This is a genomic window from Salibacterium qingdaonense (genome assembly GCF_900114715.1).
Lineage (GTDB): Bacteria > Bacillota > Bacilli > Bacillales > Marinococcaceae > Salibacterium > Salibacterium qingdaonense.
In genome coordinates this window covers 1-57,671 of the sequence record NZ_FOTY01000016.1, presented here as the reverse complement: position 1 = coordinate 57,671, position 57,671 = coordinate 1, and the positions used below count along the sequence as shown (strand labels likewise).

Here is a 57,671-nt window from a genome sequence, read left to right as displayed (position 1 = left end):
CCAAGTTCCCGCAGCGAAGAATCCCCGCTTCCGATACCGATACTCAGTGTAATGGACACTTTCTCTTTTCCGGTTACATCTCTGACATAATCAAGCAGTTCAAAGCGGGTCTTTTCCAGCTGCTTTAATGCTTTCTTGTTCATCACAGCAATAAAGCGGTCGGATGAAATGCTGCGAAGCAGAATTTGATGCTCTTCCGCCCATTCATTTAAAGATGTTGTGACATGGCTCATCAAGCTGCTCCTAATCTGATCATCCATCCCCTGGGTCACTTCATCGAAATTATCCAGATAAACAAGACCTATAACCGTCTGTTCTTCTTCATAAAGAGACTGGGTTTCTTTCGTTTCCGTCATATCAAAAAAGTACAGCAGCCGTTCGTCATGCTTAATGTATATCGTATAGTGCCTGTCACTCAGTGTTAACTCTGTTTCTGTCTCCCCTTTTCTGATCGGGGATGATATATCTTCAAACACGTCATTGAGCGGAAGACCGAGAAACTCACGCGGCAGGTAATTCATCATGAATGGATTGGCCCACTGCACCTGGTACTCTTCATCGTACAGAACGATTCCGATAGGCAGGCTGGTGACTGCTTCTTCACCGGCTTTGTTTACACGATGGGACAACGTTTGTATATACTTTTCCAGATCGCGTTCAAATGCTTTTCTGGCCTGGAGCACATAAATAAGCAGAAATGCCAGGATTAAAAATCCAACGACGCCAAGCATCCATTGATATATCGTCAATAAACCAATGAACAAGGCAGCTGCCGTGAACAATAAGGTTACATGCAGACCGTGCCAGCGGTTCATTAAAAACTTAGGCATATTGTCAACCCCTACTTCGTGTCAGATTCCAGACGTTTTTTCAATTGAAATCCTAAATCAATGATACCCAACATGCGTGCCAATAGAAGGATAAAAGGCAGAATCAACCCAAAAATCATGAGAAGAATGGGGAAGGCTTTTGGGATAGATTTACTATAACAATAATGAAAGATCACCGTAAAACCCTGCAGAGCCATGGCCGTCTCCAGTAAAGGGAATAGATTCCATATTACAGTCTGGACCGCTGAGCCTTCTTCGATTCCTACCAAGTATACAATAAAGGTAAGGAGATAATACCACAGCAGGGAACGTGGAACATTCCAGTTCCGAAACGGCGGAAACGTCTGTACTTCCATGTTCATACGCCGCATAACCTTATGGGCAATGAACTGCGTCAAAAAAGCATATAATACTCCGGTGAACACAATCAAGAGCGGCCCCATCCGCCCGAAGCGGTCAATCATCTCCCCGTATTGCTCCAGTTCCCCGGAAGTTTCCTGCCCCAGGGAAGAAAGCATGGACTGTGCCTGCTCCATCGACTGTCTCATAATATCCTGAAGAACCGATAGTGGATCGATATTAAAGAAAAGAACCGTGCCGGCATAAATAACCGTCAGGCCGCCGGTGTAAGCGACACTGGCGGCAGCAGCTGTAAGCAGAGCCTCTTTCCTGCGACGCATCAGTTCCCCCGTAGTCAAACCGCCGAGTGCCGACAATATGGCAAAGGGAAGACCTGTAAGCGCAGTTAAAAAGACAGACAGCAGCATCGATACGGCCGCCATCACAAGACCCGGCTTCCAACCGTATCTAGCCGTAAATATAATAAAAGGCAGAGGCAGGAACCAAAGCAGTATCATGCTGAGAAACGGAACGAATACAGCAAGCATAAGCATGACAATAAAAATACCGCTTAACACGGCTCCTTCCGTTATCCTTCTCGTTTGCTGCAAGTAACGTCACCTCATCCATCGCATTCTCATATAAGCCAAAACATCATTATCCGTGTTTATGTAGAATCCATTCGTCTATTGTAAGCCATTATCCTGAAAAAAGAAAGAATGTCCTGACGTGCAGCCGTGAAATAAAAAACGTTTCCCGGTCGGATCGGGAAACGTTTTTACCTGCGCCTTACTGTTCCCTTACATAAGGAAGCAGCGCCACATGGCGGGCACGTTTGATTGCTTTCGTCAATTGACGCTGGGACTTGGCACAAGTACCAGTTACACGGCGCGGAAGAATTTTACCGCGTTCCGAGATGAATTTCTTCAACAGTTCTACGTCTTTATAGTCAATTTTATTGATTTTATTGACTGTAAAGTAACATACCTTCCTTCTCTTACCTCTACGGCGTGCCATAAAGTTTCAACCTCCTTTAAAATAGTTTTTCGTTTTATACGAAGAAGGGAAGAGTTTTATTAAAATGGCAGATCATCATCGGATATATCAATCTGCTGACCGTCATTGCCGAACGGGTCATCGTTCAGGTTGGAAGATCCGCCTTGGTTCTGCTGGCCGGAGCTCTGCGCGGCGCCGTACTGGTTCCCTTGGGGGGCACCGCCGCCACCGCCGCCGGAAGACCCGCGTGGTTCGAGAAACTGCACGCTTTCAGCCTGCACTTCCACAACGGTGACACGGCGTCCTTCCTGGTTTTCATACTTCCGGCTCTGCAGACGACCGTCAATCCCGGTCTGACTGCCTTTTTTCAAGTAGTTTGCGACGTTCTCGGCCTGTTTTCTCCAAGCGACACAATTGAAAAAGTCAGCTTCCCGTTCTCCATTCTGATTCGTGAACGGGCGGTTTACGGCGATGCCGAAATTGACTACAGCTATACCATTTGGAGTATAACGCAGCTCAGGATCGCGGGTTAGACGGCCAACCAGAACAACACGATTTATCATTTTGGAACTCCTCCCACTGGTTATCCTTAGTCTTCATTTTTAACGACAAGGTGGCGGATGACATTATCATCCATCTTAACCAGGCGTTCGAACTCATCGGTTGCGCCCGGCTCTGCCTTGATATATACAACGACATAATAACCGTCTTTCAGGTCATCAATCTCATAAGCCAGACGGCGTTTTCCCATCTCGTCGACTTTTTCAATCTCTGCTCCCTGATTGGTCAGGACGTTGTTGTAACGCTCAACCATTTCCTTGATTCCGTTCTCATCAACGCTTGGAGCAATGATATAAAGCACTTCATAGTTACGCATATGCGTCACCTCCTTTTGGTCTTACGGCTCTCTCTTTTAAAAAGAGCAAGGAGCAAAATCGTTATAGATATTTCACTCACAACATATAATTGTAGCAGAACAGGGAGTAGATGACAATAACCAAAAAGAGCCTGTCTTCCTTCCCGGGAATAACAGCACGCAGGGGGTCCGGTGTACTTTAGCGGATGTTGTATGGAAAAGTGACTCCCAGCGCAGTCCTGAGGTCCACTTTTATGCAGCGAAGCCGAAAAGTGGTGCTTAAAAAACGGAGAGAGTGTACAATCAGGAATCTTCACTCTCATTGTGGATGTTAGAGACATTTTCCGTGTAGAAATGTCCATTATATTTGTTTTACGGACACTTCGCGCCAGCCACACCACCAAAGTGTCCCCAACTCATGGGTCATGAACTTTTTCCACCCGAAACTGTCCGTAACTCATGCCATGCACACAAAAAACCGGGCTGCATAACAGAGCCCGGTTCTTCTTTTTATTACACATTGAAACGAAAATGAATGACGTCACCGTCTTTTACGACGTAATCTTTTCCTTCCAGTCGTACGTTTCCTGCTTCTTTGGCCGCGTTCATCGATCCGGCATCCATTAAATCGTCATAGCTGACCACTTCGGCCCGGATAAAGCCGCGTTCAAAGTCACTGTGAATCACTCCGGCCGCCTGCGGAGCCTTCATGCCGCTGCGAATAGTCCAGGCTCTGACTTCCGGTTCTCCTGCCGTGAAGTAGGTTTCAAGACCAAGCAGTGTATAGGCCGCCCGGATGAGCTGGTCAAGCCCGGCTTCTTCAATACCGAGGTCGTCCAGAAATTCCTGCCGGTCCTCTCCTTCAAGTTCAGCAATCTCGGATTCAATTTTGGCGCAGACCGTAATAACACCGGAGCCTTCTTCAGCGGCATAGTTTTTTACAGCCTGTACGTACTCATTGTCTCCTTCGCTTAATAAATCTTCTTCACTGACATTGGCCGCATATAGCACCGGCTTCATCGTGAGCAGCTGAAAACCGCGAACCAGATTCAGTTCGTCATCGGTCCATTCGAGGCTTCTGGCCGGTTTTTCTTCTTCAAATGCATCACTAAGTTTCTGCAGCACTTCATATTCAGCCAAAGCATCTTTATCTTTGGATTTCGCCAGTTTAGCCACCTTGTCCATTCGTTTCTGAACGGTTTCAAGGTCAGCCAGAATAAGTTCAAGATTGATGACTTCAATATCACGGATAGGATCCACGCTTCCGGAAACATGGGTAATATCGCCGTCATTGAAACAACGGACTACATGCGAGATGGCATCCACCTGCCGGATGTGGGAAAGAAACTTATTCCCCAGTCCCTCTCCTTTACTGGCTCCCTCCACAATACCTGCGATATCGGTAAATTCAAACGCCGTCGGAATGGTTTTTTTCGGTTGGACAAGCTCTGTCAGCTTATTCAACCGCGGATCCGGCACTTCCACGATACCTACGTTGGGATCTATCGTACAGAAAGGATAATTGGCCGAGTCCGCGCCGGCCTGTGTAATTGCATTAAATAACGTGGACTTCCCGACGTTGGGAAGGCCGACAATGCCTGTTGTCAACGCCATATTCGTGTCACTTCCTTTAGAATCCATTACTCTATGGATTTGCTTCGTTTTCACCCTGTCCAATTATAGAGACAAGCCCGCTGAAAAACAAGCTGTGGTTACTGTTCTGCGTGCTCGATTACTCTTTTCATCTTTTTTCGGAATTCCCGGCGCGGAAGCATAACACTGTGCCCGCATCCTTGACATTTGATACGGATATCGGCTCCCATACGAATGATTTTCCATTTATTTTCCCCGCACGGATGAGATTTTTTCATTTCCACCACATCATGTAAGGCAAAAGGCATATCAACCAATGGCTACACCTCATTTCTACTAACCGATACTCCAATTGTATTATATGTAATATCCTATCCTATCTTATAAAAAGAAACAATCCTCCCGTTCCGAATCTTTATTATTTCCCGGGAAATAATAAAGATCTCTATCTTTTTTCAAAACCTTTTACGTAGGAAAAAAGGATGAATTAGGACAACAACCAGTAAATATAAATTTAAAATCCCGTAAACAGGGTATAGAAGGGCAACGAGTCTGGAAAAACCCAGTTCCGTAACCGGGAGCATGAGACAGAGAAGCAGAACCGCCAGCAGCCAGGACGGCATGTCCAACATGGAACGCAGCCTGGTTGATAATCCATGCAGTCCGGACGCAGCTGTGGTGAAAATAGCAGTCCATAATAACACCGCCATAAAAGCTGTAACAGAGTGCGGATAAGATTCAAGCAGAGCAAACAGCGGGATCTCGTACAACATGATATCTTCTGCCGCCGCGAGAAGAGACTCATTATATAAAAAAGAAACGCTGCCGAGAATACTGCCGCTTCCGATACTGGCAATCCAGATTTCTCCACGGTGTTTAATCTGTGTGCCGGTTGTAGAGAGCACTGCTACAAGTGGAAGCAGATTCAAGGACGTAAACGTGAGAGAGGATGCCCAGTTCCGCTGGGATACCCAGTTTGAAAAACTGAAATCAGCATTCAATCTGAAGTAGACAGTCAATGTCATTATGAGACTGATAATTAGAACAGGCATGAGAAAACTATTAAGACCGGTCAGCCCCTTCACACCGCGGATAGATACAATAAATAAGAGTACACACATGAAGAGAATTCCAGCAGTGAACGGAACATGAAAATACTCCAGCGCCGCACCACCGCCGGCAATCATAATTCCTGTCGTTGTAAACAAATACACAATGATAAGAACATCATACCCCTTGGAAAAACGAGGGCCCATCAACCTGGTCAGGACGACAGAATAATTTTCTGTTTTCTCCTGATAGCTGATGGTCAGCACGACAAAACAACAAACCGTAAACAGCACGCTGAAAATCAGGATAGCCAGTCCACTCTCATGGCCGAAAAACTGCCAGATTTCTCTTCCGGATGCATAACCGGCCCCAATTGTCGTACCTATAATAAGAAACATCCATTTCAGCCCATCAACAACCATCAGCGCATTTCTCCCTTGTCCGGAATTTTTCATCCCTGTGTCTCATGTATAGAAAAGATACCGAATTCCTATACTGGAACTACTATGAAAAAGGAGAGGCTAATATGCTTGGGAAAAAACCTGTTCATGCTTCCAACCCCTACCGTTATCATGTGCATGCCGAAGAAGTCACCGCCTCCGCCCACCTGGCCGTGCAGCTGTCTGAACAACTGCAGCACGTATCACCCCGCCGCGATCTCATTATCGTATGTATAGGAACAGACCGCTCCACCGGCGATTCACTCGGACCGCTGGTCGGTTCCTCCCTTGAAAAGAAGTTTCTGCAGCGGTTTACCGTGTACGGAACGTTGGAACACCCCGTTCATGCCGTGAATCTGGAGGAAACCATGGAAGAAATCGAGAAGAAACATCGTTTTCCTTATATTATTGCGGTGGACGCCTGCCTGGGAAAATTGAAGAATGTCGGTATCATTAATTTCACGGAAGGGCCGGTCATGCCTGGTGCAGCAATGAAGAAAAAACTTCCGGAAGTCGGTGAGATGCATTTGACCGGTATCGTCAATGTGAGCGGAATGATGGAATATTTCGTCCTTCAGAACACCAGGCTTCATCTTGTCATGAAAATGTCAGAGCGCATTTCGGAAGCGTTCATCCGGGCAGACCGCAAACTGAAAGGGACTTCGGCAGATTCAGTCTTGCAACGATCCATGAACCCCGCCACCCACCGAAACGGCTCTTCGGCATCCGAGAGCGCCTTGTCTCTGCAGGATCCTAAGTAAAAATGCAGGCGGCCTGAAACAGGAACTGGAGTATAAACGTCCGCCTGCAGCGGATCTCTTAACTTATAACGGTTTTTGATACAGCCCATTTCTGGTTTGCATGCTGCACCACTTCGTCAAAACACTTCGCTTTCCGCGGGTCATGGACACTATCATTTAAAACCACAGGAATAGTGGGTACGAATCCCCGTTTAGTGGACACTACGCTGCCGAAATCAGGAACCAGTGTCCACCGGTTGAATCCCGTGGACACTGCGTATACTGTCAGGTAATATAGTGTCCACGGAACGGGTCCGGTCCGGAGTAAAAGCGGAGTATTTTAATGGTTCATGCACAACAAAACTGCCGAACGATTCTTACGTGAATCGTTCGGCAGTTTTTTAATATATAAGGCATGACACTGTAGAACGTTTGTTATTCATTTTCCAGCATTTCCAGGATACGCTGTAAATCGTCATCGTTTACAAACTCTATTTCTATTTTTCCTTTTTTACGTCCTTGTTTTATAGCCACGGGGGTGCCGAAGTAGGAGCGGAGTTCTTCTTCTTTCGCCTGCAGAAAAACAGAAGTTTCCGTTTTTTTCGTTTCTTTGTTGTTTGCTGCATCGGAACTGGCCGTTTGATTCAGCTGCTGCACCAGTTCCTCCGTCTGACGGACATTCAAGGATTCTTTTTCTATTCTTCCTACAATATCGGCAGCCTGTTTTTTATCACGCAGCCCAAGCAGAGTGCGGCCGTGTCCCATCGATAAGGTTTTCTCAGCCAGTTTCTGCTGCACGTCAGCAGGAAGCTGGAGCAGCCGTAGATGGTTGGCAATATGCGGACGGCTTTTCCCTAGACGTTTGGAAAGCTCGTCCTGTGTAACGCCGAGGTATGTCATCAGCTTTTCGTAAGCTTTCGCTTCTTCGACCGGGTTGAGGTTCTCACGCTGCAGATTTTCGATTAAGGCAACTTCCATTATCTGTTCATCGCTCAAGTCTTTCACAACAGCCGGGATCTTTTCAATGCCAGCCGTTTTAGCCGCACGATAGCGCCGTTCTCCTGCCACGATTTCGTATCCTTTAATGCTTTTGCGGACAATAAGCGGCTGCAAAATGCCATGCTCTACGATAGATTCCTTTAATTCCTCTATTGCTTCACTCGTGAAAGTTTTGCGGGGCTGATAGGGATTGGGTCTCAGTTCCTTCACCTTGATTTCTTCGACTTGACTGCCTTCATCCGGGATGAGAGCATTTAAACCCCTGCCTAGTCTTTTAGCCATCAGCCGTCACTTCCTTTGCTAAGTCTAAATATACCTGTGCCCCTTTTGACTTGGCATCATAAAGCATAATCGGAAGACCATAACTGGGGGCTTCCCCCAGTCTCACATTCCTTGGTATTATCGTTTCAAATACTTTTTCCTGGAAGTATTTCTTTACCTCTTCTATCACCTGGATACCGAGATTGGTACGTGCATCAAGCATGGTAAGCAGTACTCCCTCTATACACAAATCAGTATTCAGATGTTTTTGTACGAGGCGTATCGTATTGAGAAGCTGACTCAGCCCTTCCAGCGCGTAATATTCACACTGTACCGGTATAAGCACCGAATCCGCTGCCGTCAAAGCATTAATCGTCAGCATCCCAAGGGAAGGAGGACAATCTATAATCATATAATCATAATCGTCTTCCATCTCCGACAGAGCTTTTTTCAGGCGTATTTCCCGGGAAATGGTGGAAACGAGTTCAATTTCAGCGCCCGAAAGCTGGATAGTGGATGGAACAACATGCAGGTTCTCCACGCTGGAAGGGCGGATCACCTGTTTTGTATCGGCATCTTCCACCAGCAGGTTGTAGATGCACTCATCAACGTCCCCTTTTTCAACTCCTGCACCGCTGGTGGCGTTTCCCTGAGGATCTATGTCTACGAGAAGCACTTTCTTTCCTATGTGTGCAAGGCAGGCGCTGATATTTACAGCCGTAGTCGTTTTACCGACACCGCCTTTTTGGTTTGCAACTGCGACAACCTTTGCCATCGATACACCTACTTTCTTCCACTTGCTGGTGTGAAACATTCCACCTTTTTACTTTGTATAAGCGTTTATCAATCTCCCCCGTGCCTTAAACCGGGGAGGGCAGCCGTTGCGGACCCGGTTCGTTCCGACCTGCACAACGAGCCGGATTATTTTTTAGGGATACGAATGGTAATTTGGTAGAATTCATCGTGATCCTCTTCCTCTGTATCAATATCCATTCCGCTGTTCTCAACCATCTCCACCGATTCACGGATCGTGTTCATCGCAATTCTGGTATCTTTGGAGAAGTGCTTGCGGGCCGGTTTCTGTTTTTTCGGTTGTTTCGGTTCCGAATTGTCTTTGATGAGCTCCTCGGTCTGCTTCACATTCAATTCCCGCTGCACAACCATTTCAAGAATGTGATTCTGCTCCACTTCTTCTTTCACCTGCAGCAGCGCACGCGCGTGTCTCTCTGTGATCTGCTTATTCTTCAGTGCCTGCTGGGTGTCGCGGCTCAGGTGAAGGAGTCTCATTTTGTTGGCGACCGTCGACTGTCCTTTTCCAAGACGCTGTGCCAGACTTTCCTGGGTCAGACCATGAAGTTCCAACAGTTCAGCATAAGCGGAAGCCTCTTCAATCGCGGTTAACTCTTCCCTCTGCAGATTTTCAATCAACGCTACCGAAGCGGTTTCGGTATCATTGAAATTCTTAACGATTGCCGGAACTTCATTCATTCCCAAGGATAAAACCGCACGCCAACGCCGTTCACCGGCGATGATTTCAAAATGTTCTTCCTTCTCCCGAACAGTTATGGGCTGCAACAGGCCGTGGGTACGAATGGACTGGGCAAGTTCCGCAATTTTTTCCTCCTGGAAAATGGTTCGCGGTTGAAATGGATTGGCTGTAATTTTTTCAACAGGAATGTGCTTAATCTCATCTGGATCGGCTTCTTTATCCCCCTGTTGATCCCCCAGACCAAACCACTTTTGAAGCGACTGCTTCATTGCCTCACACCACCTTACTAAAAGCTGAAATCTATCATTAATCTTTCAAACAGCAGCGTCTTTCTATCTATCTTCTGCTTTTATTTTACCATGCTTGTAACCAATGTCTACCATTGCCTTAAAGGATCGGCTTCTTTGAAGGAGTTCCTGCTTTCCGGGGATATTTCTTTGGCACAGTATCCACTTTTTCCATCTTTAGAATATAGCGGGAACTTTCTTCGTTTGGCAGCGTCAAAGCGGAAGCTTCTTCCCATCGCCCTCCAAGTGTCCGGCAGGCTTTTCCTGCCTGTTCTTTTTCTGCCAGCCCTTCTGCTCCTTTTAATGCAAGAAAATGCCCCCCTTGTTTCACAAATGGAAGACAGAGCTCTGTCAGAACAGGCATTTTAGCCACCGCCCGGGAAATCGCTGTATCATACCGTTCCCGGTGCCCCGATTCATGTGCTTTGTCTTCGGCCCGTCCGTGCAGCACCTGAACCTGCTTCAGCTGCAGTTCCTCAATAAGCTCCTCTAAAAAAGAAATTCGTTTCTTCAGTGAATCGATGATGACGATATGTAGATGTGGGTGGATAATCTTGATGGGAAGACTTGGGAAACCCGCCCCTGCTCCAATATCGACGAGCTTTTGATCGTTTTGAAAATTATAATAAAAAGCAGGTGTCAACGAATCATAGAAATGTTTTTCATACACATCTGCTTTACCGGTCAGCGATGTTAAATTCACTCTTTGATTCCACTCTATCAACTTATGGTAGTATGCATCAAATTGGTGCCGCTGTCTGTCTGTCAGATTGATTCCTTGGTTTTTCAGCCATTCTGAAAATAAATCTTCTGTCATCAATGTGCCTCCATTTTCCTTCCTATGAAAGCAGCTCCAGGGTATGGTGCGGTCTGACACCCTGGAGCTGTTCTTTTTCTTATGCTTCTGCTGTTTTAGCCAATTTACCCTGCTCAATGTAAACGAGCAGAATGGAAATATCAGAAGGGTTCACCCCGGACACTCTGGAAGCCTGGCCGACAGAGACCGGCTTGACTTCCGAAAGCTTCTGGACCGCTTCGGTCGCAAGTCCTGAAATCTTCGTATAATCCGTATTCTGCGGGATTTTCTTCTCTTCCATTTTATTCATGCGCTCCACCTGCTCGAGCTGTTTGGCAATATACCCTTCATACTTTGTCTGGATTTCGACCTGTTCTTGTTCATCCGGGGATAGTGTGTCACCGCCTGGTGCGAAGGGAACCACGTCATCATAGCCAAGTTCCGGACGTTTCAAAAGGTGAGCTGCCGAAACCGCTTCTTTCATTGGGGAGGAGTCTTTTCCTTCCAGCATCTGCTGTAGTTCTTCACCCGGCTTCACCGTTGTATTTTCAAGCCGCTCTTTTTCTTTGGCGATGGCTTCTTTTTTCCTGCTGAAACGCTCGTAGCGGTCCTCTTTAATCATTCCGATGTTCCGGCCGATTTCTGTCAGACGCAGATCAGCGTTGTCATGACGCAGAAGCAGCCGGTATTCCGCACGTGAGGTCAGCAGGCGGTACGGTTCGTCGGTTCCTTTTGTGACCAGATCATCAATCAAGACACCAATATAAGCATCGGAACGGTTCAGAATGACACCTTCTTCATTCTGTGCTTTCCGGGCCGCGTTAATACCTGCCATAATACCTTGTCCGGCTGCTTCTTCATAGCCGGAGGTGCCGTTAATCTGACCGGCAGTGAACAGATTTTCCACTTTCTTTGTTTCGAGGGTCGGCCAGAGCTGGGTCGGCACGATAGCATCATATTCAATCGCATAACCCGGACGCATCATCCGCACATTCTCAAGACCGGGAATCGTTTTGAGCATATTAAACTGGACATCTTCCGGCATACTGGTGGAAAGACCCTGTACGTAAACTTCCGACGTGTTTCTGCCTTCCGGTTCCAAAAAAATCTGGTGCTTGGGTTTATCGTGAAAACGGACGATTTTATCTTCGATGGAAGGGCAGTAACGCGGGCCGGTTCCTTCCACCATTCCCGAATACATCGGAGAACGGGTAAGATTATCATTAATAAGAGAGTGCGTATCTGCTCCTGTATACGTCAGCCAGCAGGGCAGCTGATCCGTGATATAGTCGACTGTTTCAAAGGAAAAAGCCCTCGGTTTTTCATCTCCGGGCTGTATTTCTGTTTTATCATAATCAATGCTCCCGCTGTTCACCCGGGGAGGCGTTCCTGTTTTGAAACGCTCCATCTCAAAACCGAGTTCCTGCAGGCTGTGTGACAGGCTGATGGAAGGCTGCATATTGTTCGGTCCGCTTTCGTAAGCAAGATCGCCGAGAATAATTTTGCCGCGGAGGTACGTGCCTGTTGTAACGACTGTCGTTTCCGCATAGTAAGAGGCACCGGTATTGGTGACAACCCCTTTGCAGACGCCGTCTTCGACAATCAGTTCTTCCACCAGTCCCTGGCGAAGGACGAGGTTTTCTTCTTCTTCCAGCGTTTTTTTCATTTCCTGCTGGTAAAGGAACTTGTCAGCCTGTGCTCTCAGCGCCCGTACCGCCGGGCCTTTTCTCGTGTTGAGCATCCGCATTTGAATATGCGTTTTATCAATGTTTCGTGCCATCTCTCCGCCGAGTGCGTCAATTTCCCGAACGACAATGCCTTTTGCCGGTCCTCCAACAGACGGATTACACGGCATAAACGCTACAGAATCAAGGTTCAACGTTAACATCAGCGTCTGTGATCCCATACGTGCCGCGGCCAGGCCTGCTTCCACTCCGGCATGACCGGCACCAATCACAATGACATCGTATTCGCCGCCTTCATATGGCATATGCTTTACCTCCTTTTATTTTCCAAGACAAAATTGTGAAAACAACTGATCAATCAGACTCTCGTGAACGTTTTCGCCGATAATTTCTCCCAGCTGTTCCCAGGCTCTCGTAATGTCAATCTGAATCATATCAACAGGAACTTCCATTTCCGCTGCCTCCACCGCATCGTTGATCGATTGTTTCGCCTGGTTTAAAAGGCCGATATGGCGGGCATTGGAGAGATAACTTAAATCAGCGGCCTCCACTCCTTCATCAAAAAAGAGTGTCGAAATGGATGTTTCCAGTTCATCAATCCCCTCATCCTGAAGCAGGGAAGCCGTGATGACAGGACGTCCGTCCGCAAGCTCCCGGATACGCGCTTCATCGATATTTCGCGGGAGATCGGTTTTATTTAAAATAATCACAGCATTCATTCCACGAATCGCTTCAAACAGGGCCTCATCTTCTTTGGTGAGAACCTCGGAACTATTGACGACAAGCAGAATCAGCTCCGCTTCATTCAAAGCCTGACGGGATCGTTCCACTCCGATTTTCTCGACAATATCTTCGGTCTCCCTGATGCCTGCTGTATCGATTAACTTGAGTGGAACACCCCGGACGTTCACGTACTCTTCCAGCATATCCCGGGTGGTTCCGGGAACTTCGGTAACTATAGCTTTATTCTCATGCACGAGGCTGTTCATAAGCGAAGATTTTCCCACGTTGGGACGGCCGATAATAGCAGTGGACAACCCTTCCCGCAGAATCTTCCCCTGCTGCGCCGTCGTAAGAAGATTATCTATTTCATCACGGACAGCAGCAGCCCGGCCTGTGAGTGTATCCAGCGTCATAGTTTCTGCATCATCATACTCGGGATAATCGATGTTAACCTCTACATTGGCCACCGTCTCGAGCAGCTGCTGACGAAGACTGCGAATGCGTCCGGCAAGCCGGCCTTCCACCTGTTTCATGGCGACATTCATGGCCCTGTCTGTTTTCGCGCGGATTAAATCCATTACCGCTTCTGCCTGGGATAAATCAATTCGTCCGTTCAAAAATGCACGCTTAGTAAATTCTCCCGGTTCAGCCAGGCGGGCTCCCTGGCTGAGAACGAGGTCGAGCACTTTATTAACAGATACTATACCGCCGTGACAGTTGATTTCCATAATATCTTCGCGGGTGAATGTTTTAGGGGCGCGGAGGACAGAGACCATCACTTCTTCGACAATCTCTTCCGTTTCCGGATTTACTACATTTCCGTAATGAATCGTGTGGGAATCAACCGAAGATAATGATACTTTCCCTCTGTATAGTTTTTCCGCGATAGCCGCCGCTTCCATTCCGCTGATACGTACGATGGCTATTGCACCTTCACCGGACGGTGTGGAAATCGCTGCAATGGTATCACCTTCCATCCTCCTGTCTCCCTCCTTCTCTATTTAACCCCTTTTTAACAGGGGATTTTTACGTTTCCCTAACATAATAGAATATCATATAGGGTGTGAAAAAGAAAGGCTTGAGTTATTCACATGTGGACAAGTAAAACGCCTCTTTCAGTCTCCCCATTTCTCCTCCTGTGAACAACTTTTTCGTTTTACGAGAAGAGCAGGCAGCCGCTGGTACACACTCAAAGCAGTAAAGCATTCTTAGGAATACTGCCTCCAGGTACCCGAAGCACCACATGTTAAAAGCTTTCACCTACAAAAAAATCCGAACAGTGGCGAATGCTTAAAACAGCATATCGTACCATTGTTCGGATTGTTATCTGACCTATATTCTGTTTTCCCGATCTTTTTTTCCTGCGTTTTGTGTCCTCTTCTAATCAAAATAAGTTAAAGGAATCACCGACGGTCATATCGGAGCAATAACAACATAACGGCGGGGCTCTGTGCCGTCGGAATACGTTTTTACTCGTTTGCTGCGCAAAAGAGCGGCGTGAATAATTTTGCGTTCCTGCGGAGGCATTGGTTCAAGCATCACTTTTCCACCCGTTCGTTCTGCTTTGGAAACAAGATTTTCAGCCAGCTGTTTCAAGGTCTCCCGGCGGCGCTGTCTGTAATTCCCGGCATCAATCGTAACGGTAATATGTTTGTCCGCATACCGGTTGGCAGCCAGCTGTACAAGATACTGCAGAGAATCCAGTGTCTTTGCGTGTCTGCCGATGACAATGCCCGGATCTTCACCGTTAAGCTGAAAAATAACCTTTCTGTCCCTGGTAACTTCTTGGCTCACCCGAACCGGCACCCCCATATCTTCAATAACCGCGCGCAGAAAGCGATCCGCCTCTTCGGCAGGATCCAGCTTTCGCTGCGCTTCTATCACAGCGGACCTGTTTCCAATCAGCCCAAGGAAGCCCTTTTTCGGTTCTTCGATTACTTTGTAATCAATGTCGTCTTTCGTTTTGGCATCGAGCTCCGTTACTGCAGAAGCTGCCGCTTCTTCAATGGTTTTTCCCGAAACCTTAACGATGTTCACGTTTTATTTACTCCCTCCGGATTTAGCTTCCATTTTTTCCTGCTTCTTTCTTCTGGCGCCCGGTCCGGTGATGAAATACGTCTGCACCACCATGAAAATGTTCCCGACGACCCAGTACAAAGCAAGTGCAGATGGGAAAAAGAAGGCAAAAGCGGTAATCATGAACGGCATCATATACATAAGAATCTTCATCTGCGGATTATCAGATACCATCATCATCTTCTGTTGAATGAAGGTCGTTGTTCCGGCGATGATCGGCAGAATGTAATCCGGCTGTCCAAGCTGGAACCATAAAAATGTGTGCTCTTCAATGGCTTCGGTTCTCATAATCGCATGATAAAACGCAATGAGAATCGGCATTTGAATAAAGATCGGCAGACATCCGGCAAGAGGATTGATTTTATGTTTCTGGAACAGTTCCATCGTCTCCTGCTGCAGTTTCTGCTGCGTCTGCTGGTCTTTGGCACTGTATTTTTCTCTCAACTTCTGCATTTCCGGCTGGATTTCCTGCATAGCAGCCGAACTTTTTGTCTGTTTTATCATAAGCGGCAGAATGAGAACCCGGATAAAGATTGTAACAATGATAATGGAAAGGCCGTAGTCTTCACCGGTCATCTCCGCAATTTTAATGATCAGCCAGGAAAGTGGATAAACAAAAAACGAATTCCAGATTCCTTCACTTTCTGCTGTGATAGGCTCATTTATATTCATACAGCCTGTCATGAACAGCATCACAACAACCAGAACCGCCGCTAAGCTTAGTTTCTTAGACACATGAGTTTCCTCCTTGGAAAAAATTAAAACCTTGTCTTTATTCATGTAATAAAAATAAATGATAACGCTGACACTTGACAAAACGAGCCACTCTATATTCTAGCGGAGAAGCAGGAAAAAAAAAAGGAATCATTTATGATTGTCACGCTTTCTCAACACCCCTGCTACATTCATGACATGTTTCAGGCTCTTTTTAATCTGGGCATAGTCCATATCCGCTACCGGTTTCCTGGCGATAATGATATAATCCCTGCCCACCTCAATCTGACTATCGATATCCCGGAGCACTTCCCGAAGCAGCCGCTTAATTCTGTTTCTTGTTACAGCATTGCCCATTTTCCTGCTTACAGTCAGCCCTGTCCGGTAATAGTCATTCCTGCTGTTATCCATGACATAAATAACAAACTGGCGGTTGGCAGATGACCTCCCTTTTTCAAAAATACGGCTGAATTCGTGATTCTTTTTAATCCGATATGCCTTTTTCACCCGGTACTCCTCCATTTGTTTCTACGGTATGTATCTGAAAACCGCCGCAAAAAGCCAGGCTGCCTTTTTACAGCGGAGATATTTGACAAAAAAACAAAAGATTTTTATTTCCGAAAAAAGACCACTGTGGAATCAGTGGTCTTAAGCGGAAATAACTTTTCTTCCTTTGCGGCGGCGGTTCTTAAGGACCTGCCGTCCTTTTTTCGTACTCATCCGTTCCCGGAATCCATGTACTTTTTTACGTTTCCGATTGTTTGGCGAAAATGTAGGCTTTCCCATTTTATTTGTACACCTCCTTCGAGGAATATCTCAATTAAGGACATTCCCGTAAATTATATAGAGGAACGGTTTTCGTTGTCAACCTTTCATTCCATGCCGGGCTCTTTCTTCAGAAACCCCTGTCGTATATCTTCTCTGAGACTGTGGACAAGTTCGAAAAGGGAACAGTATAGCTGTAGACAATGTTATCTACAAGTTGCACACATAATCTAGTGGTGTGGATAAATTCTGTACACAAGGTATTGATGCTGTGGATAACCTTTTGGAAAGGCGTTGTCACTGGTTTTTATTTTTGGTATGATAAATATGTTTTTACTCTGGATAAGTGAAAAAAGGGTGCTTATTATCCACATGTGTGCATAAGTGTGTGGATAATAATTCACACCTCGTGGATGCATTTATCCACAATGATGTGCATGCTGTGAACAGGCTGTTTTCCTACCATAATATTGTTACTTGAAAACTGTCCACAGTGCTCTTACAGGGGAGACAGTGTTGTTCCCCTGCCAAATACACAACATACATGTGTTATCAAAAAAGGCTTCCATCCGCGCACACCTAGAGTTGGAGGCCTTTCTTTGCCCTTTATCCCGGCAGCAGCCACAAAAAAGGAGGGACGTACATATTGGAGAATATTACAGATCTATGGAATCAAACACTCTCGGTCATTCAAAAAAAAGTCAGTAAACCAAGTTATGAAACATGGTTGAAATCAACGAAAGCAGCAGAAATTCAAGAAGATATGATTATAGTCACCGCTCCAAACGAATTCGCCAGAGACTGGCTGGAAAACCGTTACTCCAGACTGATTTCCGATACTCTGCAGGATATAACCGGAGCAGAGCTTCAAGTGAAATTCGTTATCCCGGACAGCGGGGAGGAAAATCATTTTTCGGTGGAAGACGAAATGAAAAAAATGCCGGCTCCGGCAGAGAGTCAGCAGGATGAGATTCCTAAAAGTATGCTGAACGACAAGTACTCATTTAATACCTTTGTCATCGGGTCAGGAAACCGGTTTGCCCATGCTGCTTCTCTTGCGGTAGCTGAAGCCCCTGCCAAAGCCTACAACCCGCTCTTCATTTACGGCGGGGTCGGACTTGGAAAAACACATTTGATGCATGCCATCGGCCATTATGTGATTGATCATAACCCTGACGCACGGGTTGTCTATCTTTCCTCTGAAAAATTCACCAATGAATTCATTAACTCCATCCGTGACAACAAAGCAGTTAACTTCCGTAACAAATACCGCAGTGTGGACGTGCTTTTAATTGATGATATACAGTTTCTGGCCGGAAAAGAACAAACACAGGAAGAATTCTTTCATACGTTTAATGCCCTGCATGAAGAAAGCAAACAGATCGTCATCTCCAGCGACCGGCCGCCTAAGGAAATTCCAACGCTTGAAGATAGGCTGCGCTCACGCTTTGAATGGGGCTTAATCACAGATATCACGCCGCCTGACCTTGAAACAAGAATTGCTATCCTCCGCAAAAAAGCAAAAGCGGAAAAACTAGATATTCCAAACGAGGTTATGCTGTACATTGCCAACCAGATTGATACAAACATCCGCGAACTGGAGGGGGCTCTTATAAGAGTCGTTGCATACTCCTCTTTGATTAATCAGGATATGAACGCAGATCTTGCAGCTGAAGCGTTAAAAGACATTATACCGAACGCCAAACCTAAAAAAGTCAGCATCGCCGACATTCAAAAAACGACAGCCGAACAGTTCAGCGTCCAACTCCAGGAGCTGAAAGCAAAAAAACGTACAAAAACCATTGCTTTTGCAAGGCAGGTCGCTATGTATTTATCCAGGGAGATGACCGAAGCTTCTCTTCCAAAAATCGGAGAAGAGTTTGGCGGAAGGGATCATACGACGGTTATTCACGCTCATGAAAAGATAGCTTCCATGATGGACACAGATACAGAACTGCAAAAAACCGTCCAGGAAGTTATCGACAAGATACAAACATGATGTGCAAAACCTCCTGAAGTTGTACACAGTTTTTCCACATGTGTACAACCCCGGATTTCCGGGCATATCCTGCATTATCCACAGAATACACAACACCTACGGCTATTACGGCTGTATTTATTAATAAATATAATATATAAGGGAGATGTCGTATGCATTTTGTTATTCACCGGGAAACCTTCGTGCAAAGCGTGCAGCATGTGAACAAAGCTGTCTCTACAAGAACGACAATTCCTATTTTGACAGGAATTAAGATAGATGCATCCCAAGAAGGCGTTACATTGACAGGAAGTGATTCTGATATTTCCATCGAATCATTTATTCCGAAAACGGATGAAGAAAATGACTATATCGATATGAAAGAAACAGGGAGCATTGTACTTCAGGCGCGTTTTTTCGCCGATATCGTCAAAAAACTGCCTGGAGAGGAAATTGAACTGCTCGTTCAGGATCAATTTGCGACAACGCTGCGTTCAGGATCCGTCGTGTTTAACTTGAATGGTCTGGATCCAGAAGAGTATCCGCGTCTTCCAAATCTTGAAGAAAACCAAACGTTTACACTCCCGCAAAATCTCTTGAAAGACATGATACGACAGACTGTATTTGCAGTGTCCACTCAGGAAACACGCCCCGTGTTAACAGGTGTAAACCTCGAAAACGAACAGGATCAATTGACCTGTACTGCAACAGACAGTCATCGTCTTGCAATGAGAAAGGCGGCAATTGAGTCGGAAGGAGATCCGCTTGATATATCCAACGTTGTTATTCCAGGGAAAAGTATGAGCGAGCTTAGGCAGATTCTTGAGGATACGGATGAAAGAGTAGAAATTGTCGTTACAGAAAGCCAGGTTTTGTTTAAATTCCGGCATCTGTTATTTTTCTCAAGGCTGCTGGATGGGAAATATCCGGTAACCAGTAATATGATTCCAGACCATTCCAAGACGACGATGGAGATTCCAACAAAAGATCTGCTGCATTCACTGGAGCGGGCACTGCTTCTTTCCAAAGAGGCAAAAAACAATGTGATTAACTTTAAAACACTGGAAGGGCAGGATATCGAAATTAGTTCTGTCTCGGCTGAAGTGGGAAAAGTAACAGAAAGAATAACGTGTCATTCTGTAGAAGGGGAGGAACTCCGGATTTCATTTAACGGAAAGAACATTATGGATGCATTGAAAGTCATTGACAGTGAAGCCGTGCATATTATGTTCACCGGGGCTATGAGTCCTTTCGTTATTCGTCCGTCTGACCATGACCGGATGCTGCATCTGTTTTCTCCCGTACGAACCTACTGAACAGCCTGAATTTTTCTGAGAAGGGAAACGGATGTTTCTCTTCTTTTTTTACTACTTGGCGTTATCGTTATAGTTTAGTAAAATAGGGAATGAAACCTTATATCGTTCGTAGTTACAGTTTGATTAAACAGCGAATCTGAAAGACGAAGAAGAGACGTCGCCGGATGCAGGAGGAGAAAAGATGCACCAGACAGTCACGATTGAAACCGAATATATTACATTGGGGCAGCTGCTTCAGGAGGCCGGAGTTATTGATTCCGGCGGGATGGCAAAATTATTTCTGGCCGACTTTGAAGTGTTTGTAAATGATGAACCGGAACAAAGACGGGGACGGAAATTGTACCACGAAGACGAAATCGATATTGAAGAAGTGGGAAAGATAACCATTTCTTCCAATCGTTCGTAGAGGGATAGCGTGCATATAAAAAAACTCCGCCTGAAGCAGTTCCGCAACTACGCGGACGTCACGTTGAACGTGGAAGATAAAGTGAACGTTATCCTCGGCGAGAATGCCCAGGGAAAAACCAATGCCATGGAGGCCGTTTATGTTCTGGCATTTGCCAAGTCCCACCGCACGTCAAAGGACAGGGAACTGATTCAGTGGGAACAGGATTTTGCCAGAATTGAAGCGGAGCTTGAAAAGAACACCGGTCCATTATCTCTTGAAGTCATTGTTTCCGGAAAAGGAAAGAAAACCAAAATCAATGGACTGGAACAGCAGAAATTAAGCGGATACGTCGGCACATGCAATGTCGTGATGTTTGCGCCGGAAGATTTAAACCTTGTGAAGGGCGGCCCCTCCATGCGGCGGCGTTTTATAGATATGGAAATCGGCCAGATCAGCCCTGTTTACCTTCATGATCTGATGTTGTATCAACGGATTTTGAGGCAGCGGAACCAGCTTCTTAAGAATATGTTTCCCGTTCCAGACCAGGAACAGGAAACGATGTTGGATGTGCTCACTGAACAGCTTTCCCAGGCGGGAGCTAAGGTGATCAGCAGACGGTTTTCCTTTTTGCACCTGCTTCAGGAGTGGGCAGGGGAGATTCACGGCAGAATTACAAAGAACCAGGAAGAGCTGAAGGTCGAATACGCTCCCACCACTGAGGTATCAGAAGACATGAACTTGTCGAAGATAGAAGAGCATGTCCGAAAAAAATTCGAAGAGAACCGCCAGAATGAGATCCGCCGTGGTCTGTCACTAAGCGGCCCTCACCGGGATGAGCTTATGATGCGTATCAACGGGCGCGATGTGCAGACTTACGGATCTCAGGGGCAGCAGCGTACTGCCGCCTTATCTCTCAAATTGGCGGAGATAGAACTCATACACGATAATATCGGGGAATACCCGATATTATTATTGGATGACGTTCTTTCCGAGCTGGACCATAACAGGCAGTCCCACCTTCTCCATACGATTCAGGGGAAGGTACAGACATTTGTGACAACGACCAGCGTGGACGGTATTGAACACGAAACGTTAAAACAGGCTTCGACATTTACTGCCGAAGCCGGAACACTGAGACAGATGAAATGAGGTGGATCGGATGTTTATTCATTTAGGCGGAGATAAGGTGATCCGGTCGAAAGACGTTATAACGATAGTCGATCAGGATACCCATGATTCCTCCAGCATAACCCAGCAGTTTTTATCCTCCCGGGCTGAAGAGGATGTGGAACGTATTTCATCAGAACAGACGAAATCGGTCGTTGTAACGACAGAAAAAATATATTTGTCTCCTATTTCCACCCTGACACTGAAACGGCGGGCCCAGGCCATTTCGGAATACGAAGACTACACCGAAGATCAGGAAAATACAACGCAGACCTGATATACACAACAGCTGAAATAGATGAACAGAACACACCGGACGTACAGAAAACTTGGAACTCGTGATGGAAGCGAAGGTGAATAAATTGTCAGTAGATCAATATTCGTACGATGAAAGTCAGATACAGGTACTGGAAGGTCTTGAAGCGGTAAGAAAACGTCCGGGAATGTATATCGGCACGACCAGCAGCCGCGGACTGCACCACCTCGTTTGGGAAATCATCGACAACAGCATTGATGAAGCCATGGGCGGATACTGTGACCACATATTTGTCACAGTCGAAAAAGATAACAGTGTCACCGTGCAGGATAACGGCCGCGGAATCCCCGTCGGTATCCAGGAGAAGATGGGAAGACCCGCAGTGGAAGTTATCATGACGATTCTACATGCCGGCGGAAAATTCGGAGGCGGGGGCTATAAAGTCTCCGGAGGACTGCACGGGGTGGGCGCTTCGGTCGTGAACGCCCTGTCTGAAATGCTGGAAGTGGAAATCCACCGTGACGGTGAAATTTATTATCAGAATTATGAACGCGGTGTTCCAAAGCAGGAAGTACAGACGATCGGAACGACCGATAAACATGGAACAAAAATTCATTTCAGGCCGGATGAGCGCATTTTTGACGAAAGCATTGAATTTGAATATGATATTCTTTCCACGCGTCTTCGGGAACTTGCTTTTCTTAACAAAGGGCTTCGTATCACATTCAACGACAAGCGTGATGAACAGGTGGAGGAAGTAGAGTATTACTACGAAGGCGGCATTGCTTCGTTTGTGGAGTACCTGAACCGCCAGAAAGAAGCACTCCATGATGAGCCGGTATTTATCGAAGGGGAAAAAGACGAGGTACAGGTGGAAATTGCTTTTCAGTATAATACAAGTTTCACAAGCAACTTGTACTCGTTCGCCAATAATATCAACACTCATGAAGGCGGGACGCACGAATCCGGTTTTAAAACAGGATTAACCCGTGTGATCAATGATTATGCAAGAAAGTATAATTTATTCAATGAAAATGATCCGAATTTGATCGGCGACGATGTCCGGGAGGGACTGACTGCCATTATCTCAGCAAAAATACCGGATCCACAGTTTGAAGGTCAGACAAAAACCAAGCTTGGTAACAGTGATGTGCGTACTGTTACAGATTCCTTATTTTCCGAGCATTTCTCCAGATTCATGTCGGAAAACCCGGAAACAGCAAAACAGATTGTGGAAAAAGGGTTGATGGCTTCAAGAGCCAGAGATGCTGCGAAGAAGGCAAGAGAATTAACACGCCGCAAAAATGCGCTGGAAGTGAGTTCGCTGCCGGGAAAACTGGCGGACTGCTCTTCAAGCGACGCATCCATCAGCGAAATCTACATTGTAGAGGGAGACTCCGCAGGCGGTTCTGCCAAACAGGGAAGAGACCGGCATTTTCAGGCGATTCTACCGCTTCGGGGCAAAATTATCAACGTAGAGAAGGCGCGGCTGGATAAGATTCTGGCCAACAATGAAATCCGTTCTATCATTACAGCACTTGGTACGGGGATCGGAGACGAGTTCGACATTTCCAAGGCTCGTTATCACCGGATTATTATTATGACGGACGCGGACGTGGACGGCGCTCATATCCGTACGCTGCTGCTGACGTTTTTCTACCGCTATATGAGACCGCTGATTGAAAGTGGATATATTTATATCGCTCAGCCGCCTTTATACAAAATCACACAAGGGAAAACGGTCCGTTATGCCTATGTAGAAAACGAGCTGGAACAGGTTCTTGCAGGACTGCCGGAGCAGCCGAAGCCGGGATATCAGCGCTATAAGGGACTGGGCGAAATGAATCCGTCCCAGCTCTGGGAGACGACGATGAATCCGGAGGCAAGGTCTGTCCTGCAGGTCCAGCTTGAAGATGCAATGAAAGCGGATGAAATCTTTGAAACATTGATGGGAGACCGGGTGGAACCAAGACGGGATTTCATTCAGGAAAACGCCCACTATGTAGAAAACCTGGATGTATAGCGGGCCGTTTCACCTGGATAAAAGGGATGCTGTTTCTTCTGTCCCTTTCGCTGCATGATGGGGACGGATTAGAATTGGGAGGTTTAAGGTATGGCAGATCAAGATGAATCAAATGTAACGGAAATAAATATAGGCCAGGAAATGCGCACCTCATTTCTGGATTATGCGATGAGTGTTATCGTAAGCCGGGCACTTCCGGATGTGCGGGACGGCATGAAGCCGGTGCACCGCCGTATTCTTTTTGCGATGAATGAGCTCGGTATGACACCGGACAAACCATATCGTAAATCAGCGCGTATTGTTGGGGACGTGATTGGTAAGTACCATCCCCACGGCGATTCGGCCGTTTATGAAACGATGGTGCGGATGGCGCAGGATTTCAGCTACCGCAATATGCTGGTGGACGGTCACGGCAACTTTGGTTCCGTTGACGGAGATGCCGCGGCAGCCATGCGTTATACGGAAGCGAAAATGTCCAAAATTTCGCTTGAAATGGTACGCGACATCAACAAAGATACGATTGACTATCAGGATAACTATGACGGTAATGAACAAGAACCGATTGTCCTTCCTTCCCGATTCCCGAACCTGCTGGTTAACGGTGCGGCAGGAATTGCTGTAGGAATGGCGACTAACATTCCGCCTCATCAACTGGGTGAAGTGATTGATGGAGTGCTTGCTCTCAGCAGAGATCCCGAAATGACAGTTCCTGACTTAATGGAATATATTCCGGGACCTGACTTTCCCACCGCTGCTTCGATTGTGGGCAGATCCGGCATCAGGCGCGCCTATCAGACAGGACGCGGTTCTATTACCATCCGCGCTAATGCGTATATTGAAGAATACGCAAGTGGTAAAGAAGCTATTATCGTAGATCAGCTTCCTTACCAGGTTAATAAAGCCCGGTTGATAGAAAAGATTGCAGAGCTTGTTCGTGACAAGAAAATCGAAGGCATCACCGATCTGCGTGATGAATCCGACCGCAACGGGATGCGTGTAGTCATCGAAGTGAAAAAGGATGCTAATGCCAATGTTCTGCTGAATAATCTATACAAACAGACAGCACTTCAGACCAGTTACGGCATCAATATGCTGGCTTTGGTTGATGGACGTCCGCAGGTGCTCAACCTGAAGCAGTGCCTCAGTCATTATCTGGAGCACCAGAAAGTGGTTATCAAGCGCCGTACTGCTTTTGAACTGAAAAAAGCGGAAGCGAGAGCCCATATTCTGGAAGGTCTGCGTGTTGCTCTGGATCATCTTGATGCTGTGATCGATTTGATACGAAACTCTCAGACAACCGACATCGCAAGAAACGGTCTAATGGAGCAGTATTCTCTGACACACGAACAGGCCCAGGCGATTCTTGAAATGCGTCTTCAACGTCTGACAGGGCTGGAACGGGATAAAATCGAACAGGAATACAGCGATTTGATGGATCGGATCAGGGAGCTTCGGGAAATCCTTGCCAGTGAAGAACGGGTTCTTGAAATCATCCGGGAAGAACTGAATGAGGTGAAGGACAAGTATAATGACGAGCGCCGGACGCTCATTACTGCCGGCGAAAATCAAATCGAAGACGAAGACCTGATTCCACGTCAGAACGTGGTTATTACAATCTCCCACCACGGTTATCTTAAGCGGATGCCGATAGATACTTACCGCAGTCAGCGTCGTGGAGGCCGTGGTGTTCAGGGGATGGGAACAAATGACGACGACTTTGTTGAACATCTGTTTACAACCAGTTCGCATCAGACGATTTTGTTTTTCACAAACAAAGGGAAAGTATATCGTCTGAAAGCTTACGAAATTCCAGAGCTGCAGCGGACAGCTAAAGGGATACCGGTTATTAATCTGCTTCAGGTGGAGAAAAACGAATACATCAGTACCGTTATTCCGGTGGAGGCTTTTTCGGATGATGCCTATTTGTTCTTTTTGACAAAACAGGGCATTGCCAAACGTACAAAGCTTTCCGCCTACTCCAATATACGTAAAGGCGGCCTGTTTGCGATCAATATCAAAGAAGATGATGAATTGTACGGGGTGCGTCTGACACACGGAGATGAACATATCATCGTCGGAACGAAAAACGGAACAGCCATTCACTTTAACGAAGAAGATGTCCGTTTTATGGGCCGTTCCGCAACCGGGGTGAAAGCTATTTCACTCACGGCCGGGGATGAGGTTGTAGGTATGGATATGACCTCGGAAGGAAAAGAAGTACTGATAGTTACCGACAAAGGCTTTGGCAAACGCACGCCGATCAGTGATTTCAAAGTGCAGCATCGTGGCGGAAAAGGGATTAAGGCCTGCAATTTAACAGAACGGAATGGATCCATTGTTTCTATGCGCTGTATTTCTGATGATCACGATATTATGATTATGACTGTCCATGGCGTTCTCATCCGGATGGAAGCGCGCGAAATTTCCAGACTCGGCCGCTATGCCCAGGGAGTGACACTTATTCGTCTTTCTGAAGGGGAAGTAGTTTCAACTGTAGCGCCTGTGGAAACGCCGGAAAATGAACTTGAGATGGAAGAAAGCAGCGGAGAGCTTCCTGAGAATGAAAGGGAAGAAATCGAGACACCTTCCGAGGTGGAAAACGAGGAAGAACTTGATGACACACCGCCGGAAGACTAAAGAATCAAGATGCATATAAAGGGCCGCCAATCGAGCAGCCGGAGGGGGAAAAGGCATGAAAGTGAAGCGGCAGTATCTGAAGGAAGGCTGTATTCTGAGAGAAGACATATTTGCGGTTACGTCCCGACCTCTCATCAGAAAAAAGACCGTTCTGCATCAGGAACACCTGGATGTACTGGACGCCTTCATGGTTACACACGTTCATGTGAAGAATAAACTGAATGACGGCACTCCCTTTACGCCGGCTGAGATGGAAGAGGAAGAAGATGAATACAGGGGGCAAACACAACAGGCGCCTGAAACGTTTCTGGATGTTTATTTAAACGCCGTTCAGACTTATAAAGACCTGTTTCAAAAGTGGACAGGGGGCGCCCGCGTTGAAATGGAAAAGATCCGCGCCCTCCTTGCACCCCCGGCGGAAAAACTGTTTGAATCCCCTCATCAGATTTTTTCTTTGCACCATTACAGCACAAAAGAGGAATATTTGTACCATCACGCTGTATCTACGGCTCTTTTATCCATGTTTCTGGCTAAAAGAATGGGCCTTTCCAATAAGGAACGGCTGCAGGCGGGGATTGCGGGTGCTATGTGTGATGCCGGCATGGCAAGGATCCCCGGGGGAATTCTGCAGAAGAAGGGCCATTTAACAGAATGGGAATATGAGCAGGTGAAAAATCATCCGTATTATTCGTATCAAATGGTAAAAGAAACAAAAGCAGTAAACACTCAGGTCCTTCTCAGTGTTCTGCAGCATCATGAACGGGAAGATGGAAGCGGCTATCCCCTTCAGATGAAGTCAGAAAGTATTCATACATTAAGTAAAATCGTAAGTACGGCCGATGTTTATCATGCCATGACAAGTGAACATTCTTACCGGAAAAAAAGATCGCCGTATAAAGTCATTGATGAAATGTACCGGGAAGAGTTTGGAAGACTGGATCCGCAGGTTCTTCAGTTATTGTCGGGGGCCCTTATTACATTTTCCATCGGAAGCAATGTCAGATTGAGTAATGGGGACACTGCCACCATCATTTACATTGATGAAAAATCTCCGGCTGAACCGATGGTCCGTTCCGACACGCATCAGGATATTATGCAGCTGGAGGGCAATAAGGGACCGTTTATTGAAGAGATTCTCCAGAGCTGAAAAATCCCGTGAACTGCCGGGGCACTTCAGCCAGCACCCATTCCAGGTAAAAATGAATGAAGGCGTAATCTTCGCCCTGCCGCTGCGTGCAGAGGTCACCCCACCATTCCCCTTCGTACCGGCAGAGCATACTTAACTCGTACAACAAAAGGTAATGAACGCAAAGCGGCGCCATCTTGGCGGTATCCAATAAAGAAGGCGGCATGTAATAGTTGCTTCCCCGCTGTACAAGCTGGGAATGGACATTGTCAGGAAGTCGTTTTATCGAAAAAAGAACAGAATCAGCTGTTCTTTTTTTTATACCTTCCACCTCAATACCAAGTTGTTCAAGCTGCTTTTGAATCAAGGAGATTGACTGCTCTTTTGCAGGAGAGACATGTTCCACCGTAAGATTGGCACAAGCCGGCTGCACGCGCGGAAGTGCTTTTTCCCCGTAAACATCAAGATACAAATGAACCATGGTATCCCATTTGAAAAAAAGGTGGTTAATTTTCCATTTCTCCCCTGCTGAATGTTTCACGTGAAACATTCGTGACGAAAAATGCGGAAAGAACCCCTGTTTTTGTATCTTCACTTCATCTTCCATAAACGTAAATTGTTTTCTCTTCTTTTTTCTCGTCGTCACCCCGTGGGCAAGCATATCAGCCGCCGCCGGATAATGAGGATCTTCGGTAAGGAGAATACCTTTTAGAAGATGAGTGAGACCGTAAAAAAGCAGAAGAGGACGTGTTAAAAGTGATGACTGTGCTCCTTCTGTCCAGTACGTGCGTCCCAAAAGCCACTCATAGTGAAATGCAGGTGTATTACGATAGCTCCACTGAAGGGCATCATGGGTGGAGGCACTGCGGGCGAGATATTCCTTTTCGAGCTTTCGCTGCAGCACATTCTGTGCTTCATACGGGGCATAATAAGAGAAATAATTGTGCAAATCATTCTGCTTCATCGTCAGCACCTTTCTGTTCGTTGAATAAATCAGAAAGTTTAAACTTATTCATAATTCTCGTTATCAGGCACAAAACATGATAAGATATTAGAAAATCTCAGAGTTGGTTTTTAGCATGCGCTGTTTACAGGCTGGTTATGAATCATCCTTCTTTCGTAAGCAGGAGAACAAAAACGATGCAGAAAGGTGGAGTGTTACAATGCGTGAAGATAAGTTTGCCAAAGAGGGGTTAACGTTTGATGATGTCCTTATGATGCCGGACCGGTCGGATATTCATCCACGTGATGTGTCGCTGAAGACAACACTGTCTGATAAACTGAATCTTAATATACCGATTGTCAGCGCCGGAATGGATACTGTTACGGAAGCGCCGCTGGCAATAGCTATTGCCCGGGAAGGCGGACTCGGTGTTATTCATAAAAACATGTCCATTGAAGAGCAGGCAGAAATGGTGGATCAGGTGAAACGCTCGGAAAGCGGCGTTATTACAGATCCTTTCTTTTTAACGCCTGAACGGAAAGTGTACGATGCGGAGTACCTGATGGGAAAATACCGGATCTCGGGCGTTCCAATTGTGAATGAAAAACAGAAGCTGGTCGGTATTCTCACTAATCGGGATCTTCGTTTCATTGAGGATTATTCCATCGAGATCAGGGACGTTATGACCAGCTCCAATCTCGTTACAGCACCGGTAGGAACAACGCTTGAAGAAGCCGAGAAAATAATGCAGAAGCATCGTATCGAAAAGCTTCCTCTGCTTGATAGTGATGAGATACTGCGGGGACTTATTACCATCAAAGATATCGAGAAAGTTATTGAATTTCCGCAGTCGGCAAAAGATAAACAGGGAAGACTGCTTGCCGGCGCTGCTGTTGGTGTGACAGGGGATGCGATGATTCGTATTGATACACTCGTGAAGGCAGAAGTGGACGCGATTGTGCTTGATACGGCACACGGACACTCAAAAGGTGTGCTGGATAAACTTAAAGAAATCCGGGATACCTATCCGGATGTAACCATTATCGCCGGTAATGTGGCAACACCGGAAGGAACCCGTGAACTTATTGAAGCCGGTGCGGATGTAGTAAAAGTAGGGATCGGACCTGGATCCATCTGTACGACCAGAGTAGTGGCAGGTGTCGGCGTTCCACAGATCACCGCCGTCTTTGACTGCGCGGAAGAAGCTGCCCGGCACGATGTCCCTATTATTGCCGACGGAGGCATTAAATTTTCGGGGGATATTGTCAAAGCACTTGCGGCAGGAGGTCACGCTGTGATGCTCGGCAGTATGCTGGCCGGAGTGAAAGAAAGTCCTGGAGATACAGAAATTTATCAGGGCAGACAGTTCAAGGTTTACCGCGGCATGGGGTCGATGGGGGCCATGGAACAGGGCAGCAAAGACCGTTATTTCCAGGAAAACAATCAGAAACTGGTCCCTGAAGGCATTGAAGGGCGTATTCCTTATAAAGGACCGTTGACAGATACCGTTCATCAGCTGCTTGGAGGTATCCGCGCTGGTATGGGATACTGCGGCAGTGAAGATCTGCTTGATCTGCGTGAAAATGCCCGGTTCACCAGAATTACAAATGCCGGACTCCGGGAAAGCCACCCCCACGATGTCCAGGTAACGAAAGAAGCTCCGAATTACAGTTTATAGGATGGCCGTCCCCCGGAGAGAAAGCAGGGTATTTCTTTTCTCTCCGGGGGATTTCATATTTCCCGGGAAATAATGAACCTGTATTTTTGGGACCGGAGCAATCTATTTTTTTGACTGTTCGTGTGATAAAATATCCTTTGTGTAAGTAGAGCGTGGAGGTGCAGGAGATTGAAGAAGAAAAGTATACTAACTATGATTGCGGCAGTACCGCTGACTGCCGGTTTATTATTCCAGACAGAAACAGATGTACAGGCAGTGGAACCCGATCTTGCAGCAGAATCGGCAATACTTGTGGATGCTGATTCAGGTCAGGTTCTTTACAGCAATAAAGCCGATCTTATTCTTCCCCCGGCCAGTATGACAAAAATGATGACTGAGTACCTTGTTAATGAAGCTGTAGCAAAGGGAGAAACATCCTGGGACGCTGAAGTGAATGTAACGAGCAAAGCAGAGGAAATTTCCCAGAATAATGCCTTATCGAATGTACCGCTTAGAGCGAATCGTACATATACCGTTCAGGAATTGTATGAAGCGATGGCTATATATTCCGCAAACGGCGCAACCATTGCTTTAGCCGAGCATGTTGCAGGGACCGAGTCCGATTTTGTAGACATGATGAATGAACGAGCTGGAGAACTGGGAATGAAAGATTATGAATTTGTGAACTCAACAGGACTGAACAATGCTTCCATGGATGGACTCCACCCGGAAGGTACCGAGCCGGACACCGAGAATATGATGTCGGCCCGGGCATCGGCAAAGCTCGCTTATCATTTGCTGAATGAGTACCCGGATGTTTTGGATACGGCGGGCATCACGGAAAAAACATTCCGTGAGAATGGCGCAAATACCTCCATGGATAACTGGAACTGGATGCTCCCCGGCAGTATGTACGGGAGTCTGGATTATGAAGGAGTCGATGGACTGAAAACAGGATACACAGAGATGGCGGGCAATGCCTTCACAGGCACAGTAGAACAAAACGGCACCCGGTTCATTTCAGTAGTTATGCGAACCGATTCCCAGACAGCCCGTTTTGAAGAAACTGCCAAATTGTATGACTACGGATTTGACAACCTCTCTGAGACAGAAGTAGTTCAGGAAGGGCAGTCTTTTGAAGACGCGTCATCCTTTCCGGTTGTAAACGGAAAGGATGACGCCGTATCCGCTTCTGCCGGAAGCAGCCTGTCTCTCCTTCTGGAAGACGGAGATGCTGAAAACATAAATACATCAGTCAACATTAATCAGGATGTGCTGAATGAAAACGGGGAACTGGAAGCACCGGTTGAAAAGGGTACAGAAATCGGAACCATCACGCTGAGCGGAGAAGGAGCACCGCAGTCTCTCTCCGGTGTGAATGAAACATCACAGGAAGTACCGCTTGTTCTCGATGAAGGAGTTGAAAAAGCCGGCTGGTTCGCTCTTACGATGCGGAGTGTGGGCGGGTTCTTCGGAAGTATGTGGAACAGCGCCTCAAGTTTTGTACAGGGACTGTTATAGGGCCTGGGTGTTTATTCGCATAGGTGGTAGTGTTATAATAAATGATACCATCACGTCTTGTTCTTGATACACGATACGGAACGAAACGATATAACGAAGGACCAGGAGGAATGGAAGATGGCAGATAGAGGGACAGACAGAGTAAAACGAGGAATGGCGGAAATGCAGAAAGGCGGCGTCATCATGGACGTCGTGAACGCTGAACAGGCAAAAATCGCGGAAGAGGCCGGAGCTGTAGCGGTGATGGCATTGGAGCGTGTACCTGCTGATATCCGTGCAGCCGGCGGTGTGGCACGTATGGCCGACCCGACGATTGTTGAAGAAGTGATGAGTGCTGTATCCATTCCGGTCATGGCAAAAGCAAGAATTGGACACATCGCGGAAGCCAGGGTGCTTGAATCACTGGGCGCGGATTATATCGATGAAAGCGAAGTGCTCACACCGGCGGATGAAGTATATCACCTCGATAAGAGCGAATATACCGTTCCATTTGTGTGTGGGGCGCGTAATCTGGGAGAGGCACTCCGCCGTGTAGGCGAAGGGGCTTCCATGCTGCGCACCAAAGGGGAACCAGGTACAGGTAATATCGTAGAAGCGGTCCGTCACATGCGGATGGTACAATCCGAGTTAAATAAAGTCGCCGGCATGTCCAAAGATGAACTGATGACAGAAGCGAAAAACCTGGGAGCTCCTTATGAACTGCTTCTGGGTATAAAAGAAACAGGAAAGCTTCCTGTAGTAAACTTCGCAGCCGGTGGTATTGCAACGCCTGCTGATGCTGCACTGATGATGCAGCTCGGCGCGGACGGTGTTTTTGTGGGATCGGGTATATTTAAGTCCGAACATCCGGATAAGTACGCGAAAGCAGTAGTGGAAGCAACCACTCATTATCAGGATTATGAATTGATTGCCCGGCTTTCCAGAGGACTTGGTACAGCCATGCAGGGACTGGAAATGTCCACGCTTGACCCGTCGGAGCGTATGCAGGACCGCAGCTGGTAAAAGGAGGTGCGGCATATGCTGAAAATCGGTGTGCTTGCTCTTCAGGGGGCCGTGCAGGAACATATAAAAAGCCTGCAGGCTCCTGATGTGGAAACCGTTATTGTAAAGCGTACGGATCAGCTGGAGGCACTGGACGGCCTTGTTTTTCCCGGCGGTGAAAGCACTACGATGAGGCGTCTCGTCAATAAGTACGGGTTTTATGAACCGCTTCGTGCGTTCGCTGCTGCCGGGAAACCCATATTTGGCACCTGCGCCGGTCTCATTCTGATGGCCGACCGTATCGCGCAGGAACCGCAAGGGCACCTGCAGCTGATGGATATGAACGTGCAGCGCAACGCTTTTGGACGTCAGCGCGAAAGTTTTGAAACGACACTCGTTGTCAAAGATGTAGCCGAAGATATTGAAGCGGTGTTTATCCGTGCGCCGCTCATCTCCAGCACCGGAGATGATGTGGAGGTTCTCTCGTCATTTAATGGGGAAATCGTGGCAGCGCGGCAGAACCATCTGCTTGCCTGCTCCTTTCATCCCGAACTGACGGACGACACACGGTTTCATCAATATTTTGTACAGATGGTGAGGGAATCTAAAGAAACGGCTCCGGAACACACCGCTGTAACGTAACACAAAGATGCGTTTGTTCATCATAGGAATGTTTATCTATCGGAAAAATCAAGGACGGGCAATAGTATCGGCATTTCTGACACGCAGAGAGCTGGTGGCCGCTGTGAACCAGCTGCAGAATGATCGAAAATCCTGCCCGGAGTGAAAAAAAGAACACGGCATCCCGTCAGTATTTTTTTCCGGTTCATCCACGTTACTGGGTGCAAAGAGGCAGTATGAATGCTGCAATTTGGGTGGCAACGCGGGTCTCAACTCCCGTCCCTTTTTACATCAAAGGGGCGGGAGTTTTTCTCGTTGGATTCCATCACCATAACAGAAGATAATCAGCAGAAAATGAAGGAGGATAAATATGCTTGATGTAAAAGAACTGCGGCATAATTTTGAGGAAGTCAAAAGCCAGCTGGCTAAGCGGGGGGAAGATATCGCGGATCTGGATACTTTCCAGGACCTTGATGAAAAGAGACGGGACTACATTCAAAAAACCGAAGAGTTAAAGCAAAAACGAAATGAGGTCTCCCAGCAGGTGGCTGAACTGAAACGCGAGAAAAAAGACGCTGATCACTTGATTCAGGAGACGAAGGAAGTTTCTTCGCGCATTAAAGAGTTGGATGAAGCGTTGAAAGAAATTGAACAGCAGCTGGAAGATTTAATGCTCCGTATCCCCAATATTCCTCATGAAAGCGTACCTTACGGGATGGACGAGTCTGATAACGAAGAAATACGTAGCTGGGGGGACAAACCTTCCTTCGATTTTGAAACAAAAGCACACTGGGATCTGGCAGCCGACCTTGGCATGATGGATTTTGAACGCGCTTCGAAAGTAACCGGCAGCCGGTTTGTTTTCTATAAAGGGGCCGGAGCGAGGCTCGAGCGTGCACTGATTAACTACATGATGGACATGCACGAAGCAGAGCACGGCTACGAAGAAATTATGCCGCCGTATATGGTGAACCGGGACAGCATGACCGGCACAGGCCAGCTTCCGAAGTTCGAAGAAGACGCGTTTAAAATCAGGGAAGAAGATTACTTCTTGATTCCAACAGCGGAAGTACCGGTTACGAATCTGCACCGGGATGAAATTCTGGACGTGGAAAACCTTCCGCTTCTTTATGCCGCATACAGTGCCTGCTTTCGGTCGGAAGCGGGGTCAGCTGGACGCGATACGCGTGGTTTAATCCGGCAGCATCAATTCAATAAAGTGGAATTGGTCCGGTTTGCACTGCCAGAGCAGTCGTATGAGGATCTCGAGACGCTGACCGGTCAGGCCGAAAAAGTACTGCAGCGCCTGGAACTGCCTTATCGTGTGATGAACATGTGCAGCGGAGATCTTGGTTTCACCGCCGCCAAGAAATATGATATTGAAGTATGGCTTCCAAGTTATGAAGACTACAAAGAGATTTCCTCCTGCAGTAACTTTGAAGACTTTCAGGCGCGCCGGGCCAACATCCGCTTTAAGCGGGATAAAAAAGCAAAAACCGAATTTGTTCACACGCTGAATGGTTCCGGTCTTGCGGTCGGCCGTACCGTTGCTGCCATTATGGAAAATTATCAGCAGGAAGACGGGTCCATCAAGATCCCGGACGTACTGCGCGGTTACATGGGTAATAAATCTTATATTTCAAAGTAAACAACAGAAAGGGGACCGGCTGTTTATGCCAGCCGGTCCGATCTGTATGTATTCGCATTATTCGAACAAATGGAGCGGAAGCCTTGCAAGCGTGGTTGTATTTTTTTTATAATAACTATAGCTTTTATAATATATTACGAAGGCGGTCATTCTGATTTTCGTGTACCCTCAACGTTATCCAAAGAGGAGGAACGTCCCGTGAAACTGGATCAGACGGATATGAAAATTCTTTCCTACCTGCAGGAAAACGGCAAGCGGTCTTACAGTGAAATTTCCCGTTATATTGATGTGAGTGAAGGAACCGTGCGGTCGCGGATTAATAAAATGCTGGAAAATGAAGTGTTTGAATTCATTATTCATACGAACCCTAATAAGGTTGGATTGTATGTACAGGCTATTATCGGGTTCTCCACAAAACTGGGGGAACAGGACAATATCGCCAAGAGCCTGCAGCAGTTCCCCGAAGTACGATTCATCGGCGCATTTTCCGGAAAGCACGATTTAATTATTCAGGCCTATTTCGAAGACAATGACAGCCTCGTCCGGTTTGTGAATGAGGAACTGGCGCATATTGACGGCATAGTAAGCGCGGATGTTAACGTGGAACTGAAACAGTATAAAGATTCGTTTTCCTATGTTATCCGGCAGTGACTGTCCGTAATCTGTATAAAAAGAGTCTTGCAGGGAATAATCTCATATGATACTATTGTGTTTGTCGGCTGAGAGAACAGCCTGCGCCATACGGAGGAGTACCCAAGTTCGGCTGAAGGGAGCGGTCTTGAAAACCGCCAGGGGGTTAACGCCCCGCGGGGGTTCGAATCCCTCCTCCTCCGCCATTTACATAACAACTACGCGATACATAACGAATAACTAATCAGACAGGACACGGTCGTAAAAACCGTGTCTTTTTTTATGCGGCATAAAGGTTCTGCCCGGCAGTGTCCAATCGGCGGCGAGTCCTTCGCTGATGCAGAAAGTCGTACGATGGAATACATGCACGGCGGGTTTAAACCTTCCAAAATCGGGAAGCATGCACGTAGTGTCTGTAGTGTTCCGCCGAAGACATGCGAGCGGATAACTGGACATCATTTTTGGAAGCAGGTTACGATGAAAGTGCTGGAATGAAATGTAACATAATGAGAGAAAACATTTTGCTGCAGAAAGGATGAATCATATGAACGTTCTTGTTGTCGGCGCAAACGGCCAGATTGGTAAACATCTCGTATCTTCGATTCAAAACAGTGATAAGCTGAAAGCCAAAGCGATGATCCGTAAAGAGGAACAGGCGTCTTATTTTAAAGAGCTTGGCGCAGAAACTGCCGTGGTTGATCTTGAAAGCAGTATCGATGCCATCGCCAAAGCTGCTGAAGGGATGGACGCCGTCGTGTTTACGGCCGGTTCCGGGCCGCACACCGGAAAAGATAAAACAATGATGATTGATCTGGATGGAGCGGTAAAAACGATCAAGGCGGCGGAACAGGCCGGAGTGAAACGGTTTGTGATGGTCAGCTCGTTTGATACGAGCCGCGAAGCCATTCTCGAAGCTCCTGAATCATTCTCGCCGTATGTCGCCGCGAAACATTACGCCGATGAATGGCTGAAAGCATCCGACCTGGATTATACCATCGTGCAGCCCGGCATGCTGACCAATGAAGAAGGAACCGGCCAGGTGCAGGCACAAGTGGAAGTGGACCGCGGGGAAGTGCCGCGGCAGGATGTGGCAGACGTCATCACCGCCTGCCTCGAAAACGATTCAACGATTGGAAAACAATTTCAGCTGGTAGGCGGCAATACGCACATTAAACAAGCGGTCAACTCTCTCTAAACTGATTCGAAAATATGGATGACGATTATCTCCCTGATTTGTGATGTCAGGGAGATATTTTATATAAAGTGTTTCATGTTAAACCACGCCTGTTGATTTACCATATAAAGGAATGGGGAAGGATTCTATGAGGAGGGTGCATCTGTGATCAAAGCATGTATCCCCCCCTTCTTTTTCGTTGGACGGAGCCGTCTGCCCGACTCCAGCGGGAGAAGCGTCAGCCGAAGATCACCGGGTGATTTTCCCGGTAGCTGAGGCGACGCCCTGCGGCTAAGGAGACACTGGGAGAACGACCGACGGGAGTTCGAGCAGATGTCGCTCTTGTGCCCGGAGGGTGAAAGCGGGCAGGAAAGGCGGAGTCCAACGAAACGCTTCCTATATTTGCATAATCAACAGCCGTGATGTTAAACCTTCAAAATCTATTTACATGAATAAATAAGAATTGATAAGTTGACATAAGAAAATGTTAGTAATGGAGGACTTATGAGAAAATTTATAGCTTTGGCTGTTCTATTTATGGGGACAGTTGGAATGGCATGCAGTGGATCCGACGTCGAGGCGGCGAATTACTCGGATGTTTCGGATGAATTTTGGGCGGATGAAAGCATTCGTTCTTTATCGGAACAAAATATAATCAGCGGTTATCCGGATGGAACTTTTCAACCAAATCAACCAATTACACGTATTCAGGCGGCTTCTATGATTGTAAAAGCATTGGATCTTGAGGTCACTGACCGTCCCGATGCTGCTTATGAAGATATTTCCGCTGAATATGACCGAAAAAATATTATTAATGCCGTGTCGGAAGAGGAAATCATGTCCGGAAACGGGGAGATATTCCGTCCGGGAGAACATATTACCCGCGCCCAAATGGCTGTGGTTCTGCAGAATAGTTTTGACTGGGAGACCTCCGGGCAGGAGAGTTTCAGCGATGTTCCAGCGGATTACTGGGCTATTGAAGCGATCAGCACGGCAGTTTCGCAGGATATTACAACAGGTTATGAAGATGGGACTTTTCGTCCCGGGAACGCGACCACCCGGGCTCAGTTTTCTGTATTTCTTCAAAACGCATTAAGCAGCGGGGAAGAAGAGCAAACCTCGAATGAAGCTCAACGTGGAGTCGAAGTGAGCAAGGATGACTGGACATATACGATAAAAGATCATGAAATCATCCGAACCAATTCCGCGGGTCAGACAGAAAGGGTATTGGCTGCTGACGAGAGAAATCCTCGAATAAAAGAAGGAATGGTTCTGTTAGAAAAAGGGGATTGGATATATTATTTGTTAAGTGACAGCACAGAAGCTGGTTCCAACAGAGAGATTTATCATTTACACCGCGTACGCACAGATGGAAGTGATGAGGAAAAAGTACTCGATGAATCGGTCAATAATCCTCACATCTATGAAAATCATTTGTACTACGTTGGATACGATCAACAGGAGAACGTCACCTCTTGGAAGAAGGCGGAGCTGGATGGTTCCAACCGGGAGATAATTTTCGAGGACGATTTTAAAGAACGGGAAAAAGGATATGAAAATAATGACGACGACTATTATGTCTTCGAGAGATATAAAGACCGGATGTATTATAGTAACAAAGGTGAGACGTTTCATATGAATATGGATGGTTCCAACAAAGAACGTATTATGGGAATGAATTCCTTTGATTTAGAGGTCACAGAAGGACTTATCTTTTCAGGCTCCCCTGAAGGTTTGTTGGCCATTAACCCGGATACGGATGAGCGGACGACGATTCGAGGCGGTGATTTTTATGACTTCGTAGCTTTTGGAAATGATATATTCGCTTTTGAAAGATCCTCCGGACTATTTCGCTTTGATGGCGATGAACGGACTTGGAACTCGGTTGAAAAAGAAATAGGGGGCTGGTCTTTAGAATACGCCACCGCTCGTACGGAAAAAGCAGGAGACGATGGATTGATGGCTTTCACCCATGCGTATGGAGACAATACTTATTTACTTGGCATCCGTGATGGAGACATTGTCGTGCAGGAAACGCTGAACCAGGGATATGAACAGATGCAGACAGAGATGGAGAACCAGGAAATAGAGATTCATTTGAAAAATGCGGAGGAAAGCAGCAGGGAAAGCTATCGTATCGATCTTGAAAAAGAATTAATAGAATCAATAGACGAGGAATAGAGGTCTTACGGAAACAAGAGGGTCCCAATGTGTTTGGACCCTCTTGTTTTAAATTTGTATACTGAACCCTGGTATTTTACGGTCTTTGCGCAGTTTTTAAATGCTTTAATATCGCTACAATCAGAAAGCTGACAATAACAAGCAGCAGCCACGAACTTATTTTTCCGAGGTGGACGATATCCCATCCACTCTGCTGGTGCGGATAGCTCCAGCCGCCTAAAAAGGTTACGATATTTTCCGCCACCCAGATGAAAAACCCAATCAGAACAAACGCCAGGGACAACGGCATTTTGTAGGTCGAGGATCTTACTGTGAAGAACACCATGGTACGCAGAAACACAAAAAGGGTGAGGATTTTCAGAATCCAGCGGACATCATAGATAAAGTGGTGGGTGTAGAAGTTGAAATAGATGGCTGCACTGAGCAGCATTACTGACCATGTCGGCGGCCAGTGGGTAAGGTGGAGATTAAGCCTCCGCCATGCCTGACACATGTAACTTGCCACACTGGCATACATAAACCCGCTGTACAGCGGCACTCCGTACACTTTTGTCACGGCCTCCTCCGGATAACTCCAGGACCCCATGTGTACTTTGTACAATTCGAGCGCCAGTCCGATAAGATGAAACACACCAATCACTTTCAACTCATCCATCGTTTCCATGCGGGAAACAAGCATCAGTGCCTGCGCCGCTATACAAATCAGAAAAATCAGGTCATACCGTGCCAGTCCGGGAACACTAACCACCTGAGTCAGGCCGAGACTGAGAAAAATAACAAGGGGAAAAACACAGGACTTCGCCTGCTCCCATCCAAAGTAGAATAACTGCCTCATTATGTATCATCCTAGATTGACTTCTATTTGATTCCATCTTATAACAAATTCTGTTTAAAACATAGGGACTAAAAACATCGTAATAGAAAATACAGAAAATTATATTGACATTCAAAAGTTTTAGAACGTATACTAAAATCAATCTAATCGATTAGATTTCCTTAGGAGTGGAGAAGTTGGTCACTATTAAAGATATTGCCAGGAAAGCAGGAGTCTCCGTTGCAACTGTATCATACGTTTTGAATGACCGGCCGGTCAGCGATGAAATGAAAGCCAAAGTTCTCAAAGCAATTGATGAACTGAATTATGTTCCCAATGAGATTGCAAGGCGCTTGAGAGTGAAGAAAAACCATACTATTGCGTTAGTACTTCCTGATATCACGAACCCTTTCTATCCTGATCTTGCAAAAGGTTGTCAGGACGTAGCAAAAGAAAATGGTTTTACATTAATTATGATTAATACCGAAGATAAAGAAGAACAGCTTTCTGGTGCTGTTAATCAAGTTCGGCAGGGAGGAATTGATGGTCTCATTTTAGCTAATGCCATGGAAAAAGATATGGCGGAAGTTGAGTCTTTGCTGGAAACTCCGATACCAGTCGTGTTTGCACATCGTAGTATAGAAAGTCTTGCTGTAGATTCTGTAACCGCTGACAATTACTCTGGAGGGTATGAAGCTGCCCGCCATCTCATAGCAAACGGACATGAAAAAATAGCGTTTATTGAAGGACTGCTGGGATCAACTGTAAGCATTAATCGAAAAAAAGGTTTTGAAGCAGCCATGAATGATGCAGAACTGCCACTGCGACCGGATTGGATCGTGGAAGGAAAAACGGATTACGACACCAGTTACAACGGAGTAATGCAATTACTAAATTCTTCAAGTAATGATAGACCAACTGCCATTTTTTCCAGTTCAGATCTTATGGCTGTAGGTGCTATGGACGCCGTCAAAGATGCAGGGATGTTTATTCCTGATGATGTTGCTATTATAGGCTACGATGATTTATTTATGACCTCTTCGCTGCAGTTGACTACTGTGCATGTACCGAGATATGAGATAGGTAGACAGGCCATGCAGATGTTGATCGAAAAAATTAATGATAAGGATACCAATGAATCATTTCAGAATATTGTTCTCGATACCAGCCTTATTGTTCGAAATACATGTGGCAGTCAAAGGGTTTATTAAACAAGCCGAACTTTCTTTTTTATTAAATCTAATCGATTAGATTTTTAAAATTTCTGAAATGAAAACGAATACAAAAAGTTATGAGTATTGGTTGAGCTGGTTTTTACATGTTTTATTTATTCTATTACATGGAGGTATAAAAAATGAGAAAAAGCAATGTATTGGGTTTATTGGCGGTACTGTCTTTCCTGTTCCTTTTAGCAGCATGTGGTTCAAGTAGCAGTGATAATGCGTCAGGAGGAGATGAAAGCGGGAACGCAGGATCCGATAGTGAAGAAGGTTCAGAGCAGGAAGCAGAAGTAGATTATCCAACCAAACCGATTGAAATTGTTGTCCCATGGGCTGCAGGGGGAAGCAGTGATCAGACGGCCCGTGCCCTGGCTGAAGCTATGAGTTCGAATATTGATCAGAATGTAACGGTAACAAACCGGGAAGGGGCAGGTGGTACGATCGCAACAGCTGAAGTTGCACAAAGCCAGCCGGATGCCCACACGATCCTTCTGGATGCAGTTGGTGTATTCACCACTCAGCCTCATTTAAAAAATGTCCAATATTCAATTGATGATTTTAAAGCTATTACGGGATTGACCTATGAACCGATTGTATTAGCAGTAAACGCTGATTCCCCATGGGATTCAATCGAGGATCTTGCTGCCGCAAAAGAGGAAGGCACACAAATTTCATATGGACATTCCGGTGCCGGCGGCTTACCGGATCTGGCCCAAGCAGGATTTTTTGATCAAGCCGGGATAGAGGCAGAAAGTATTGCTTACGAAGGACAGAATCCGGCGGTTTCCGCTTTGCTTGGAGGACATGTAGATACCATTGCCGCTCATCCCGGAAGCATTATGCAGCATGTAGAATCAGGTGACATCAAAATTCTTGGAGTCTTTTCCCCGGAACGTTACGAAGAACTTCCGGATGTTCCAACATTTGAAGAAAAAGGATATTCGATTGATATGAGTGTCTGGAAGTTTCTGCTCGTGTCCGAGGAAACACCGGATGATGTAAAAAATAAATTAACAGAAATTGTAGAGGAAGCTATGGCCAGTGATAGTTATCAACAATTTCTGGAAGATGCCAATCTCACGCCGATGGATTTAAGTGGGGAAGAAGTTGTAGAAAGATTAAAGGACAATAAAACACAGCACGGTGAAATTATTGAAAACATGGGTCTTTCCGCAGAATAATTATAAATTTGCAAAAAGGATGAAGGGTGTTCATACCCTCATCCTTATTTTCCAGGAGGAGTTATAAGTGGCATCCAAAGAGCGTTATATCTGGCTTTTTCTATTTATGATAGGAGTATTGACCTGGAAAGTACTTATTCCAACTCAAGTACAAGTGAATCAAAATTCTTCTACGTATGGACCTGCGTTTTTTCCCAATGTTCTGGCTGTAGCTGTCATTATTATCAGCGCTTTGTCATTTATAGGAACGTTCACAAAAAAATCGGAGCATAGAGAAGAGATAAAGGAAAAGGATGAAGAGAAGGGAAGTAAATGGATTGGTATTATCGTTTTTATCATCATGGCGGCCTATGTCTACATCATTGAAACCATTCATTATATTCCTGCAACCATTATTTCAATGCTGCTTATTATGTGGGTACTTTCCGTAAGAAAGTGGTATCTGTATGTCTTGATGGTAGGAATTATTTTTCTGGTTCAGTACATTTTCGAAAAACTTTTGTACATTCAACTTCCTTAGTATAAATATGTAAAGGGTGGGTCCCGTGGAAGTAATAGTAAACAGTTTAATCGATGTTTTCACCTTTAATAATATTCTAGTCATTTTCCTTGGAGTATTCGCCGGTTTCATATTTGGTGCCTTGCCAGGATTAACCGCCACAATGGGTGTGGCATTAATGCTTCCGATTACTTATGGCATGTCACCGACTCTGGCGATGATGGCGCTGCTTGGCATGTACTGTGGAGGAACATATGGAGGCTCTATCTCAGCTATCTTAATTCGTACACCTGGAACACCGGCGTCTGCAGCCACGGTAATGGACGGTTATGCACTCGCTGAAAAAGGTAAAGCTGCTGAAGCCCTCCGTATCTCCTTGTTTGCATCAGTCTTTGCAGGTGTATTCAGTGGCCTGGCACTGCTGTTGATAGCTCCTCAGCTGTCAAAATTCGCACTGGAATTCGGCCCGGCAGAGTTTTTTGCGTTAGCGGTATTTGGTTTGACGATGATCGCAAGTATCAGTAGTGACAATCTGAGAAAAGGGGTCATCATGGGAATATTCGGGATGTTTGTATCCACGATTGGTATTGATCCGATCGGCGGCTTGTCCCGCTTTTCCTTTGGCAATGATGAACTGATCGGTGGTATCAATCTTATCCCGGCTCTCATAGGATTGTTTGCGATATCTGAAATCATAAATAAATCGCAGACAGCGCATATCAAATCAAATGAGGAAGTCAGTAATGTAAAGAAAGCAGCCTCATCGATAAGAACGTTTTTTAAACATTTCAAGACGATTGTTAAATCAAGTGCCATAGGAACGTTTATCGGTTCGATTCCAGGGACTGGACCGGCTATTGCCTCCTTTCTCAGTTATAACGAAGCTAAAAGATCTTCGAAAAACAAGGAAGAATTCGGAAAAGGGTCCATGGACGGTATCGCAGCGGCTGAAGCAGGTAATAACGGGGTAACCGGAGCAACGCTGATTCCTCTTTTGACATTGGGCATTCCGGGGGATACCGTGACGGCGGTGATGCTTGGAGCTCTGATGATGCAGGGACTTGCCCCCGGCCCGCAGTTATTCCAGACTTCGGCGGACATGATGTACACTATTATGTTTGGGTTGATTCTGGTAAATATCATGATGCTGTTCCAAGGATATTTTGCTGTGAAATTCTTTGCGAAGATAAAAAATATCCCCGTTAATATGCTGCTTCCCAGTTTGTTGATTCTTTGTTTCATAGGTTCATTTGCAGTAAATAATACTGTTTTTGACGCGAAAGTCATGCTTGTTTTTGGATTAATCGGATTTATAGCTCCAAAATTCGGTTTCCCTGTTACACCGATGCTGCTCGGCATTGTACTGGGACCGATAGCAGAAACCTCTTTCAGACAAGCTTTATCAGTATCCAGAGGAGACTGGATGATTTTTGTTACCGAACCTATTTCGCTTGTGTTTCTTTTATTATCCTTATTATCCATTCTGCTGCCGGTCATTCGATCATTAATCAGTAAAAAAACAAACGAGAAAGCTTAATCAAAAGGAGTCTAAGAAATGAAAATTATTGATGTCATACCTCATGTACTAACAACGCCGCTGGAGGAACCTTTTTCTTTTTCTCAGGGGTGGGTAGAAAAGCGCAGCACGGTTATTACAGAAATCGTTACAGATGAAGGAATAACCGGCTGGGGTGAATCCCTCTGTCACGGTCTCCAGCCTCCTGAGATTGCAGCTTCCTTTATAAAATACTGCTTTAAACCTCTCCTTATTGGACGAGACCCCTTTGATGCAGAAGTCTTGTGGGAGGAAATGTATAATATCTCGCGGCCTTATGGACAGGCCGGAGCCGCGGTGAATGCGATAAGCGGTGTCGATATAGCGGTTTGGGATGTTATAGGAAAAAGTCTGGAGAAACCGGTAAGCAAATTGATTGGCGGTAGATTTCGAAACGAAATCGTTCCTTACGCTACAGGTTTTTACCGGAAAAAGGACCGGGATGATATAGAAGCGGGGATAGAAGAAGCCAAGAGTCATTTAGCAAAAGGTTTCAACGCTTTTAAGCTGAAAACCGGATTCGGCGTGGAAGCAGATCTTGAATATATTCATGAAATCCGGAAAGCTGTCGGCAATGAGCCAAAGATTATGCTGGATGCTAATGGCGCATATAACGCAACGCTTGCGCGGAGAATTTTACTGGAAAGCGAATCTGATAACATTCACTTTTTTGAAGAACCACTGCCGCCGGAAGATTTAGAAGGATATAAACAGCTTAAAAATCTAACAAGAACCTATGTCGCTGCCGGAGAAAATATTTTCGGTAAAATAGGATACCGGCACTGGATTTCAGGTGGTGCATTGGACATTCTACAGCCTGATCTATGTTCTTCCGGAGGTTTTACGGAAGGGAAGAAAATTGCAGCTATGGCACAGGCCTATAATACAATGCTCATTCCTCATGTGTGGGGATCGGGTATTGGCCTTGCGGCATCGATGCAGTATATAGCCTCGCTGCCGCCTGTTCCTTTATCACTGAACCCGATGGAGCCGTATCTTGAATATGATCAATCTTCTCATCCGTTCCGCGAAGATCTGATATATGATGCGGTCCGGATGGAAAACGGAAAAGTCAAGATCCCTGAAAAACCCGGCATAGGGGTGGAGGTCAATCGGGATGTTATCAATGAGTACAGTGTTCAGGTGTTTCAGTAGCTTTGATGAAATGGAGGTGAGGCGGAATGAAAGAACAAAAGGTCATCGTATTCGGTGTGGATGGTTTAATTCCGGAATTGGTTTACAAATTCGCGGAAGAAGGACATCTGCCTAACATGAATAAAATGTTAAAAGAGGGAGTAGACGCTGCATTACTCCCCTATATTTCAACATGGGGGGATGTAAACTGGGTATCATTTCTGGCGGGTCAGCCTCCCGGAGACAGCTGGAAAGGACAGAATGTATCAAAAGAGAATGAAAAGAACCTTCTTGGCAGAATGGAGGAAGAGAACAAACAAGCGGCTTTGGTCCACTTTCCTCAGACGCTGTCCACGGAAGGAACGAGTCATTTCTGTTTTGCGCCTTATTACGCAAATCCTTCTTTTGAAGCGGCACCGTCAGCTGTGTACACTACAAATCCAGGTAAATGGCCGGAAAAAAGAGTGAACGAGTTTCTGGGATGGCCCCCGGTCGGGACGCTTGCTCATCACATCAAAAGCAATCGGTTCCCTGTTGAAAAAACGGACGAAGGCTGGGTATTTTCCATCTCTCTTCGCAGCGGCGGTCAAGCAGTGATCACTGTAAAGCCGTTCACTCAGGATAAGGTAATTATGATGCTGCCGGGAAGCCGGTCTGTGGAAATCAACTTCAATGAATGGAGTGAGTGGGTAACACTGCCGCTTGAAGATGGTACAAACGGGATGACACGATTCAAGCTTGTTCATTATGACCGGGAGAATCAGGAGATGGATCTGCTCCAGTCGCAGATAACAATAGAAGGCGGACTGTCCAACGATGCGGAACTCGAAGGATATCTTTTGAACCGGTGCGGCCCTTTTATTTCTAACTGGACAGTCACGGCGTCTCCGGAAGAAAAGTATCACGAAACAAGCTTTGAAGAAGGAAAGTATCAGGCCATGTGGTTGGCGGAAGCGGCTCTTGGACTGCTGGAGGAAAAAGACTATCATTTATTTGCCACCGTATTTCGGTTAAATGATGAAACCCATCATACAAGTCTCGGAAAATACGACCCTGCTTCTCCATTTTATACGCCGGAAGAAGCTCCGCTGTATGAAGAGAATATGAGGAAAAGCTACGAAGTACTCGATCAGGCGGTCGGAAAAATCCTAAAAGATAAGCAGGAAGACACGACGTTAATCGTTGCTTCAGATCACGGTGATGTGCCGAATCATTACTTCTGTGATGTACACAAACGGCTCGAAGAATGCGGTCTCTGTGTACTGGATGAAGAAGGAAAGCAGGTTCAGAGCGAATCCAAAGCTTATCTAAAGGATGAAAGGGGAGGCATGGAAGTATTTGTGAACCTGCAGGGCAGAGAGCAAAACGGAATCGTGCCGCCGGAAGAATACGAAGAAGTACAGAACGCTATCTTTCGTACACTGGCCGCCTGGTGCCATTCCACCGGTAAAAAAACACTCCCGGTGACCGCTCTGACGATAAAGAAACAGGATGCTGCTATCATCGGCTACTGGGGTGCGGATGTGGGAGACGTTATATTTGCGTATAATAAAGGATTTGTCTGGGGCAAAAATAATAAAGACGTGACCGCACCGGTCTCCGGCCCGGGAGCGAACCACGGTCCCCAGATTCCAACAGCTTCGACAAATCATTCTTCCAATTTAGGCATAGCGATGTTTTATGGGACCTCTGTAAACAGCAGTTTTCCATCCGCGCACAATGATGCCCCGTTTTCCATGGCGCAGGCCGGACAAACTATTGCTAAACTGTTAAAAGTCGATAAAAGAGACACCCTTGACACCAAAGTGTTGAAACACCCCATATTTTAAGTGCAGAAAAGTCTGTGGCTGTCATCAGCTGCAGACTTTTTCCTTTATTCCGGCTTGAATTTTTTCCGTGAAATCTGTAGAATATAACCTACCAAATGGTCGGTAGGTAATGTAAAAAAAGAAGGTGAAACGATGGAGAAACGACAACAGATTCTTGAAGGTGCTTCCAAGGTGGTTTCGGAGCGGGGGCTGCATCGTCTGACGCTCGATGCCGTGGCGAAGGAATGCGGAATGAGCAAAGCCGGACTGATTCATCATTTTCCAAACAAAGAAGCGTTAATCACGGCGATGAATGATCAGGTCGCCGCCCGTTTCGCCGGAAGCATTGAAAACGCCTATGAACAGGAACCTTCCTATAACAAAGCATATCTGAAGGGTTCCATGAAGGAACTCAACAGCTCGGATCTGTTGAATGTCAGCAACAGTCTTCTCGCTGCCATCGCGACCAACCCGGAATTAATCCAGCCCTGGAATGAGGCATATAAAGAAATGGATGAAAAAATGAAACAGGACGGCGTTTCCGATGAATTGGCGTCAGTTGTGCGGCTTGTCAGTGACGGGTTGTGGTTTGCGAATATGTTCGACCTGCAGCCGTTGTCCGAACAGGAACAGGATCATATAAAACATTATCTTTTTACGTTGATCGAGAAGGAAAAGGACAGGTGAAGGGGAGTGGTTGAATGATGGAATATATTCTGCTTGCGGTGTCCGCTGTTGGTATGGGGTATTTTCCTTTTTTTGAAATTTATCTTGCGATTCCGGCTGTCATGGTAGCGGGAATGAGTCCGGCATCTGCAGTCCTATGGGCGGGTATTGGAAATTTTGCAGCGGTGCCGACCATTCTCTTTTTTTATGAACAGTTATGCAAAATCCCACGCCTGGAGCGCTGGATGAACCGATTGGAGCATAACCGGTTCCGGGGAAAGATCGAGCGGTACGGCGGTCTGGTGGTACTGTTAACTACGGTGATTGTTGGAGTCTGGGCTGTAGCAGCCGTTTGCCGCTCTCTTGGAATGAGCCGAAAAAAGCTGATGCTTACCTCCGGCATCAGTATTTGTCTGTACGGGGTATTAACAGCGTATTCCGTGCAGGCCGGACTCGACTGGTTTCAATAAATAAACCTTGTATATTTCTTTCGTTTCTTGAAAGAAATAATATAAGGATGTTTACAAAAAATACGGTACGGGGTATAGTGTAAACGGGAATAATATAAAGGAGGCGGAACCCATGTACCTGAAATATTTTTATGACAATGAACTGGCACAGGCGTCCTACATGGTCGGCTGTCAGAAGACCGGGGAAGCGGTGGTGATCGATCCGTCCCGGCATGTTAATCCATATCTTCAGATTGCAGAAGAACAGGGATTCACCATTACCGGCGCGTTGGAAACACACATCCATGCGGATTTTGTATCCGGGGCGGTGGAACTTTCCGGCCGGACAGGTGCAGTGATCTATCACTCCGCAGAAGGGGAGGAAAACGGCGGTTATGCCTTTGCCTCCAGTCTGAATACAAAAGCAGTGCGCGACAAAGACAGAATTCACGTCGGCAATGTGTGGATGGATGTGCTGCACACCCCGGGGCATACACCGGAACATGTTTCTTATCTGCTCACAGACGGCGCCCATCCGGAAAAACCGATGGGGGTATTCACCGGTGACTTTGTCTTTGTTGGAGACGTCGGGCGTCCGGATCTTCTGGAAAAATCCGTTGGAGTAAAAGATTCCGCAGACGCCGGCGCAAGACAGATGTTTACCTCTATTCAGTTGTTCAAACAGTTTGAAGACTACCTGCAGATCTGGCCCGGGCACGGCGCGGGAAGCTCGTGCGGTAAAGCGCTTGGCGCCGTGCCGACCTCGACAGTTGGCTATGAAAAGATGTTTAATCCGGCATTCCAGCCGGAGCAGGAGCAGGAATTTGTCGACTTTCTGCTGGATGGCCAGCCGGAACCGCCGACTTACTTTGCCAACATGAAAGAAATCAATAAGTACGGGGCACCGTATTTATCCGATGTTCATTCCCCGGTGTTATTGTCCATCGATGCTGATGAAGTGGAGAAGCTGGCTGAGAAGGAAAATAACATGGTTGTTGATACGAGAAATCCGGCTGCCTATGCCCGCGGTCATATATCCGGCACGATCAATATTTCTTATCCGGAAGCGTTTACCGAATGGATGGGGTGGCTGACGGATTATGAATCGGATATTTACCTGATCGGCGCCGAAGCCGATCACGAAGCGATGCGGGATGCCCTGTACGGTATCGGAATGGATCGTATCGCAGGCTTCATACCGGCGGGCGTTGTAGAACGTGCCGGCCGTCTACGCACGTATGAAAACATCACGCCGACGGAAATGAAAGAGGAAAAAGAAAAGGGAAATATACGGGTGCTGGACGTACGGTTTCAGGATGAACGGGAGCGGGAGCGTATTCCGGGAGCGGAGCACATCATGCTCGGCCATCTGCCAGCCGGAACCGATGTGGATCTCCCGCCGAAAGATAAACCGGTAGCCGTGCACTGCGGTTCCGGCAAACGCTCCGCCATAGCCGCCAGCATTCTTCTGAATAAAGGGTACGATGTGAAGAATATGCTGGGCGGCATGATGAGGTGGAAAAACGAGAATCTGGAGACAGAATAAAAGCAGGGGAACCGGCTCTTATCTTTCATAAGGGCCTTCCCCGATATGCTTATAAGGGAATATTGACGGATCCTTCATGCCGGTGTATACTATACCCCATATGGTATGATAAGAGGTGAAAATATGGAATATACAGCAGAAATGAAAAATAGATTAAAGCGTGTCGAAGGACAGGTCCGCGGCGTACAGAAGATGATGGACGAAAGCAAAGATTGTAAGGAAGTTGTCTATCAGATGTCAGCCGCAAGAACGGCTTTGGATCGTGCGATGGCCCAAATTGTCGCAGAGAATCTGGAAGAGTGTATCCGCGAACAAATGGAAGAAGGTGGCGACACGTCGCAATATGTTCAGGAAGCGATAGAACTGCTCGGCAAAAGTAGATAAAAAAATAAATTTTTTTAACTTTCTATAATACCCGTAGGGGTAATAGTATATGAAGGAGTGTGAGTGTATGTTTTCGTCTATTTCAAAACTATCACCGCAAGAGGCGGAACAGCAGATACAGCGTGAAACGGTGAAGGTCATTGATGTACGTTCCCGGGAGGAAGTCAGGCAGGGAAAGATACCGCAGGCGGTAAATATTCCCTTGGATGAACTCGCGGAAAGAATGGAAGAACTGGATACGAGCGAACAGTATGTGATGGTGTGCCGTTCCGGGAACCGGAGCGCGAAAGCGGCAAAATATCTGCAGAAAAATGGATATGATGTAAAGAATATGACCGGCGGTATGATGAAATGGCAGGGGGATATAGAAGCGTAAGGAAGGGAGAGCACATGATGGAATACAGTATACTGTTTATCACTATTTTATTTCTCATTGGATTCGCGGGATCTTTTGTTTCCGGGATGGTCGGTATCGGCGGCTCCATTATTAAATACCCGATGCTGCTTTATATCCCGCCGCTTCTCGGCTTTTCTGCATTTACGTCCCACGAAGTAGCGGGCATCAGCGCCGTGCAGGTGTTTTTTGCCACGATAGGCGGGGTATGGGCCTACCGTAAAGGCGGATATTTAAATAAATCGCTTATTTTATACATGGGCATCAGTATTCTGCTCGGCAGTTTAATCGGGGCCCTGGGTTCCAATCTTATGAAAGATGACGGCGTGAACATGGTGTATGCGATCCTTGCCACGATTGCTGTGATCATGATGTTTATTCCGAAAAAGGGAAGAGAAGACATTCCGAACGATGAAGTGTCTTTTAACCGCCCCATTGCTGCCGGATCGGCTTTTGTTGTCGGCATCGGTGCCGGTGTTGTAGGAGCGGCCGGAGCGTTTATTCTCGTTCCGATTTTACTCGTTGTGTTAAAGATTCCAACACGTATGACTATTGCGACTTCTCTTGCGGTAACCTTTATTTCTTCGATCGGCGCAACGGCCGGGAAATTGATGACCGGACAGGTGCTGCTGCTTCCGGCGGCGGTGATGGTAGTTGCGAGCCTTCTGGCGGCTTCGCTTGGCGTAGCATTCGGGAAAAAAGTAAATACAAAAATACTGCAGGGCATCCTGGCTTTATTGATCCTGGCGACCGCCATTAAGATGTGGATTGCTATTGTGGGATAATAAAAGAAGGTTGACAGAATTATTTTTTCGGATTAATATACCCATACAGGTATATGTATATATTTTTTAGGTTTATATACCCCGTACCGTATATTTATATAGGAGGTAATACAATGAGCATGGAAGTCAATGAACGGGTGGATGCCAAAGGGCTGGGCTGCCCGATGCCGATTGTTAAAACGAAAAAGGCGGTAGAAACCATGAATGCCGGTGAGGTGCTGGAAGTCCAGGCGACAGATCGCGGGTCGCTTGCCGATCTCAAGGGCTGGGCGAAAACAACCGGGCATGAATACGTCGGCACGAGAGAAGCGGGTGATGTACTGTACCATTACGTGCGTAAGGCTGATCCGGAGGAAACGAAAGAAGAAACGCCGTTTCCTCATGAAGTCACCAACGAAGCATTAAACGAGGTCCGCACTCGGGACAATGTCACGGTGCTTGATGTCCGGGAGCCGGCGGAATACGGGTTTTCCCATATCCCGGAAGCGGTGTCGATTCCGCTTGGAGAACTGGAAGACAGAATGAAAGAGCTGGACTCTTCCCATACGATTCACGTCGTGTGCCGAACCGGCCGCCGCAGCAGCATGGCAGCCCATATGCTGCAGAGGAATGGTTTTGACCATGTCGTGAATGTGAAGCCGGGCATGTCGGAATGGGATGGCGTTCTAACGGAAGAAAAGGAATAAGAAAGGGGAAAAGAAATGGGAATTCAAGCCTTAACAGCCGCGGAACTGGCAAAGAAAGTCATGAACCAGGAGCCTTTATTCATCCTGGACGTACGAAATGAAGACGAATTTCAGGACTGGAGAGTTGAAGGAAAAAACGTGGAGGTCATCAATAAGCCGTATTTTGAACTGCTGGACGGGGTCGATGAGATTCTTGATCGGATTCCATCGGATAAAGAAGTCCTGGTCGTCTGTGCAAAAGAAGGATCATCGCAGTTTGTCGCAGATATGCTGGCAGAAGCGGACGGAGGGGATTATTTATACCTCCAGGGCGGCATGAAGACATGGAGTGAGCATATCGAGCCGGTCAAAGCAGCGGATCTCACCGATGGAGGGGAACTCTATCAATTTGTCCGGATCGGAAAAGGATGCCTTTCCTATGCTGTTATTTCGAACGGAGAAGCAGCCATTGTGGATCCGGTGCGATTGACCGATGCGTTTGCCTCTTTTCTCGAGGAGAAACAGGCCGTGCTGAAATATGCGGTGGATACGCACCTGCACGCCGATCATATTTCCGGAGGCCGTGACCTTGCCGAGCGCTTCGGCGCGTCGTACCTGCTTCCGGAAGCTGATGCCGGCGGGGTCACTTTTTCCTATGAACCGCTCGAAGACGGGAAAACATTAACGGTGGGGGGAACGGAGATAGACATTCAGGCTATGTACTCCCCGGGGCATACGATCGGCAGTACGTCGCTGATTGTCGATGATCAGTACCTGCTTACCGGCGACATTCTGTTCGTTGACTCTATCGGTCGTCCGGATCTCGCCGGAAAAGCTGAAGACTGGGTCGGCGATCTGCGCGAAACTCTGTACAGCCGCTACGCGGATCTTGATGGAGATCTGGTTGTACTGCCGGCCCACTTTTCGAAACATGAAGAACTTGATGATAACGGGCTTGTCATGGCGGAACTTGCCGATCTGTATGCCCGCAACCACGGGTTGAATATCGAAGACGAAGCCGCGTTCCGCCGGGCGGTAACCGAAAATCTGCCGCCCCAGCCTAACGCTTACGAAACGATCCGTCAGACGAACATGGGACAGGTGGAGCCGGCAGAAGAAGAGAAGACCGAAATGGAAATCGGCCCGAACCGATGCGCTGTATCATAAAACAAAAAGGTGAACATTTGAAATAAGTATTTTAACAAAGGAGAGATTTTTCATGGAAAGTAATAAAGTATTGAACGCCGAGGGGCTGGCCTGCCCGATGCCGGTAGTGAAGGCCAAAAAGGAAATTGATAATCTGAACGCCGGTGACATTCTTGAAATCCACGCGACTGATAAAGGAGCCGCGTCCGACATCCCGGCTTGGACGAAGTCATCCGGGCATGAACTCCTGCAGCAGGACAACGAAGGCGAAACACTGAAATTCTGGATCAAAAAAGCATAAGGAGGCCTTGATCATGGCAGAAGAAGAAAAGAACGGTACGACGATGATCGTCTTTGACGGCGATCTCGATAAAGCAATGGCAAGTTTCATTATCGCGACAGGCGCCGCGGCAATGGGCAAACAGGTAACAATGTTTTTCACTTTCTGGGGTCTGAATGTACTACGGAAGGAAAATGTACAAGGCGGCAGTGACAAGAAGTTCATGGAGAAAATGTTTGAAAAAATGATGCCGCGCGGCCCGGAAAAACTCGGTCTCTCCAAAATGAATTTCGGCGGCATGGGACCGAAAATGATGAAAAAAATGATGAAAAGCCATAATGTGTCCTCTCTTCAGGAAATGATAGAAATGGCGCAGGAGCTGGATATTAAGATGGTTGCCTGTACGATGTCGATGGACGTTATGGGATTAAAAGAAGAGGAGCTCATCGACGGGCTCGAATACGCCGGAGTGGCCTCCTACTTGTCCGAGGCGGAACAATCGAATCTTAATCTGTTCATCTAATGATAAGAAATGCGCTGATTGGAAGGAGAACGTAGAATGCAGGAGAAAAAATTTGATCCTGAAAAAGCAGAAAAACTGCTGGCAGAAGAACGAATCGATGTAGTAAAACCGGAGAATATCCTGGATCAGCTGGATATTTTACCCGGTGATGACGTGGCGGATCTTGGATCAGGAAACGGGTTATTCACGCTTTCCATTGCAAAAAGAACAGCAGGCGCAGTCTATGCGGTCGATCTCGAACCGAAGATGCTGGCGATGTTAAAAGAGCGGGCGGAACAGGAAAAGTTCCGCCTGCACTATGTAGAAAGTAACCTGGAACAGGTGGAGATGAAGGATGATTCCGTTGATAAAGTGCTGGCCGCTTTTGTCATTCATGAAGTGGAAAGTGTCAGCGGAACCTTAAACGAAATCAAACGGTTATTAAAACCAGGAGGGCAGCTGATGATTGTCGAATGGGAAGCAGTCGAAACAGAATCCGGTCCTCCGCTTTCCCACCGCCTTCCTTCGGATCACCTGCTCCAGATCATTCGTGATAATGGGTTTGAGGCAGAATGTTCTGCCTGGAAGGACGAGCATTATGTTATTAACGCCGTCCCGGCCGGTTAAGCATGCGTAGATTCATACTGCATTGTTTTTGTGGTGCCGGCGTGTCATCCTGCTTATTTGGCTTGTAAATTATAAAGTTCGGCTTGTAACAGGTTCCGTTTGGCCGGTAACTGTTACTGCTAGGGAAATTTGACCGTTTATTGCTGGACCGTATGGTCCACAAATTGACAGGCAGTCTGTCCGGGAACAGACGAAAGAAAGCAGGAGAATCGCTCTCCTCCTGCTATTGAAATTCTCCTGTTATGACATCTTTCACCATGTGATCATCAATAATGCGATGGCCACTTTGAGAACCATACATTAAACAATGGGTACACACTTTATTAATCAGCCTTGGGGTGCCGTTTGTGTACTGATGAATCTCCTCTATAGCTGCATCAGAAAAGATATCTGCCTGATTTCCAGCATACGTAAGGGAAGTCTTTATGTAGCCCTCGACTTCGGATCTGTCGTAGTGCGGAAGTTGGTACTGCAGGTCGATACGTTGGCGTATCGCCGCAAAAGACTGCAGTTTCAAACGATCCCAAAGCTCACTCTGCCCCACCAAAATGAGAGCCATCGGGCTCATCGCATCCATCTGCACATTGAGAAGGAATCGCACTTCCTCCAGCATCTCCCGATCTAATAAATGGGCTTCGTCTACAATCACGACAGGATAACGCCCTTGAACGCCTCTCATGATCTCAATCTGCTGGTGCAGCTGCCTTTTCGCATCTCCTCTGTAGAATTTTGCTTCGCATCCCAGCTGTTCTAACAACCCCTTATAAAAATGCCGGGGTGTAAGTTTGGAATCAGAGAGATACAAGGCCTGATACTGCTGGGGATCCAAGGTCTCTGTAAATCGTCGCAACAGGGTTGTTTTCCCGGTTCCCGCATCGCCTGTGACGATCATAAACAACTGATGGCTGGCCGCATATCGCAGTCGTCCTTGTACCTCTTCCAGACGTGGAGCCTGGTAAAGGGAAGAAGAAGGAATCGACCGACTGAAGGGCGTTGCTTGAAATCCATAAAAAGACTCAAACACGGGAATCCCCTCCTTCCGCAGCGATATAAGAAATGACGGGACGCTGGGCTTTTTGTTTTTCGGCCTCTGCTTGTTCAGCGGCTTCTAAAACCCGGGAACGGGTTGTCTCCTGTTTCGTTTGACCTTCCGGCCGTTTAGGACGAGCTCCCGCTTTGCGTCCAATCACTACCTCTGTTGCTTGCCATGGCTCATAATCAGCGTATTCAATCATCAGGGTTGTCACATCTGCTGGATCAAAAACAACATCTACCTGGCTTCCTATAAAGGATAAGCCCACTTCATATAGTGTTCCCTGAAAGCTGATGCATCCAGCCTTATCCACTTTTCGAGAGGTGGAATGAAGAAAAGCGTTTGTTATGGTTTCAACATCTTCAAAATGGATGGGCTGCGGGTCTTTTTGAAACGCGACTTCCGGTGTCCGTTCTTCCGGCAGTGCACTGTGCGGCCTTTGTTGATAACACTGCTGGCTCCAGGCATAAAACCGTCGGTTTAATACATCCAATGACTCCGGGGGATCCAGGCGTACTTCCTCGAGGAAAGCGTCCACATTGCGGTTAAATCGTTCGACTTTCCCTGTGGATTCCGGGGAATAGGGCTTCGCATACAGAAGCCGAATCCCCAGTTTCGCACACGTTCGCTTCATCCACTTGGTTCGGTACTGTTTCCCGTTATCAAAATAGACACGCTCCGGCACACCATAGGCATTGACGGCCCGTCGAAACCCCGTTTCAATAATAGATTGATCTAATATGGGATAGAACATACCGTGAATCAGAAAACGAGTGGCATCATCCAGAAAAGCTACCAGATACACCTGCTTTTTATCTCCATTCGGACCGATCGGAAGATAAGGACCATATTTAATATCGGAATGCCACAGCTGATTGCGGTGCTGATGCTGAAACCTCCTTGCGGCTACACCCGGATCTTGATACAAGCGCATATGCCGCGAACTGTATCCGCGCTTGGTCAACTGTTCCTGAAGTGTACTCCGCTTTATCTCCCCCGGTTGCAGATACCCTTCCCATTCCAGTACTTGAATGATTTGAGCTACGCTGCGGGACGGCACTTCCCGCCGTAAATAAACCGCCTGTTCCAGAACGGTTTCCGGAATGACACGACGTCCTTTTCGCCCATTCCCTTTCGGTTTCAGTCCCGTAAAACCCTGTTCCTGATAGGCTTGCACATATCGACGCAGCGTACGATCGGACCAACCGCTTTCTTTACTAATCCGACGTCGACGCTCCATCATTTCGGCCGAATCCAGACCACGTTCTACTAATGGAGCAATGACTTCCATTCGTTCGGCTGCTACGGCTTCTGCTTTTTCATGGGACGACATGAACATCCTCTCCTTTAAAAGAAATAATAATTCCTTTCAAGCATAGAGGATCCCTATCTGGACAAAAACGCAAAACGGGTATGTTGGTAAATATGAGTGTTTACTAACGGTTGGACAAGACGAACCAGCCACCCTTTTTTCACTCCCACCCATGGTCCCACGATCGAAAGTATGGACGAACCCGTCGGGGACAAAAACGAATTCGGCACCTGACGTCCAAACCGGTACAACAACGTTTGCAGCATAAGAAGTACCATTCGCAGCCAATGAGAGAATCCCTGTTTCCAACGAATCATCGTTGATGATTCCGCACTTACCACGGAATCATCCCTTTCCTGCTCCGCTATCGTATCCTCCATACAACAGGCATCATAATGCTTATGGGGAATCAATAGATCCGGCAGTTCATGGTGAACGGTAGAGCATTCCTGGCAGCGAAGGCGTCGGAGACGAAGGCGTGGAGAACTTCCATCCGCCTGCTTCCATATGCGGTTACGGCTGCCGATAACCCGAAGGGTTCCACGGCATACAGGACAAGGTAACACTTCCATACTTTTCACTAAAAAGAGTGGAATGCTCTGTCGGCAGTAGACGATACTGTGATATAATAAGCATATACTGTGATAAGAGACTTCGGTACTCGTGGGGACGAGTGGGGCCGGAGTCTCTTTTTTCCTTTCTATGGCTTCTTATGGACAGTATACCCGTCTATGGATGGACAGGCAACGCCGTCAGCAATCGGTCATTTGAAAACAGCATTAACA

General features: G+C 46.7%; 57 protein-coding genes, 1 tRNA gene and 1 other annotated feature (1 of these 59 running past the window's edge). Of the genes, 35 read left to right on the top strand and 23 right to left on the bottom strand.

Features of this window, described 5'->3' with window-relative positions:
* From BM058_RS12275 to BM058_RS12240, 8 genes are all read right to left on the bottom strand, one after another.
* A protein-coding gene (locus BM058_RS12275; protein ID WP_090927342.1) for a DHH family phosphoesterase crosses the window boundary here: on the bottom strand, positions 1 to 830 show its 5' portion. Its footprint begins 1,138 nt before the window's first position; only the first 830 of its 1,968 coding nucleotides appear in the window; its start codon is at positions 828 to 830; its stop codon lies off the left edge, out of view.
* A gap of 11 nt (positions 831 to 841) precedes the next feature.
* Positions 842 to 1,780, bottom strand: a complete 939-nt coding sequence (locus BM058_RS12270; protein ID WP_090927341.1) for a YybS family protein — start codon at positions 1,778 to 1,780, stop codon at positions 842 to 844.
* A gap of 178 nt (positions 1,781 to 1,958) precedes the next feature.
* A complete protein-coding gene (rpsR, locus tag BM058_RS12265) occupies positions 1,959 to 2,186 on the bottom strand; it encodes a 30S ribosomal protein S18 (protein WP_090927340.1) in 228 nt (75 codons plus the stop codon).
* 59 nt (positions 2,187 to 2,245) lie between these two features.
* Entirely contained in the window at positions 2,246 to 2,728 is a 483-nt protein-coding gene (ssb, locus tag BM058_RS12260) for a single-stranded DNA-binding protein (RefSeq protein WP_090927339.1), read from the bottom strand.
* A gap of 26 nt (positions 2,729 to 2,754) precedes the next feature.
* Complete coding sequence (rpsF, locus tag BM058_RS12255) at positions 2,755 to 3,042, bottom strand: 30S ribosomal protein S6 (RefSeq protein ID WP_090927338.1); 288 nt, start codon at positions 3,040 to 3,042, stop codon at positions 2,755 to 2,757.
* A 492-nt stretch (positions 3,043 to 3,534) separates the two neighbouring features.
* A complete protein-coding gene (gene ychF / locus BM058_RS12250; RefSeq protein ID WP_090927337.1) occupies positions 3,535 to 4,635 on the bottom strand; it encodes a redox-regulated ATPase YchF in 1,101 nt (366 codons plus the stop codon).
* 98 nt (positions 4,636 to 4,733) lie between these two features.
* Entirely contained in the window at positions 4,734 to 4,922 is a 189-nt protein-coding gene (locus tag BM058_RS12245; RefSeq protein WP_090927361.1) for a DUF951 domain-containing protein, read from the bottom strand.
* A 147-nt stretch (positions 4,923 to 5,069) separates the two neighbouring features.
* Positions 5,070 to 6,119 carry a YkvI family membrane protein gene (locus BM058_RS12240; RefSeq protein WP_245736973.1) on the bottom strand — a complete coding sequence of 350 codons (1,050 nt, stop codon included), beginning with the start codon at positions 6,117 to 6,119 and terminating at the stop codon, positions 5,070 to 5,072.
* Between the two features lie 71 nt (positions 6,120 to 6,190).
* Here BM058_RS12240 and yyaC point away from each other — a divergent pair, with 71 nt between their 5' ends.
* Positions 6,191 to 6,865: a spore protease YyaC gene (gene yyaC / locus BM058_RS12235; RefSeq protein WP_090927336.1), complete on the top strand. Its 675-nt coding sequence runs from the start codon at positions 6,191 to 6,193 to the stop codon at positions 6,863 to 6,865.
* A gap of 414 nt (positions 6,866 to 7,279) precedes the next feature.
* Here yyaC and BM058_RS12230 read toward each other — a convergent pair whose 3' ends face one another.
* The 10 genes from BM058_RS12230 to rpmH form a co-directional block, all read right to left on the bottom strand.
* Entirely contained in the window at positions 7,280 to 8,125 is an 846-nt protein-coding gene (locus BM058_RS12230; protein ID WP_090927335.1) for a ParB/RepB/Spo0J family partition protein, read from the bottom strand.
* Positions 8,118 to 8,879 carry a ParA family protein gene (locus tag BM058_RS12225; protein ID WP_090927359.1) on the bottom strand — a complete coding sequence of 254 codons (762 nt, stop codon included), beginning with the start codon at positions 8,877 to 8,879 and terminating at the stop codon, positions 8,118 to 8,120. The genes BM058_RS12230 and BM058_RS12225 overlap by 8 nt, the downstream gene beginning before the upstream one ends.
* Positions 8,880 to 9,025: 146 nt before the next feature.
* Positions 9,026 to 9,862 carry a nucleoid occlusion protein gene (gene noc, locus BM058_RS12220; protein WP_090927334.1) on the bottom strand — a complete coding sequence of 279 codons (837 nt, stop codon included), beginning with the start codon at positions 9,860 to 9,862 and terminating at the stop codon, positions 9,026 to 9,028.
* A gap of 118 nt (positions 9,863 to 9,980) precedes the next feature.
* Complete coding sequence (gene rsmG / locus BM058_RS12215) at positions 9,981 to 10,697, bottom strand: 16S rRNA (guanine(527)-N(7))-methyltransferase RsmG (RefSeq protein WP_090927333.1); 717 nt, start codon at positions 10,695 to 10,697, stop codon at positions 9,981 to 9,983.
* A gap of 79 nt (positions 10,698 to 10,776) precedes the next feature.
* Positions 10,777 to 12,666, bottom strand: coding sequence for a tRNA uridine-5-carboxymethylaminomethyl(34) synthesis enzyme MnmG (gene mnmG / locus BM058_RS12210; protein WP_090927332.1), 1,890 nt, complete (start codon positions 12,664 to 12,666; stop codon positions 10,777 to 10,779).
* A gap of 15 nt (positions 12,667 to 12,681) precedes the next feature.
* The gene (mnmE, locus tag BM058_RS12205; protein ID WP_090927331.1) at positions 12,682 to 14,061 is read right to left on the bottom strand and encodes a tRNA uridine-5-carboxymethylaminomethyl(34) synthesis GTPase MnmE; all 1,380 of its coding nucleotides are present in this window, start codon (positions 14,059 to 14,061) and stop codon (positions 12,682 to 12,684) included.
* 436 nt (positions 14,062 to 14,497) lie between these two features.
* Entirely contained in the window at positions 14,498 to 15,121 is a 624-nt protein-coding gene (gene jag, locus BM058_RS12200; RefSeq protein WP_090927330.1) for an RNA-binding cell elongation regulator Jag/EloR, read from the bottom strand.
* 3 nt (positions 15,122 to 15,124) lie between these two features.
* On the bottom strand, positions 15,125 to 15,895 hold the full coding sequence (gene spoIIIJ / locus BM058_RS12195) for a YidC family membrane integrase SpoIIIJ (protein WP_177195540.1): 771 nt from the start codon (positions 15,893 to 15,895) through the stop codon (positions 15,125 to 15,127).
* Between the two features lie 129 nt (positions 15,896 to 16,024).
* On the bottom strand, positions 16,025 to 16,381 hold the full coding sequence (gene rnpA, locus BM058_RS12190) for a ribonuclease P protein component (protein ID WP_090927329.1): 357 nt from the start codon (positions 16,379 to 16,381) through the stop codon (positions 16,025 to 16,027).
* A gap of 141 nt (positions 16,382 to 16,522) precedes the next feature.
* Positions 16,523 to 16,660 carry a 50S ribosomal protein L34 gene (gene rpmH / locus BM058_RS12185; RefSeq protein WP_090927328.1) on the bottom strand — a complete coding sequence of 46 codons (138 nt, stop codon included), beginning with the start codon at positions 16,658 to 16,660 and terminating at the stop codon, positions 16,523 to 16,525.
* Between the two features lie 625 nt (positions 16,661 to 17,285).
* Here rpmH and dnaA point away from each other — a divergent pair.
* The 8 genes from dnaA to BM058_RS12145 all read left to right on the top strand — a co-directional run bounded on the left by dnaA (position 17,286) and on the right by BM058_RS12145 (position 27,551).
* On the top strand, positions 17,286 to 18,638 hold the full coding sequence (gene dnaA / locus BM058_RS12180; RefSeq protein WP_090927327.1) for a chromosomal replication initiator protein DnaA: 1,353 nt from the start codon (positions 17,286 to 17,288) through the stop codon (positions 18,636 to 18,638).
* Positions 18,639 to 18,790: 152 nt separating this feature from the next.
* Positions 18,791 to 19,933 (top strand): DNA polymerase III subunit beta, encoded by a 1,143-nt coding sequence (gene dnaN / locus BM058_RS12175; protein ID WP_090927326.1) that lies wholly within the window; start codon positions 18,791 to 18,793, stop codon positions 19,931 to 19,933.
* Between the two features lie 181 nt (positions 19,934 to 20,114).
* Positions 20,115 to 20,339, top strand: coding sequence for a S4 domain-containing protein YaaA (gene yaaA / locus BM058_RS12170; protein ID WP_090927325.1), 225 nt, complete (start codon positions 20,115 to 20,117; stop codon positions 20,337 to 20,339).
* Between the two features lie 9 nt (positions 20,340 to 20,348).
* Positions 20,349 to 21,470 carry a DNA replication/repair protein RecF gene (gene recF / locus BM058_RS12165; protein ID WP_090927324.1) on the top strand — a complete coding sequence of 374 codons (1,122 nt, stop codon included), beginning with the start codon at positions 20,349 to 20,351 and terminating at the stop codon, positions 21,468 to 21,470.
* 10 nt (positions 21,471 to 21,480) lie between these two features.
* A complete protein-coding gene (gene remB, locus BM058_RS12160) occupies positions 21,481 to 21,765 on the top strand; it encodes an extracellular matrix regulator RemB (protein ID WP_090927323.1) in 285 nt (94 codons plus the stop codon).
* Between the two features lie 85 nt (positions 21,766 to 21,850).
* Entirely contained in the window at positions 21,851 to 23,767 is a 1,917-nt protein-coding gene (gene gyrB, locus BM058_RS12155; protein WP_245736975.1) for a DNA topoisomerase (ATP-hydrolyzing) subunit B, read from the top strand.
* A 90-nt stretch (positions 23,768 to 23,857) separates the two neighbouring features.
* The gene (gene gyrA / locus BM058_RS12150; protein ID WP_090927322.1) at positions 23,858 to 26,404 is read left to right on the top strand and encodes a DNA gyrase subunit A; all 2,547 of its coding nucleotides are present in this window, start codon (positions 23,858 to 23,860) and stop codon (positions 26,402 to 26,404) included.
* 55 nt (positions 26,405 to 26,459) lie between these two features.
* Positions 26,460 to 27,551 (top strand): HD-GYP domain-containing protein, encoded by a 1,092-nt coding sequence (locus BM058_RS12145; RefSeq protein ID WP_090927321.1) that lies wholly within the window; start codon positions 26,460 to 26,462, stop codon positions 27,549 to 27,551.
* Here BM058_RS12145 and BM058_RS12140 read toward each other — a convergent pair.
* Entirely contained in the window at positions 27,526 to 28,494 is a 969-nt protein-coding gene (locus BM058_RS12140; RefSeq protein WP_090927320.1) for a YaaC family protein, read from the bottom strand. The genes BM058_RS12145 and BM058_RS12140 overlap by 26 nt on opposite strands.
* Positions 28,495 to 28,693: 199 nt before the next feature.
* Here BM058_RS12140 and guaB point away from each other — a divergent pair, with 199 nt between their 5' ends.
* The 9 genes from guaB (at position 28,694) to BM058_RS12095 (ending at position 38,886) form a co-directional block, all read left to right on the top strand.
* A complete protein-coding gene (gene guaB / locus BM058_RS12135) occupies positions 28,694 to 30,151 on the top strand; it encodes an IMP dehydrogenase (protein ID WP_090927319.1) in 1,458 nt (485 codons plus the stop codon).
* Between the two features lie 168 nt (positions 30,152 to 30,319).
* Positions 30,320 to 31,651: a D-alanyl-D-alanine carboxypeptidase family protein gene (locus tag BM058_RS12130; protein WP_245736971.1), complete on the top strand. Its 1,332-nt coding sequence runs from the start codon at positions 30,320 to 30,322 to the stop codon at positions 31,649 to 31,651.
* Positions 31,652 to 31,768: 117 nt separating this feature from the next.
* The gene (gene pdxS / locus BM058_RS12125) at positions 31,769 to 32,653 is read left to right on the top strand and encodes a pyridoxal 5'-phosphate synthase lyase subunit PdxS (protein ID WP_090927317.1); all 885 of its coding nucleotides are present in this window, start codon (positions 31,769 to 31,771) and stop codon (positions 32,651 to 32,653) included.
* A gap of 15 nt (positions 32,654 to 32,668) precedes the next feature.
* The gene (pdxT, locus tag BM058_RS12120) at positions 32,669 to 33,274 is read left to right on the top strand and encodes a pyridoxal 5'-phosphate synthase glutaminase subunit PdxT (RefSeq protein ID WP_090927316.1); all 606 of its coding nucleotides are present in this window, start codon (positions 32,669 to 32,671) and stop codon (positions 33,272 to 33,274) included.
* Positions 33,275 to 33,316: 42 nt separating this feature from the next.
* Positions 33,317 to 33,540: a binding site (T-box leader), on the top strand.
* An 83-nt stretch (positions 33,541 to 33,623) separates the two neighbouring features.
* On the top strand, positions 33,624 to 34,901 hold the full coding sequence (gene serS, locus BM058_RS12115) for a serine--tRNA ligase (RefSeq protein WP_090927315.1): 1,278 nt from the start codon (positions 33,624 to 33,626) through the stop codon (positions 34,899 to 34,901).
* Between the two features lie 198 nt (positions 34,902 to 35,099).
* Complete coding sequence (locus tag BM058_RS12110; protein ID WP_281244697.1) at positions 35,100 to 35,552, top strand: Lrp/AsnC family transcriptional regulator; 453 nt, start codon at positions 35,100 to 35,102, stop codon at positions 35,550 to 35,552.
* Positions 35,553 to 35,644: 92 nt separating this feature from the next.
* Positions 35,645 to 35,737, top strand: a tRNA-Ser gene (locus tag BM058_RS12105).
* 338 nt (positions 35,738 to 36,075) lie between these two features.
* The gene (locus tag BM058_RS12100; protein WP_090927314.1) at positions 36,076 to 36,726 is read left to right on the top strand and encodes an SDR family oxidoreductase; all 651 of its coding nucleotides are present in this window, start codon (positions 36,076 to 36,078) and stop codon (positions 36,724 to 36,726) included.
* Between the two features lie 483 nt (positions 36,727 to 37,209).
* On the top strand, positions 37,210 to 38,886 hold the full coding sequence (locus BM058_RS12095) for an S-layer homology domain-containing protein (RefSeq protein ID WP_090927313.1): 1,677 nt from the start codon (positions 37,210 to 37,212) through the stop codon (positions 38,884 to 38,886).
* A 76-nt stretch (positions 38,887 to 38,962) separates the two neighbouring features.
* Here the strand turns inward: BM058_RS12095 and BM058_RS12090 are convergent, their stop codons facing one another.
* Entirely contained in the window at positions 38,963 to 39,721 is a 759-nt protein-coding gene (locus tag BM058_RS12090; RefSeq protein WP_090927312.1) for a DUF817 domain-containing protein, read from the bottom strand.
* Between the two features lie 176 nt (positions 39,722 to 39,897).
* On the opposite strand from BM058_RS12090, the gene BM058_RS12085 reads away from it, so the two are divergent.
* The 17 genes from BM058_RS12085 (at position 39,898) to BM058_RS12005 (ending at position 54,541) form a co-directional block, all read left to right on the top strand.
* Positions 39,898 to 40,911, top strand: a complete 1,014-nt coding sequence (locus tag BM058_RS12085; protein WP_143083021.1) for a LacI family DNA-binding transcriptional regulator — start codon at positions 39,898 to 39,900, stop codon at positions 40,909 to 40,911.
* Positions 40,912 to 41,054: 143 nt separating this feature from the next.
* The gene (locus BM058_RS12080) at positions 41,055 to 42,101 is read left to right on the top strand and encodes a tripartite tricarboxylate transporter substrate binding protein (RefSeq protein WP_090927310.1); all 1,047 of its coding nucleotides are present in this window, start codon (positions 41,055 to 41,057) and stop codon (positions 42,099 to 42,101) included.
* A 67-nt stretch (positions 42,102 to 42,168) separates the two neighbouring features.
* A complete protein-coding gene (locus BM058_RS12075) occupies positions 42,169 to 42,621 on the top strand; it encodes a tripartite tricarboxylate transporter TctB family protein (RefSeq protein ID WP_090927309.1) in 453 nt (150 codons plus the stop codon).
* 25 nt (positions 42,622 to 42,646) lie between these two features.
* Positions 42,647 to 44,137: a tripartite tricarboxylate transporter permease gene (locus BM058_RS12070; RefSeq protein ID WP_090927308.1), complete on the top strand. Its 1,491-nt coding sequence runs from the start codon at positions 42,647 to 42,649 to the stop codon at positions 44,135 to 44,137.
* An 18-nt stretch (positions 44,138 to 44,155) separates the two neighbouring features.
* Positions 44,156 to 45,310: a mandelate racemase/muconate lactonizing enzyme family protein gene (locus tag BM058_RS12065; RefSeq protein ID WP_090927307.1), complete on the top strand. Its 1,155-nt coding sequence runs from the start codon at positions 44,156 to 44,158 to the stop codon at positions 45,308 to 45,310.
* Between the two features lie 26 nt (positions 45,311 to 45,336).
* Positions 45,337 to 47,118 carry an alkaline phosphatase family protein gene (locus tag BM058_RS12060; protein WP_090927306.1) on the top strand — a complete coding sequence of 594 codons (1,782 nt, stop codon included), beginning with the start codon at positions 45,337 to 45,339 and terminating at the stop codon, positions 47,116 to 47,118.
* Positions 47,119 to 47,250: 132 nt separating this feature from the next.
* Complete coding sequence (locus BM058_RS12055; RefSeq protein ID WP_090927305.1) at positions 47,251 to 47,784, top strand: TetR/AcrR family transcriptional regulator; 534 nt, start codon at positions 47,251 to 47,253, stop codon at positions 47,782 to 47,784.
* 14 nt (positions 47,785 to 47,798) lie between these two features.
* Positions 47,799 to 48,233, top strand: coding sequence for a small multi-drug export protein (locus BM058_RS12050; RefSeq protein WP_090927304.1), 435 nt, complete (start codon positions 47,799 to 47,801; stop codon positions 48,231 to 48,233).
* A gap of 112 nt (positions 48,234 to 48,345) precedes the next feature.
* A complete protein-coding gene (locus BM058_RS12045; protein ID WP_090927303.1) occupies positions 48,346 to 49,758 on the top strand; it encodes an MBL fold metallo-hydrolase in 1,413 nt (470 codons plus the stop codon).
* 123 nt (positions 49,759 to 49,881) lie between these two features.
* Positions 49,882 to 50,142 (top strand): metal-sensitive transcriptional regulator, encoded by a 261-nt coding sequence (locus tag BM058_RS12040; RefSeq protein ID WP_090927302.1) that lies wholly within the window; start codon positions 49,882 to 49,884, stop codon positions 50,140 to 50,142.
* A gap of 67 nt (positions 50,143 to 50,209) precedes the next feature.
* Positions 50,210 to 50,518 (top strand): rhodanese-like domain-containing protein, encoded by a 309-nt coding sequence (locus BM058_RS12035; RefSeq protein ID WP_245736970.1) that lies wholly within the window; start codon positions 50,210 to 50,212, stop codon positions 50,516 to 50,518.
* A 17-nt stretch (positions 50,519 to 50,535) separates the two neighbouring features.
* Entirely contained in the window at positions 50,536 to 51,321 is a 786-nt protein-coding gene (locus BM058_RS12030; protein WP_090927354.1) for a sulfite exporter TauE/SafE family protein, read from the top strand.
* A gap of 113 nt (positions 51,322 to 51,434) precedes the next feature.
* Positions 51,435 to 52,007 (top strand): sulfurtransferase TusA family protein, encoded by a 573-nt coding sequence (locus tag BM058_RS12025; protein WP_090927301.1) that lies wholly within the window; start codon positions 51,435 to 51,437, stop codon positions 52,005 to 52,007.
* Between the two features lie 15 nt (positions 52,008 to 52,022).
* Positions 52,023 to 53,153: an MBL fold metallo-hydrolase gene (locus tag BM058_RS12020; protein ID WP_090927300.1), complete on the top strand. Its 1,131-nt coding sequence runs from the start codon at positions 52,023 to 52,025 to the stop codon at positions 53,151 to 53,153.
* Between the two features lie 52 nt (positions 53,154 to 53,205).
* Positions 53,206 to 53,433 (top strand): sulfurtransferase TusA family protein, encoded by a 228-nt coding sequence (locus BM058_RS12015; protein ID WP_090927299.1) that lies wholly within the window; start codon positions 53,206 to 53,208, stop codon positions 53,431 to 53,433.
* 13 nt (positions 53,434 to 53,446) lie between these two features.
* A complete protein-coding gene (locus BM058_RS12010; RefSeq protein ID WP_090927298.1) occupies positions 53,447 to 53,935 on the top strand; it encodes a DsrE/DsrF/DrsH-like family protein in 489 nt (162 codons plus the stop codon).
* A gap of 36 nt (positions 53,936 to 53,971) precedes the next feature.
* Entirely contained in the window at positions 53,972 to 54,541 is a 570-nt protein-coding gene (locus BM058_RS12005) for a class I SAM-dependent methyltransferase (RefSeq protein WP_090927297.1), read from the top strand.
* A 223-nt stretch (positions 54,542 to 54,764) separates the two neighbouring features.
* Here the strand turns inward: BM058_RS12005 and BM058_RS12000 are convergent, their stop codons facing one another.
* From BM058_RS12000 to BM058_RS18630, 3 genes are read right to left on the bottom strand one after another with little or no spacing between them, the layout of a single operon-like run.
* Positions 54,765 to 55,565: an ExeA family protein gene (locus BM058_RS12000; RefSeq protein WP_090927296.1), complete on the bottom strand. Its 801-nt coding sequence runs from the start codon at positions 55,563 to 55,565 to the stop codon at positions 54,765 to 54,767.
* Positions 55,558 to 56,907, bottom strand: a complete 1,350-nt coding sequence (locus BM058_RS11995; RefSeq protein ID WP_090927295.1) for a DDE-type integrase/transposase/recombinase — start codon at positions 56,905 to 56,907, stop codon at positions 55,558 to 55,560. The genes BM058_RS12000 and BM058_RS11995 overlap by 8 nt, the downstream gene beginning before the upstream one ends.
* 53 nt (positions 56,908 to 56,960) lie before the next feature.
* Complete coding sequence (locus BM058_RS18630) at positions 56,961 to 57,458, bottom strand: DUF6431 domain-containing protein (RefSeq protein WP_245736968.1); 498 nt, start codon at positions 57,456 to 57,458, stop codon at positions 56,961 to 56,963.
* Positions 57,459 to 57,671 lie beyond the last annotated feature (213 nt).

Excerpts from the sequence above, each read along its gene's own strand:
- yyaC (WP_090927336.1), top strand. The coding sequence starts at position 6,191 with ATGCTTGGGAAAAAACCTGTTCATGCTTCCAACCCCTACCGTTATCAT.
- BM058_RS12145 (WP_090927321.1), top strand. The coding sequence starts at position 26,460 with ATGAAAGTGAAGCGGCAGTATCTGAAGGAAGGCTGTATTCTGAGAGAA.
- BM058_RS11995 (WP_090927295.1), bottom strand. The coding sequence starts at position 56,907 with ATGTCGTCCCATGAAAAAGCAGAAGCCGTAGCAGCCGAACGAATGGAA.
- pdxS (WP_090927317.1), top strand. The coding sequence starts at position 31,769 with ATGGCAGATAGAGGGACAGACAGAGTAAAACGAGGAATGGCGGAAATG.
- gyrA (WP_090927322.1), top strand. The coding sequence starts at position 23,858 with ATGGCAGATCAAGATGAATCAAATGTAACGGAAATAAATATAGGCCAG.
- BM058_RS18630 (WP_245736968.1), bottom strand. The coding sequence starts at position 57,458 with ATGGAAGTGTTACCTTGTCCTGTATGCCGTGGAACCCTTCGGGTTATC.
- BM058_RS12225 (WP_090927359.1), bottom strand. The coding sequence starts at position 8,879 with ATGGCAAAGGTTGTCGCAGTTGCAAACCAAAAAGGCGGTGTCGGTAAA.
- BM058_RS12010 (WP_090927298.1), top strand. The coding sequence starts at position 53,447 with ATGGCAGAAGAAGAAAAGAACGGTACGACGATGATCGTCTTTGACGGC.
- ssb (WP_090927339.1), bottom strand. The coding sequence starts at position 2,728 with ATGATAAATCGTGTTGTTCTGGTTGGCCGTCTAACCCGCGATCCTGAG.
- BM058_RS12245 (WP_090927361.1), bottom strand. The coding sequence starts at position 4,922 with ATGCCTTTTGCCTTACATGATGTGGTGGAAATGAAAAAATCTCATCCG.
- rpsF (WP_090927338.1), bottom strand. The coding sequence starts at position 3,042 with ATGCGTAACTATGAAGTGCTTTATATCATTGCTCCAAGCGTTGATGAG.
- BM058_RS12035 (WP_245736970.1), top strand. The coding sequence starts at position 50,210 with ATGTTTTCGTCTATTTCAAAACTATCACCGCAAGAGGCGGAACAGCAG.
- pdxT (WP_090927316.1), top strand. The coding sequence starts at position 32,669 with ATGCTGAAAATCGGTGTGCTTGCTCTTCAGGGGGCCGTGCAGGAACAT.
- rsmG (WP_090927333.1), bottom strand. The coding sequence starts at position 10,697 with ATGACAGAAGATTTATTTTCAGAATGGCTGAAAAACCAAGGAATCAAT.
- BM058_RS12140 (WP_090927320.1), bottom strand. The coding sequence starts at position 28,494 with ATGAAGCAGAATGATTTGCACAATTATTTCTCTTATTATGCCCCGTAT.
- rpmH (WP_090927328.1), bottom strand. The coding sequence starts at position 16,660 with ATGGGAAAGCCTACATTTTCGCCAAACAATCGGAAACGTAAAAAAGTA.
- BM058_RS12065 (WP_090927307.1), top strand. The coding sequence starts at position 44,156 with ATGAAAATTATTGATGTCATACCTCATGTACTAACAACGCCGCTGGAG.
- BM058_RS12100 (WP_090927314.1), top strand. The coding sequence starts at position 36,076 with ATGAACGTTCTTGTTGTCGGCGCAAACGGCCAGATTGGTAAACATCTC.
- BM058_RS12030 (WP_090927354.1), top strand. The coding sequence starts at position 50,536 with ATGGAATACAGTATACTGTTTATCACTATTTTATTTCTCATTGGATTC.
- BM058_RS12040 (WP_090927302.1), top strand. The coding sequence starts at position 49,882 with ATGGAATATACAGCAGAAATGAAAAATAGATTAAAGCGTGTCGAAGGA.
- mnmE (WP_090927331.1), bottom strand. The coding sequence starts at position 14,061 with ATGGAAGGTGATACCATTGCAGCGATTTCCACACCGTCCGGTGAAGGT.
- BM058_RS12055 (WP_090927305.1), top strand. The coding sequence starts at position 47,251 with ATGGAGAAACGACAACAGATTCTTGAAGGTGCTTCCAAGGTGGTTTCG.
- guaB (WP_090927319.1), top strand. The coding sequence starts at position 28,694 with ATGCGTGAAGATAAGTTTGCCAAAGAGGGGTTAACGTTTGATGATGTC.
- serS (WP_090927315.1), top strand. The coding sequence starts at position 33,624 with ATGCTTGATGTAAAAGAACTGCGGCATAATTTTGAGGAAGTCAAAAGC.
- BM058_RS12090 (WP_090927312.1), bottom strand. The coding sequence starts at position 39,721 with ATGAGGCAGTTATTCTACTTTGGATGGGAGCAGGCGAAGTCCTGTGTT.
- BM058_RS12005 (WP_090927297.1), top strand. The coding sequence starts at position 53,972 with ATGCAGGAGAAAAAATTTGATCCTGAAAAAGCAGAAAAACTGCTGGCA.
- dnaN (WP_090927326.1), top strand. The coding sequence starts at position 18,791 with ATGCATTTTGTTATTCACCGGGAAACCTTCGTGCAAAGCGTGCAGCAT.
- remB (WP_090927323.1), top strand. The coding sequence starts at position 21,481 with ATGTTTATTCATTTAGGCGGAGATAAGGTGATCCGGTCGAAAGACGTT.
- BM058_RS12240 (WP_245736973.1), bottom strand. The coding sequence starts at position 6,119 with ATGAAAAATTCCGGACAAGGGAGAAATGCGCTGATGGTTGTTGATGGG.
- ychF (WP_090927337.1), bottom strand. The coding sequence starts at position 4,635 with ATGGCGTTGACAACAGGCATTGTCGGCCTTCCCAACGTCGGGAAGTCC.
- BM058_RS12080 (WP_090927310.1), top strand. The coding sequence starts at position 41,055 with ATGAGAAAAAGCAATGTATTGGGTTTATTGGCGGTACTGTCTTTCCTG.
- BM058_RS12020 (WP_090927300.1), top strand. The coding sequence starts at position 52,023 with ATGGGAATTCAAGCCTTAACAGCCGCGGAACTGGCAAAGAAAGTCATG.
- BM058_RS12050 (WP_090927304.1), top strand. The coding sequence starts at position 47,799 with ATGATGGAATATATTCTGCTTGCGGTGTCCGCTGTTGGTATGGGGTAT.
- BM058_RS12045 (WP_090927303.1), top strand. The coding sequence starts at position 48,346 with ATGTACCTGAAATATTTTTATGACAATGAACTGGCACAGGCGTCCTAC.
- noc (WP_090927334.1), bottom strand. The coding sequence starts at position 9,862 with ATGAAGCAGTCGCTTCAAAAGTGGTTTGGTCTGGGGGATCAACAGGGG.
- rpsR (WP_090927340.1), bottom strand. The coding sequence starts at position 2,186 with ATGGCACGCCGTAGAGGTAAGAGAAGGAAGGTATGTTACTTTACAGTC.
- BM058_RS12095 (WP_090927313.1), top strand. The coding sequence starts at position 37,210 with ATGAGAAAATTTATAGCTTTGGCTGTTCTATTTATGGGGACAGTTGGA.
- yaaA (WP_090927325.1), top strand. The coding sequence starts at position 20,115 with ATGCACCAGACAGTCACGATTGAAACCGAATATATTACATTGGGGCAG.
- BM058_RS12025 (WP_090927301.1), top strand. The coding sequence starts at position 51,435 with ATGAGCATGGAAGTCAATGAACGGGTGGATGCCAAAGGGCTGGGCTGC.
- mnmG (WP_090927332.1), bottom strand. The coding sequence starts at position 12,666 with ATGCCATATGAAGGCGGCGAATACGATGTCATTGTGATTGGTGCCGGT.
- BM058_RS12015 (WP_090927299.1), top strand. The coding sequence starts at position 53,206 with ATGGAAAGTAATAAAGTATTGAACGCCGAGGGGCTGGCCTGCCCGATG.
- BM058_RS12230 (WP_090927335.1), bottom strand. The coding sequence starts at position 8,125 with ATGGCTAAAAGACTAGGCAGGGGTTTAAATGCTCTCATCCCGGATGAA.
- BM058_RS12060 (WP_090927306.1), top strand. The coding sequence starts at position 45,337 with ATGAAAGAACAAAAGGTCATCGTATTCGGTGTGGATGGTTTAATTCCG.